This window comes from Pedosphaera parvula Ellin514 (assembly GCF_000172555.1).
In the GTDB taxonomy this organism is placed as follows: Bacteria; Verrucomicrobiota; Verrucomicrobiia; order Limisphaerales; family Pedosphaeraceae; genus Pedosphaera.
On the sequence record NZ_ABOX02000001.1, the window covers coordinates 115,344 to 173,014 of the forward strand.

Sequence of the window (57,671 nt, forward strand, 5' to 3'; positions counted from 1 at the left end):
CGGCGGCAGCCTCACACTCCTGGCTGATACGATTCCGAATTTGCAACTGCTGGGCGGCACTCTCTCCTTGAGCCCCGCCTTCCAAGGCGGTTCGATCAGCAACTTCTCCTTGAATGGGCCGAGTCTTGCCGGCTCCAATTATGTTTCAGGTGTATTTAATCTGAATGGTAATAGTGCCGTGAATGGTTTCCTGACGCTGGCACCCAACTCAACATTGAACTGGACCAACGGTGGCTTTGCCGGGGGATTATTCATCGGGACGAATGCCAACGTGAACATGGGTGGCAGTGCAACCAAATACATATCATCCACCGCCACCAATGCTGGAACAGTCATTTGGGCCGGGACGGGTGGCTTCCAGTTTTATAATAATGCCGGTTTCGTGAATCTTCCGGGAGCCATTTTTGATATTCAGAGCGATCAGAACATGGCTAACTATTATGGCGGCGAATATTTCAACAATGCCGGCCTCCTGCGCAAACGGATAACCACAGGCACCACCACCATCAACCCAATCCTGAACAATACTGGTACTGTTGATATCCAGACTGGCACTCTCACCTATAATAACTCGGGCAGTGTGAGTGGAACATTCCTGGTCGCCAGCGGAGCAATCCTTAATCTCAATGGAGGCGGCAACCTGACGGGAACCTTTACTGCAGCCGCCGGTGCCATGCTCAATCTGACATCCGGCACTTTCACCTATGGTCCCACATTGAATTTCAATGGCGCTGGCGCTTATCGCTTTACCGGCGGCACCATCACCTTCAACAATGATATCATCTCGAACCTGCAACTTCAGGGCGGCACGATCGCACTCAGCCCCACTTTCCAAGGTGGCGTGATCACCAATCTTACGCTCAACGGTCTGACCTTGAACGGGTCAAATTATGTTACCGGCATTTTGAATGTGAATGGCAGCGTGACCGGGCCGATGACCATCGCGCCCAACGCAACAGTAAACTGGAGCGGTGGCGGGTTTGGAGCCGGATTCACAGCGCTTTCCAACTCAACGATTAATATTACGGGAAGTGCGGGTAAATCCATTTCGGCCAACTCTACCAACGCGGGCACCATTGTCTGGGGCGGAACCGGTGGCATTCAGTTCTACAACAATGTTGGCTTGAACAATCTTCCCAGTGGCATATTGGACATCCAAAGTGACCAATCTTTTGGCAGTTATTATGGCGGCGAATTTTTTATCAACTCCGGATTGGTTCGCAAATCAGTCGCGACTGGCACCACCACCATTGGCATTTTATTTTCTAATTCCAATACTATGGATGTTCAGAGCGGTTTGATCAGCTTCAACAACACTTTCACCCAGAGTAATGGCACGTGGAATTTTGGGGTCAACGGCCCTGGAAATTATGGGCATCTCGGGTTCACCGGCACTGCTCCGCTGGCGAAAACTCTCAATGTTAATTTGAACAATGGTTACATTCCTCCGACCGGAACTTCACTGGCCATTGCAACTTATGCCTCCCGCAATGGGACCTTCACGAATGTGAGTCTTCCAACCAATGGTTTGTTCTGGCAACTCGCCTATGGCGCGAGTGCGACCACTCTCAGCGTGACCAATTCTGCCGGTCCGGTCATCGCCATCACCAGTCCCACAAATAATGCCGCATTCACCGGTCCGCTAAGCATCAATATTAATACTTCGGTGACGGACACGAATGCAGCGATTGCGAAGGTGGAATATTTCCAGGGCACGAACAAGCTGGGGGAAACCTTGTCGAATCCATATAATTTTACCTGGAATAGTGTTCAGCCTGGCCTCTATACAATCACTGCCCGGGCCACGGACGCACTTGGAGCCCTCGGTACGTCAACGCCGGTTAACCTCACGGTTTATTCCTCGAACCCGCTTCAGACCACCAACTTTGTCTGGAAGGGAACCATCTCCAGCGACTGGTTTACCGCAGGTAACTGGAGCCCGACCGGTGTGCCCGGCGTATTGGATAACGTGATTATCACGAATAACAGCACGGTGAACGTGGGAGCAAATGTCAGTGTGAATAATCTCACGCTCACCACTGGAACCCTGCAGGGTAACGGGGTGTTGACGGTCACGAACAGTTTCAACTGGAGCGGCGGGGTGTTCACCGGTTCGCTGGCGATTGGCAGCAACGCGATCTGGAACATAACCGGAAATGTTAATCACGATTTCCCCGGGGCGAAGATTGTCAATTATGGCTCGGTTGCGTTCGCTGATGGAAGTTTGCGTGGCAGCAGCACGACCTTGACCAACTTCGGGCTCTGGACTTACCAGGGAGACCTTGATTTCAATAGTGCTTATGGTGGCTCCTACACTTTCTACAATATTGGAACACTGCGGAAGGCTGGCACCACCGGAAACGCTTACTTCAGCAGCGTTGTCCTCAATAACATCGGCACAGTGGATATCCAGGCAGGCACGTTCAATTTCAATGGGGGCGGCACGATCGGCGGAGCTTTGAACACGGCAGCAGGCGCCGTAATCAATTTTGGGAGCGGTAGTTTCGTAGTGGGAGCCACTCCGGTCATTACGGGCTCTGGTATTTCCCAGTTCAATAACAATTCCAGTTTGACGTTGCTTTATGATCGAGTGCCCAATCTGCTGTTGAAGGCCGGCACCATCATTCTCGGACCTTCCTTCCAGAACAACGGCGCCATCACGAACCTCACTCTTTCCGGCGCGTCGCTGTCGGGCAGCAATCTTGTCACTGGAACATTCAATTGGTTCAGCGGGAGCATCAATGGTTCTCTGAATATCGCGAATGGGGGCACCTTGAACGTGCTGCCTGGCAATGTTCATGATCTTCCCAACTCCAGCCTGGTTAATTCGGGAACTGTCATTTGGACCGGCGATCAATTCCGTGGCAATTCAAGCACCTTCATCACCAACAATAGTTTGTGGCTGGCTCAATCGGATGACCAAATCAACGCGGCCTACGGCGGCACCGTTACTTTTGTTAACAATGGAACTTTCCGTAAATTGGCCAGTGGCGGTACCAGTTATTTTTACGGTACTGCCTTCGTAAACAACGGCACAGTGGATGCCCAAAGTGGCACCATCAGTTTCCAGAGCGGTGGCACCATCGGTGGTACATACAATTCAGTCGCCGGTGCCGCAATCTTGTTCGAAACGGGCGGCTTCACACTAAATTCCCAGCCAAACTTCACCGGGTCGGGTGCCTTTCAACTCACCGGCGGCACTTTGACCATGACTCGGGATATCGCTCCCGCCCTGCAACTGACGGGTGGCAATATCGTGGTGAGTCCCTCATTCCAAAATGGCGGCAGCATCACCAATCTCATCCTTTCCGGATCGACCCTGACCGGGACCAATGTCGTGACGGGCTCCTTTACCTGGAATAAGGGAAATCTCGTTGGTGCCCTTACCGTGGCAACCAATGCCACACTGGTTTTGGGCGGCAATGGCTTGCATGACATGCCGGGCGCAACCCTGACCAATTTCGGCACGGTGCTCTGGAATGGCAACCAGGTCAGGGGAAATGGCACCACGCTGATCAATAACCAAAATCTTTGGCTCGCGCAGTGCGATAGCGATTTGAACAGTGCTTATGGCGGACAGGCGCAATTTGTTAATAATGGAACCTTTCGTAAGCTTGCCAGCGGAGGAACGACCACCTTCAACGGTATGGCGCTCAATAACAATGGATTGGTCGATGCACAGACGGGCACAATCAATTTCAGTGGCGGCGGTATCATCGGCGGCAACTACAATACGGTCAAGGGCTCATTGATCGACTTTGCCTCCGGAAATTTCTTTTCCACGGTCACACCAATCATTGCCACCAATGGCGTCACCCGCTTCAGTGGCGGGACTCTCAACCTGGCGTATGATTGCAGTCCCAACCTTCTGCTGGTCGGTGGAAATGTCAGCCCGGGCGCTGCCTTCCAAAACGGTGGTGCGATTACGAATTTGACGATTGTTGGATCCACACTGATCGGCTCCAACAGCGTGGCCGGCACCTTCAACTGGATCGACGGAAAGCTCAGCGGATCGTTGACGGTGATCTCCAATGGCTTAATCACGATCAGCGGAGGCAGTGACAAGGACATGCCTGGCGCCTGGCTGGCTAATAACGGCACCGTGCTGTGGCAGAGCGGTCGTATTCGCGGCAACGCCAGCAGCAGCATCACCAACAATGGTTTGTGGCTCGTCCAAAATGATTATGAGATGAACAACGATTACGGTGGCAGCGGCAATCTCAGCTTTGTGAACACCGGCACCTTCCGTAAGCAGACCACCTTTGGGGGAACCGCCTTCAAGAATGTTCCTTTCAGCAACTCCGGAATTCTTGATGTTCAGAGTGGCACGATTAATTTCAACGCCGGTTACACGCAAACCGGTGCCTCCATGTATTTCGGCATGAGCAGCCCGAACGTTGCCGGTCACGTGAATATTTCCGGAAATGTAAATCTCGATGGCACTCTGCGCCTGAAATTTGCGAATGGTTACACACCGGTTACTGGTGACACGGTTGCCTTGGTGAATTACGCATCGCATAACGGGACCTTTGCCAACCTTGACCTCCCAGCCCTCGCTAATGGGCAGGGATGGAAGGCAGAATACGGTGCGGGCGGAGTTGTCCTCACCATTATTCCTCCGCCAGCAAATTATAATCTCCAGATCAGTGGATCAGTAACTGATAACCTTGGTCATCCGATCGCCGGGGCCAATGTTTATGCGGTAATTGACCCGCTCACGACCACGAACCTCATTCAAAACGGAAGCTTCGAACTGCCATCGAATAACGGCAACGGTTATGTGCTGTATAATTCCGGCGCCACCAACATTCCCGGTTGGCGAGTGATGGGGCCGGTGAATGCAAACATTGCTCTGGTTAATGGTTATCTGGGAGCTCCAGCCGACGGCGCACAATATTTGGATCCATCCGGCAACACGGGCAATGGCGGAATCGCCCAGACCTTTTCCACCGTTCCCGGCAAGACTTATCTCCTCATCTTTTATCATGGCACCTATAGCACTCACGGGTTGAATGCGCTCGGAGTGAGCGTGGGCACCAATGCCTATACCTTCGGAGAAACCAGCACGAGTAACCTGGGCTGGACGCGCGAGGAAGTCAGTTTCGTGGCCAGTTCGAATCTCACCACCCTGACGTTCATGGATTTGTCCGGTTACGATGCCAACGATGCCTTTGTGGACAACGTCCAGGTAGTTCCGCCCGGCTTTGGCAATGTGTTGTCAGCCGTGACGGATACGAACGGTCATTATGTTGTGGCGGTGCCGAACGGCACCTGGCAGGTGGGCGTGAATGGACTGCAGGCGCTGGGATACAACGATGTGTTGAATCAAACCATTGGTCTGAACAATTCGAATGCAGTCGTGAATTTCGTCACGACCCCGCTTGTAGGGCAGGGGACGACTTATTCGATCACCACTTCCGTAAATCCTCCGGGCGCAGGCAGCGCTATTGGCGGTGGCACCTTTGTTTCCGGGGCGAATGTAAGCTTAACAGCAACTCCCATCACCAATACGTTGCCTTACCTGTTTGCAAACTGGACGGAGAACGGTGTGTTCCAGAGCGCCAATTCAACTTACACTTTCCCGGCGATTCGGAATCGTCAATTGGTGGCCAACTTCACTCTTCCGCAGTATGCAATAGCAGCCACGAACTCGCCGTCGAACGCAGGTTCAATTACTGGCGCGGGCTCGTATTTCTATGGCACAACCAATGTGCTGACCGCTTACCCGAACTTCGGTTACTACTTCGCCAATTGGACGGAGGGAACCAATGTGGTGGGAACAAATCTCAGCCTGTCCACGGTGGTTTACAGCAATCACACTTTTGTCGCGCATTACAACGAAGCCAATGTCTCCCACGTGGTAACCACCGTTACCTCACCCGCCGGTTTGGCTGCGGTGGCGGGTGCGGGTGTTTATACCAACGGGCAGGCGGCAAACTTTAGTGCGCCGATTTCCATCACCAATTCGCCATTCGTTTATACGTTCCACCAATATACCTTGAGCAACACGGTGGCGAACACCAATGCCAGCTTCAGCAAGCTCTTTTCAACGCTCGACCCGACGAACCTGCAATACATCGCGGTCTATGATGCCAAGAATATTCTTCCGCTCGTCACGAACGTGAATTTCAATTTTGGCAATGTCGTGCCGGCTACCACCAACTTCCAGCTCAGCTTGCAGTTTGACCGGACGATGAATACGAACTTCGCCCCGTCTCTGGTCGTCACGAATACTGCTGCGGCGGTTCAAGCCAGTGTCCCGGTTGGTGGATATTGGGCGACCACCACGGTTTCGAACGATACCTTCTTCGCCCCGCCGATCACGTTTTCGACCGGCATGGATGGCACCAATCGCTTCTTTGCCTCCGGTGCGACGGATTTATTCGGTAATGCTCTCGCCCTGACCAACGTTGCAAATGTTCTGGTGGATGTAACTGCGCCAGCGAATCCTTTGCTGGCCATCGCCTCCTCCAACAGCACTTCGATCATGGTGAGCTGGTCCAATTACGTAGCCCCGGCTGATCTCAGTGGCTTCCGCATTTATATCCAGACGACGAACTTTTCCTCCGTTGCCGGATTGCCGATTCTGACAGGTGTTGGCTCAGCCGGCCGCAGCTTCCAATTTGGAAACCTGGCACTGGATACGCCGTATTATGTCGCGGTGCAGGCGCTCGACGTGGCCGGAAATAGCAGTGCTTCCGTGACACCGTTGCCAATGACGCTGGCCAGCACCATTCCGCCAGCCGTGGCCGTGCAGTCTTCAGCGGTTGGGGCATCCTCCGCGCAACTGAACTGGAATGCATACAATGCTTCGGGTCTCCTCGGCTTTGCCGGCTTCCGCGTTTATTACGAACAAACCAACTTCACCTCGGTGGTTGGACTGGCCTCGCGAGCCACGCTGGGCACTGGCGTCCGTTCCTTCCAGGTGGACGGTTTGGATCGCACCAAAACCTATTATCTGGCCGTTGTTGGTTATAACCAAGCCAATGGCTTCAATCCAAATGTCACCACCGCCAAATGGTCTGATCCTTATGGCGGCACCATCGGCATCAATACCACGATTGGCGGGGCAGGGCAGGCAGTGGTGGCGATTAATCAAAGCATCCTGGTGGCAAGCAATGCCACACTCACCATCCAGCCTGGCACCACGTTGCTCTTTGCACCTGGCAGCAGCTTGACGGTGCAACAAGGCGCCCTGGTTGCGAATGGCACCGCTCTCGACCCGATTACTTTCACGTCCGCCAACGATACGCAGGGCAATACTCCGGCTCCTGCGGATTGGAACGGGGTGACGCTGGGCAATGGCGCGGGTGCGTCGAGCCTGAGGAATGTGTTCGTGAAATATGCGAAGGGTGTCACGGTCAGCAGTTGTGCCCCGACCATTGATGCGGTTACGGCTACTTACAATTCTCCATACGGACTGGGCTTGCAGAATGGCGCGACGTTGACCACCAGCAATGCACTGCTTGTCGCCAATGACCTCGGCATCAAGCTTAACGATACCTCCTTCCTGAACCTCCAGAATTCTGTCATCAAGAATAATGGAACCAACATCTTCAACGCTGGCAGCACGGTTCTTGCCGCAGCGCAAAACTGGTGGGGTTCGGCAGCGGAACTGGATGTAACCAATTCCCTGGTTGGAAATGTCACTTATAATCCGTTTCTCACCTTTGAGCCGCTATTGACACCGGCACTTGGAACCTCCAATGGATTAAGCCAGGTTGGCGGTCAGGCCGTGAATTTGAAACTCGCCTGCCGGACCGCGGATGCGATGCGCCTCAGTGAGGATTCCACCTTTGCCGGTGTGTTCTTCACACCTTTCACGAATTACACCGCCTTGCCGCTCTCCGGTGGCGGAGGAGTGAAGCATATCTACGCGCAATTCCGCAGTATCACCGGCCAGACCAATACACCTGTTTCCCTGACGGTGAATTACATTACCGGCGGACCGGTGATTCAGTCGTTCAGCTTGAATGAAGGGCAGATTTTGAGCCGGCCAGTTACGGTGACGGGATCAGCCACGGCAGTTTTGGGCATGGCGAACATGGAGTTTTATGTGGATGGTGTGCTGCAGGGCACTAATGTCGGCGGCACGTTCTCGCAATATTTTGATATCAGCCAGTTCAGCAACGCCGTTCACCGCGTGAAATTGCTGGCGCGCGACACCAGCGCAAACATTGCCACGTTGGAAAATAATGTACTGATTGCAGTGACGTCGCCCAATACGCCGATCATCACTGTTCCGAGCAGCGATATTCTGATCGCCACCAATGTTTATACTGTGAGTGGCACAGCCGAACCGGGCATCAACATTCAATTGACGCGCAACGGTCAAATCGTCGGCACCACCATAGCGAATTCAAGTGGCGGCTTTACCATTACGAATGCTTTGCTGGTCGAAGGTGCAAACACTTTGGTGGCGGTGGCCTCCGATAACACGGGCGTCACACCCTCAGCTGTGCGTCATATTACGGTGGACAGCGGACCGCCCGTGGCGGTGACCCTGGACGCGCCGGTTTACAATCCTGCCTCAGGCCTGGCTCTGACCTGGCATTTCCCGACCACCGGTGAACATGCCACCAAGTTCAAGGTGTTTTGGCGCAGCAGTTCCTTCACCTCCACCAATCAGGCGACTGGTCAATCGGTGTTGCTAAACTCCTTGAATTACACGGTGCAAGGAATCGCCAATGGAACCTACTATTTCGGTGTGGTTGGGTATGATGATGCCGGAAATTCCAGCCCGCTCTCGCCGCTCGTTTCTACGACTTACGATGCCATCCCGCCGACCATTGGCATTGCCTACGACAGGCCTTCACCCGTTGGCCTTGGCCCGGTTCACGTCGTCATTACTTCAAGTGAAGCTCTGTCGGTGGCACCAGCGGTCACCATCAAGCCGAACGGTGCTCCGTCACCCATCCTGCTGAATTTGACCAATACGGCTCTGAATACTTATGAGAGCTCGTTCAATGTCACCGCTGCATCTCCGTCAGGATTAGCGGCAGTGCAGGTCACGGCTCAGGACCTGGCCGGCAATGTTTTCAGTGGCAGCCCGAATGGCGCGCAATTAGTCATCGATACCACGGCACCGGTGGCAATCATTGCCACCTTGCCCGTAGCCCCGGTTCAGGTAACCAACGGCACCAGCCTGGGAGTTATTTTGCAACTTACCGAGTTGGTCAAGGCAGGAACGACACCGACCTTGAACTTCACACCGCCGGTTGGCAGTGGCGTATCCATTCCGCTGTCGGGATCGGGCAGCAATTGGAGCGGCAATCTCTCGTTGACCACTTCCATGGGAGCCGGATTCGCTCAATTTTCCTTTTCTGCCCAGGATGCGGTCAGCAATGTGGGAACTAATATTTTGAGCGGTGGCAAACTGGAACTTTATACGAATGCCCTGCCAACGCCACCGGCAGCGCCTATTAACCTTGCTGCCACCAGTTTGCAGGGAGGCTACGTGCGTTTGACCTGGAATGCCGTTTCCAATGCGGAGATTTATCGTCTTTATCGCGATGCTGACACCAATCTGGTGGCTCCCACCAATTTGGTAACGGACGCCATCACCAGCAATAACATTGTTGATCTGCCGGGTGTCGACGGTTTCTATCATTACGGTGTGACTGCGAGCCGTCGCGGGTCTGAGAGCGGTATCTCGAATGTGGTCGTGGCCATTGCCGACAGCATTGCGCCGGCAGCCCCAACCAATGTCGCCGTGGCTTTGGCGGTAAGCGGCGTCCAGGTTTCCTGGCAGGAACCTGCCGGTGGCGAAACTCCGGATCATTACAGTATCTATCGCAACGGCACATTCCTGAGGACCGCACCCGATACCACACCGATAGTTGATTATCCTCCGCGCGGAACGAACTCCTACGTCATTGCCGCCGCTGACAAAGTCGGAAATGAGAACGCTAGTGCTCCGGCTTTGATCCAACTACTCGTTAGCCCGGTAGTGAACCTCTCCGTGTTGGTGACTGCTGGTCAGGCCACAGTCCTTAACTGGGTCGGCAACGATGGCACTGCGGTTGGTTACAATGTTTATCGTAATGGCATCAAGCAGAATGCCTCGCCAATCCCGGGAAGCACCTTCACCGATAATCTGCCTCCATCCGGAGTCATTCAGTATGCGGTCACGGCAGTTAACAACGCCGCTCAAGAGAGTCCTCAGCGACTGGTAAATGTTTATCAGGTGGGATTGGGGTTGCTGGTTAATTCAGGAGGCACCGGCACCAACAATTCATTGCTCACCGGCTATTTTGACCAGTTCCAGGTGGGAGTTACGAACCAGACCAGCACGAACAATCTGCAACTGACGCAACTGGAATTGTATCGCACCATCACGGGGCTTGATCCGGCGACACTCACGCGTGCCGTCACTACCAATCTTGATGCCGGAGCCAGTGTGGAGCAATCCGTCATCTTTGTGGAATCGCCGGTGGCAGCAGCTCAAACCTTGCGTGTGCGGGCCTTCCAACACACAGACAGCGGTGGCAGCAGCGTCATTTACCAGCAAATATTTGCGCTCAACGATATTCATCAGCCAGATAAGGCAGTCAGCGTCTCCATCAACCAGTTGCCTTTGGCCGGCGGTTTATCTTCGTTCCAGATTCAACTGGCCAACCGTGGCTATGTCGATATGGATGTGATTGTCTCCCGCGGCAACGGCGGTCAGCCCGGAGATATTTATATGTCAGTGCAGAACGGTTTGGGCCAGGAAGTCAGCCGCACTCCGTTCAGCGGCACTCCGGCCGGAACCACCTTCCTGAACGACGGGCGTGCCTACGTTCATATCAAAGCCGGTGCGACATTGAATTTTACCCTGCCCAACGTGCTGGTTCCTGATGCCCTGGCCGGAACGACCAACACAACCTTCGTTTGTGTGGTGAGCAACATTTACAGCCAGATCAACACTCCGTTCGAACTCACCTCCGGACCGTTGAGCGGCAGCATGGTTTCCAGCCTGGCGCAAACGGCTTATTATGGAACCTCCCACACTGACAAGACCAACTATTCCAACGATGATCTGATCTTTATCAGCGGTCAGTCTTTGGATCGTCAGACTGGTTTGCCGGTGCCGAACGCCGCGCTGCAGTTGGGCTTTGGCTCGCGCGGGTTCAAGTGGTACCGGCAGATCACCACGGACGCCAACGGGAATTATCAATATACTTATACCAACACACCTGGCTTTGGCGGTAGCCTGACCATTTGGGCGGCGCATCCGCAGGTGGTGGATCAGTTGAACCAGGTGCAGGTAAATGTTTACCGGCTCTATCTCACTCCGGCCCTGGGCGATATCCGCATGTCGAAAAACGATGTGTTGAACTTCTCCATCCAGATGGTCAATCCGGGGAACATTCCTCTGACTGGATTTAACTACAGCGTGACTGCTTACCAGATGTCCGGCACCAACCAGATACCAGTGACAAAAGTTACAGGGACCAACTTCATCGCTTCAGATTTCGTATTGGGACCGAATCAAAAGCAAAGCATCAATTTGCAACTGAAGGCGGCCATCGATGCGCCGGATAACGTGCAGGTGGTGTTCAACTTCACTTCGGCTGAGGGCGCTTTCGCGAACTTTGTGGGCAATGTCACCTTGTTGCCGGCGATTCCCGTGCTCTCCGTTGTTTCTCCAGCGTTGGGTTATGTTGATGTCAGTTTGAATCGCGGCGACCAGATCAGTCGCCAGGTCACGATTGCCAACAAGGGATTGCGAGACCTGCAGGGCATCACCGTCGTCCCGCCCACCAACGTGAACTGGATGTATGTAAACCTGCCGATTTCCGCCGACGGCCTGATCCATCTGCCCGACCTCGGCGTGGGTCAATCGAACAGTTTCCTCGTGGTCTTCGCACCGCCCACGAACACGGTGCAGGATTACTATTCCGACACCATCCGCATTCATGGCACCAACTCACAGACAGACTTCCTGATCAATACCTATGCGCTGGTTACGACCGGCCAAAAAGGCGGTGTTCAATTCGAAGTCGATGACATTTTGGGTGAGCAGGTGCCGAATGCAGCGATTCGTTTGCGGAATACTCTGCTGCAAATTGATCTGCCCCCGGTTTATTCTGACACCAATGGTTTCTTCACCATTACCAACCTGCAGGAAGGCAGTTGGAGTTGGCAGGTGAGCGCGCCGGGCTATTCACCCGCAGTCGGCACGGTAGACGTGGTTCCGGGTCAAACGGTTTATCAGCATGCGCGATTGAATAAGAGTCTCGTCACGGTGAACTTCACTGTCGTGCCGGTGCCTTATACCGACCGGTATCAAATACAGATTGAGCAGACGTTCGAAACGCACGTGCCATTGCCGGTTCTGGTGCTGACGCCAAACTACAGGCATTTCGATAATGTCACACCGGGATTCGAAGCCAGCTTCACCGTCACGGCGCAAAATCAGGGTCTCATCCAAATGGAGAACGTGACCATCAAAGGCTCGCAGGACAACCAGGCGACCTTTACGCCGCTCATCACTTACATGCCGTATTTATTGCCGCAGCAAAGTGTGGATATCCCGTTTGTGGTTACCTTTGCCGGCACCAACGCACCAACGCAGCAAGGGGCGGGAGATGTGCTGGCAGGGTGTCTGCCTGATTTTGGCGGGTTTATTGGAGATCTCGGAGCTTTCATCGACGGCTTGAATGCCATTGCCAATGCAGAAGGTCGTTGCCAGAAGGACAACACTTTGGTGGCGCTTGCCGGGTCAGTTGCGATAACAATGTCAGTTGTTAACTTCGCGGAAGGCATCGCTGACATCGTGACGGGGGCTCCTGCGGCGCTGGCATCTTATGTGGGTTGTGTGATTGGATCGCTCCTNTGCAATTCAACTGGTATATCGTCCGGTGGCAGCGGTGGTGCTAGCCCACAGCAATCCGTGCAGAACTTCCAGCCCACCGGCAATGGTTGCTTCTCTCCGGACACGCTGGTGTTAATGTCCGATGGCACCCAAAAACCGATCGCGGAGGTGAAGACCAACGACATCGTGCGGACTGGTGTTCGCACAGAGAACACAGCCATGGTGAGCGGAGTCTTTACACTGGACTCTGACAGGCTGCATCGAATCAAATTTGAATCGAACAATGGTCATGCCAGAGCCGATTTGCTTGCGACAGAAGAGCACTTGTTGTGGGTGGACGGCAAGGGTTGGACCGCGGCACAGAGCGTGCGTGCGGGCGATTACCTTTTCAACTCGCAAGGTGTGCGGGCCCAGATTGTGAGCAATGAACGACTCAATCAGAAAATGAAGGTCTATACGCTTAGTCTTATGGGAGACACTGCATTCTATGCCAATGACCTTCTAGTCCACGAGTTGTGCGGTGTCCCACCGCAGTTAAGCCAGGTGAATGCAACGGAGGTGGTGAAATGAATGTTCCAACCTCATTAAAACGATTTACTGCAATTAAGATGATGTCTAAACAATCACAAACCAGAACGATGCCGGCAAAGGCCTGGAGGTTCCTTTTGAGCCTGGGTTTGCTTTGCCTGCCTCTTAACGGTTTCAGCCAGCAACAACAACAAGGACTTTGCGCCCTGATCAAGATCGTGATCAACCAGGAGTTAACGCTGGAACGAGTGGGATTCCAGGCGACGCTGGAGATTACTGATAATGACGGCAATGATCCCATCACGGATTTTTCTGCAAATCTGACTTTCGAGAATCCGCAATTTTCCACTAATGGTGTGGTCAACGATGCCTCGAGTCTGTTTTTCGTTCAGCCTCCAACAGTGGAAAACATTCAGAGTGTGAATGGCACCGGGGTAATCGGGCCGACGCAGAAAGCGCGCATCACCTGGTTTATCATTCCGAAGATCAGTGCCGGTGGAACCGACCCGAACGGCATCCGTTATAATGTAGGAGCGACCTTGAGCGGCAAATTGCGCGGGCTGGAGATTCCGCCCGAAGTGTTGAAAGCCTATCCCGCTCCCATCTACGTGAAACCGGAACCGCAGTTGGAGATTACCTACTTCCAGCCCCGTGACGTGGTGGGCGATGATCCGTTCACACCGCAGGTCGAGAGCCCGATTCCTTTCACACTGGGTGTGTTGGTGAAGAACTCAGGCTATGGCGTGGCGCACAGCCTGGTCATTAATTCGCAACAACCCAAGATTGTTGAGAACAAACAGAATTTGTTGATCATTGCGCAATTGCTGGGATCACGCATCAATGACTCAGCGCTCGCCAATGCAAATCTCGTGGTGAATCTGGGTGACCTTTTGCCCGGTCAGACCAAAAAGGGAGCCTGGGACATGATCACGTCGCTTTCTGGTGAATTTATTGAATTCAAGGCTTCCTATACACATTCCACGGAACTGGGTGGCTTGGATACCTCGATCATCAAATCATTGAATGCCTATTTGATCCTGCACGAAGTATTGAACGATCAACCGGGACGAGATTCGGTCAAGGACTTCCTGGCGGACAGCAGTGGAACTTTGGACCCTTTGGGCAACATGATTCCGGATGCCATTTACGAAAGTGAGGGAAATATTCTGCCGGTAAATACCCTCACCAATGTGGCGATTACCACTGCAGGCAATCCTTTTCAAATTACGCTGACGGCCGATAAGCAAGGGTGGGGATTCATTCGGCTGGCCGATCCCGGCCAGGCGAAGCTGCCGATTGGCAGCGTGGTTCGTTCCGACGGGAAGATACTCAATCCCAATAACGTCTGGACAAACATTCGTTACGACCAGAGCAATAACAAGCTTACGTATCTGAATATTTTGGATTTGGTGGACTTGAACACCTATACTTATACCGTCACCTATGCGAACATCGCAACCGATACGACTCCTCCGGTGACCACGCTTGGTTTCGCAGGTTCATCCACGTTCAGCGGTGGCAAATATTATATCACGCCAGACACACAGATGTATTTCATTTCGGATGACCAAAGTCCGGTCAGCATTTACTACAGCATTACCAACGGTCCCTTCCTGCCAGCCCTGCCTTTCAGCCTGAGCAACCCGGGGGAATACCCGATCGTTTATTATGCCAAGGATACCAGCAACAATCAGGAGACCAATCATACCGCGACGTTGGTGGTTTCCGGAGCTCAATCATTGGACTTTGCCAATGTGAATCTCCCATCGCAGCCGCTATTCGCAGCCGGGGATGCCTCCTCGATCCGGCCTGGGACGGTGCCGATTTCATTCCAAGCCTTGCCTAATCCGACGGCAGTGAATGCTCAATTGGATATTTTCCAGGGCGTCGCAGCGTGGGCGACGGTTGGCGGAGTTCCGTCCTCGCCCACGGCGAATACCACGGCTTCGCTGCTCATTGGTGGGGACAACGTTGACTACTATATTTACAGCCTCAATGGTGGCGCCTGGAGCAGTGAACAAGCAGTCGGGGCACCGCTGAATCTTTCCAGCCTGCCGGCGGGAACGAATACGGTTGCGGTCTTGGGCCGCTCCCAATACGGAAGTTACCTGAACGCCAGCAATGCCGCGAGTGTGAGCTGGGTCATTAGTGCAACTGCTCCCGCAACCTTCATCGCTGGTGCACCGGCTACTCCGACGCGCAACACGTCGGCGGAGTTGTCCGTGGGCGGAGCAGGCGTTACCGCGTATCGTTGGACGATTAACAATGGATATTATCGGGCCGAGACCAACGTTGCGAGTGCCCTTACGTTCACGAATATCAGCGGCACACAACAAGTCGTTTCCGTGATTGGCAAGATTGCAGGCAATTATCAACTGACCAATAATGCGACCACTGTTTCCTGGTTTATCAACCCGCTTTATGGCTATGACCTGTCCACGCTGCCCCTGGTGAAAAGCGTCACGCTGGCGAATATTGGCGGGGGATTAAATACTTATAGCTGGGATGGACGGAATACGAACGGCACGATCATGCCTCCTGGTTGGTACAGCGTTCGCATCGCCCTGGTTGATTTACTCGGGCGGACCAATTTTACAACCCGTCTGGCACAAATCGGCGAACTCTCCGGCAATCGCACCGTGCTGGCGGATGTGGTGCGTGGGCCGAAGAATCCCCATGCACGAGGACGCTGGGCGGTGTGGGAGGATCAAAGCGATGGTTACTGGCAAATCTACGCTCAAGACTTGGGCAGCAGCAACAGCAGCATTTTGAAACTTACCACTGGTTTGCTCAGCCAGGAAAATCCGAAGACTGATGGGCGTTATGTGGTGTGGCAGGCGCGTCAGCCGAATGGCAATTGGGATATTTACGTCAAGGATCTAAACAGTGGCACGCCGGCGCAGGCGGTCACCGCGACCTCGACGCAAGATGAAATCAATCCGAGCATCGATTGGCCATGGGTCGTTTACCAGAGCCGACCCACGAGCAGTTCGACCGCACCCTGGCAGCTCTCCGCGTATAACTTGCTGGCGGCTCAAAAATTTGCCGTCGCTCCTTCGACGCAGGATGAACTTGACCCTGAGATTCAGGCGGGCAGGGTGGTGTGGCAGGATTTCCGTGATGTAGGCCCCGGTGAAATCTATTTCCGCAACCTCGAAGGAAATCAGTTGCGACGGATGACCACCAACTCGTTCGGCCAATATCATCCGGCAATATTCGACAACTGGATTGTCTGGCAGGACAACCGGAACGGTGAAGTTGATATTTATGGCTTTGATTTATTGCGGAATCGAGAAATCCAAATCACCAGCACGGCTGAAAATGAAACACGGCCTTACCTTGATGGTCCATGGCTGGTGTGTGAAGAGGATTCATTGGGAGCGCAGACGGGCAACGCCCGCCTGATTCATCTGCCCAGTTTGCGAGCTGTGCCAGTGACCAGGACGGCTTCGTTAAAGGATCGTCCGGCGCTGGCGGGTGGTCGGGCCATCTGGCAGGAGACCGTGACCAATCAGTCGCGGATCGTGGCCGCCGATTTGCCGACGTTGCAACCGGTGTTCCAAAATCAAAATGCCATTGCCGTGACGGATGCGATGGTGGCCTACGCCCAGAACGCCTACGGGTTGTTGAATGCCTGGAAAGCACAGGGAGTTTTGCAAATTACGCATTACACAGCCCTGGTCCCACAAGTCACGAGTGAGACAGTCGTCCTGACAAATGGGATTGCAACCGGACCTAACTTTTCTCTGGTGCCCGGAACTTTCCTCTGGGTGAAATTTGACAGTCAACGCGTGCTGGATCTCGGCGTGAACAGCAGTCCGACTCTGAACCTGGCAACGGGTATCAATGTCTTCAGTTATACGCGATTCCCGAGCTCTTACAGTGCCTACCAACTGCTGCGCCAACTAGGATTGAACAACGCGCGGTCGGTCCGCATGTTGGATTCGCAATCCGGACGATGGATGGTGGCGGAAGCTAAAAATGGTGGGCTGATCGGCAATGATTTCAGCATTCCAGGAGTGGCTGTCCTTATGGTGGACGTGGTAAATCCGGTGAATCAATTTCAACCGCAGTAAAAGTATGAAGTTTAATAAAATGAATATGCAACCACTGGCCTGGCTGGGCCTGTTTACGATGGTTGCCTGCAATGTCAGTGGCATCACGGTGGCGGAGTTGCAAGCCCGGCTCGCCAAAAGTGACAAGCTGACCATCATCGATGTGCGGTCACCGATCGCATTCACGCAAGGTCATATTCCCAATGCCATCAATGTTCCAGCTTCGCTGTGTGCGGATAAGAAATTGCCGCCATTGGGGCAGGTGATTGTCTGTGGAGAGGGCCTGGGTCACGATTCGGCGGAGAGCGCCACTGTGACTTTGAATACTAAGCCAGGTATCACCGCTGAGAAGCTGGATGGCGGCTATATCGCGTGGGAAGCCACGCAATCAGCGACGACAAGGGACAAAGGTTTGCAGCCGGAAGCGTTGAATTATATCACCTATGCGCAGTTGAAGAACGTGACGAATGAGGACGTCGTGCTAGTGGATTTGCGCAAACAGCCGACGGCAGCGCGAACGGCTTTAGGTGGAACCAACGCCGCTTCAGCAACAGCACTCAGTGACCTGGGCAAGGAATTTCCCGGTCTCCCGGTGACGCAAACACCCTTCAAAGCGACGCAACCGCAGAAATCAGCAAAAGCCCCGGCAACACCGTCGTTGATGGTGCTGATTGATAATGGCGATGGCAGTGCACAAAGCATGGCCCGAACCTTGAAGGCAAATGGCATTCAGCGCTATGTGATTCTCGCGGGTGGTGAGGAAATCATTACCCGTAAAGGTCAATCCGGACTTCAGCGCAGCAGTTCCGGGTTCCTTTTTAAGAAGCCCAACGCCAATCCCGCGACAACCAAATAATTTCATGTTCCCGGAAAAACCAAAATCATCTCAAACGAAGAGTCGGATGTTCAAAGCGCGACTGTTTGCTTTCGCGCTGTTATTCGCCTTTTCGAGTTCCATCCAGGCGGTAAGCATCACGAACGTGACGGCAGTAAATATTACGCCCAGCAGCTTCTCGTTGGTCTGGCTAAGTTCCTCCGCATCCATAATTCCCACCGTTTCCGTTTTTGCCGATAGTGGAGGAGCAACGAACTTAAGCGGGCAGGTGGGAATTGAACTTTTTCCTTTGCACACGGGCGACCCTTCATACACCAATACCTACCAGCGGCGATTGAATCAATCAATGTTGAGGCAGAAAAGTCTAAGCATGGGTGTATTGCACGTGCGGGTTTCAGGCTGTCTGCCCAATACCACTTATTACTACCGGATCCAGGTTACAGACACCAACAGCCAGCAGACGGTGGTTTATCCGAATTCAGGCGCCCTGCCTGCGGTAACCACGGCGCTGGAAAATGGGTTTGTCACGCAATCAAAACAGTTGGTGATTAATCTGCCGGGCTTTGATCCGTCAGGGCTCATCGTAACACTTTCAAATTCAAATTCTCCCAGCATCCTGGCGGCGGTGGCGGGAGATGGGGTGGCGAACAATCAAGTTTACTTCAATGTCAGCGATTTGCTTGCAAGCATTGGTGGCACCAACTTTTCTCCGATGGGAAACCAGGAGTTTGCAGTTAAGTTTCTAAATTCCTCCCAAGGTTCTGCAGCGCAGACTTACAGCCTGTATTTCACCCCGGAATTTGGCGTCGGTCAGGACAATCTGTTTAATTACAATCAATTTTTATCGTTGAAAATTGGGAGCGCTCTTTTGCGGGCTGGAGACACTGTCAGCATTCCCATTGAGCTCAATGCCAGTAGTGTGACCAACTTCAGCTTTACCATGGACCTGGCCACGAATCGTTTTAGCAACATGACCTTGCAACCCCTTTCGCCCTCCCTGGGTTCAGCAACCTTGCAGGTGACCGCCTCAAATCGGATTCAAGTCAATATGTCCGCTGTTTCCGGACAGACCTTTCAAGGCGATCAACAGATTGCTCAATTCAATTTTGTAACTGCCTCAAATCAGCCTTCGGCCTTCATCCAGCTTTCACCACGATCCGTTCAAGCACGCAACGTCGATTCCTCGGTAACCAGCAATATCCTTTTGCAAGATGGTAGAATGGTTGTCATTGGCAATGAGCCATTACTCGAGACTTCATTGGGAGCAAATCGCTCACGCAATCTGACACTTTATGGAAAACCTGGAGCGAGTTACCAAATCCAATATTGCACGAACATTGTGAACCCCCCGGCCTGGACATATTTGATGCGCGTGCCCATGACAAATCTTTCAGAGGTCTTTACAGGCCTGGATGGCAGCAAAACTTCCATGTTCCTGCGCGCTTACGAATTTACTGCTTCCGACCCGATTCTTGATGTAGGACCGACGATTGGTGGCCTGCCATCCATGATTTTGTATGGGACGCCATGGACAGCCTACGAGGTGGATTATGCGGCCAACCTTAATTTTCCCATCAACTGGAATTTGCTTGCGCGAGTCCCACTTACAAATTCGTTTCAGTTCATTACCGGCATAAACTCGACCACTCCCAACTTATTTTATTGGACCCATCCACTGATTGCTGACCCGCCCATCATCGAGGCAAAGCGAGTCAACAACGTCAGATCATTAATGGTCTATGGCCAGGCCGGGACGAATTACGTCCTGCAATACTCGACCAATCTCTCAGGCACAGTGATTTGGAATCCATTGCTTAGCTACACGATGACGAACGGTTTCCAGTCCATCACGAACATAGCCAATACCAATCCGGCGATCTTTTATCGAATCAAGAAGTAGGAGATCTGACGGCGCCTGGCGGAGGTCAAATGACATTTGCCTGGCAGGAAATCTCTGCAACTCCAATGGACAGCGTTGCTTTTGTTCGACTTCGGTGGGTCCTGTGCCTTGCTGAATTACTCGAATCTTTTCCTCCCAATTAGCTAAAAAGCGTTAAGATAGTTCTCGAATTCTTTGGTTGGATTTGGATTGCCATTTTCGAAGGCTGTCCACCCTCTGTCATTTAGATTAGGCAGCGATAAGCTCCATTCCCCCCTTTGGTGACTACACTGTTGTTCACCACACGTGGCGTTTTGATCTTGACGATTCATTGGATGGTGTTTAGAAGAAGCTATTCCACGCTTCACCAAGGAATTCTGTTGGCTGTTCAGCCGTTGAAACGTTCCATCACGCCTTATCCATGCTCCTTGATGGCAGCCCATTTTGAACTATGGAAGATAACAAAGGATTCAATGCAGGAGTCTGGACGTTGCTCTTCACTTTCGTGGCGGCCATATTTACTTACATAGAGTTTGAGCCAAGGTTATCCAGTTCACGGCCTGCAGGAGGAGGGGACGCGGTTTCTTCTCTGATCGGCGATCAGAAATTTTCTTCCAGGTTATGGCAGGATCCACTTGGTGAGTCTCTGAAGGCTTCACCGCAGGATCTCACCGAGTGGAGCATCATGGGAAGCCAAATCCAAAATTTTATCGATCAAAAGTATAACTGCTCGGTGATGGCTGTGATGGTCGAAGGTTTTTCGTATCCCGAGGACGTGGAAGTCCGATTGCGCCTGCGATATGCAGTGCAAACTGCTCTCGCCAGCGAAAATTATAAGCCCAACGATCGAAGCCATCTAGGCCTTGCCTCCGTCGGTTGGCCGGTTGGAGCCAGGCTGTTTGCAACCAATAATTCCACTGCAGATCCGCAGAAGGACACCTCAAAATCAGATGAGGGCGGGAAGCTTCTCATCCCTTTCGAATGGTTCCTTGCTGATGATCTGAATACAAACAAGAGCGCAATTTTGGTACTCTGGTTGAAAGAAGAAGAATTTGCTGATTACCCGCTAACCCGTTTCGCCAGGCTTTTTGAAAAATTGAACCTTCCTGCCACGAACTCCACCCAGATAAAGCTCATCGGCCCCAGATCATCAGATACCCTTGCGAGAATGGTGCTGGATACGAATGTTCAGCCGTTCCGGGTATTATTGACGAATTTTGTAATTTACTCCTCCGAAGCCACCGCCCCGGATGCCTTGATAATGCCTCGCGGCACCATAAATTACTGCACCAATTCAAGCCGTGCCAAAATCGAACAAGCGATTTGCGCAAACCTCGGCAGGAATGGTGCCTTTACCAATCTGATTGTCACTGATGAGGAACTTTCCCGTCAGCTCGTTCAGGAGTTGGTATTCAGGGGCGTTGATACCACTCCCGACTCGGGTGACCACATAGTGCTGATTTCCGAAACAGATACTTCATACGGACGCTCGCTCCCAATTTGCTTTGCTGGAATGGCATCAGATACCAACAGCCCTCCGGTTTGCGCGCTCTCTAAATTTCTTCTGAAAGTCGATAAATGGCCCACAAATTTTCTTCGTTTCGCTTACTTGCGCGGCCTGGATGGCACTCTTGCAAAAACGGAATCCAAACCAGCGGAATCCAAAAATGCCGGATCGGCGCCCGCGAATCCCAGGGCCATCCGAAGTCTGGATGAATACGCCAAATCTGAAGGAGAATCCCAGTTCGACTACGCACGCCGCTTAACCAAGGAGTTGGAACTCAAAAACGAGTTGCTCAAAAAGGGCGGAAAAAAGATCAGAGCCATAGGAGTTCTGGGGAGCGACATATATGATAAATTGATTCTTCTGCAGGCTCTTCGGGCATCTTTTGGAGATGCGGTATTCTTTACCACCGATCTGGATGCTCGTTATCTCGATCCGGAGCAGAATCCGATCACTCGTAATTTGATTGTGGCATCCTCCTATGGTTTGCAGCCGGATTGTAGCCTGAAACCTGCGATACCCCGAGTCACACCCTTTCGAGATTGCTACCAAACCGCCGTATTTACCGCCTGCTTGAACGCACTGGGAGAACCTTCTGCTCGCAAAGGGCCAATCAGAATGTTTGAAGTGGGAAGAACCCGTGCGGTGGAACTGGGCTGTGCGGGCCGGGCGGTACATGACGACCTGTTCCAGAATCTGGATATCAGTCCTCGTAAAATTTGGGGTTTCGCCATGATACTGATCGGTGCGATTGGGACTTTGGCTTTGCTCAGATCAGTATCGAGATTTCTTGCTGACCACTATCACCTTGTTTTCCAGCGACTCCATCTTTTCGTGCGATCTCTTTTGCCCATGAGAGTGGCATCGGCTGTCGCAACCGCACAGATGAACACCACCATCGCCTCGCAAACCCCGAACACCCCGACCACCAACACAACCTCTCTGGAGTTTCGACTGGTAGCAATCGAAAGGAGGATGTCATTCTGGACGTCAGTAATTCTGCTGATGGGCATGGTTTTCATCATGGGGATTATGTGGGTGGCATGGGTTCAACGCGGCCAACCCGATGCCGAACCCATCAAATTCAATGAGGGAGTCAGCATCTGGCCGACCGAAATCCTGCGGTTGGTGGCTGGCGTGCTATCATTTCTCTTCGTAGTTCGGTCGTGGTTCCTTTACAAGCGCCACCGGCTGAAACTTCGGGACAAGTACTTTGCTCATTCTGAGTCACCCGCATCTGTCTCAACAAAGCGCAATTTGGCTGAAAGCTGCAAGTGTCTGTTTGATGCACTGCGTTCCTGGTGCAAAAGTGCATCATTTACGAGTCTAAAAAAGTGGCGCACTGACTGTAGTATTAACTTCTGGCCAAAACCCGATGGAAACGTCGATGCGCAAAAGTTGTATGAAGCATTTTTAATACGCGGAAAACTATCCAACCGACTCTGCCGGATTATTCCTACCTGCATTAGCTACCTGCTCCTGGGCTTCGGCGTTTTTCTCATATTTGGATTTCCGAATGTGCCCTCCCGCGGTCACGTCAGTGCGTTGGTTGACCGGCTTATGCTCGTCTCGTCGATCTTAGGCTATTCCTTTTTGGCATTCTACGTTGTCGACGCAACCCGGCTGACGGAGCGATTCATTACTTGTCTCAGCGAACAAAAAACCACATGGCCGGACAAAATCCTGAAAAGCTATGCTGAGGACCGTCACATGGATCCAGACCATCTTCCGGGTTACCTGGATGTTGAATTTGTTGGTCTCCACACCAAGGCGATTGGAAAGCTGTTTAAATTTCCCTTCATTGTCCTCTCCATAATGTGGATCGCCCGCAACAAGTTTTTCGATAACTGGACCTGGCCTCTTCCCATGTCGATCATTTTTGGGCTGAATGCGATCATCGTTTTTCTTTGCGCATTTCTGATCCGCCGCGCAGCGGCTCAAGTGCGGAAAGCGGCCGTTGCAGATCTTCAGAAGATTGAACTCAAATCCATGGAAGCTTCACACAAACCCCATACGTGGACGGTGGTGGATGAAACGGGGCACAGGCAGACGCTGCAGGCCACCAATTATGCTGAAAAGGTTCGACATTTGATTGAAGAGATTAGCAGCGTCAGCATGGGCTCCTACACCTCCTGGATAAAGGATTCTGCAGTTCAAGCTTTGCTTATCCCCGGCGTCGGGTACGGGTTGATTACTCTTTTTGAAAAGCTGGTTTTTTAACCCTTAACACTTTTCCCCGGCTTTGATCGCACAGATGCCGAGTATGGCTGCACCCGCCAATCGGCTTTTCCAGCCTTGGCACGACTCATCATTTACCCCACCCCCTGCAATGCCGGCTCTTTCAAAAACTCCGCCAATACCGGCGACGTGTTTGACCCGTTCCAAATGATCGAATGTTCATACGGCGCCAATTTGTCCTTCAATGGTCGAAACACCAGTCCGGCCGAAGGCAGGGCACTGACCGCTCCCGGAAAGATGGAAATCCCGACACCCGCCGCGATCAAACTCAGCAGGCTCTGCGCGCGCGATGCTGTCTGCGCCACTCTCGGCGTATAATTCACCTGGCGGAACATCTCCAACAAGGCATCGTCCAGCGCCGGTGAGACTGCCCGTTGAATGAACACAAAACTTTCCCTCCGCACTTCCTCCAACCACACCTTTTCCTGTTGGGCGAGGGGATGCTCGGAATGAAAACAGGCATACCATTTGTCTTTCCGCAGAATTCTCGAACTGATTTCCAGGCCCGGTTTGTCCGGAGGCAGCCCGGGAAAGGCCACGTCCACCTTGCCATCGCTGACCGCTTCAAACTGCTTCGCTGCCACCATCTCCAAAAGCGTTACCTGTACATCGGGAAATCTCCGCCGGAATCGCATCAATAGAGGAGGGATAAAATCGTAAAACAATGCGCTTAGGAACCCAATCTTTAACTCACCGGTCTGACCAGCTTGCGCCCGTTGAGCCGCTAGTTTGGCCTCCTCCAACTGGTATAGCACGTTCCGCACCTTCTCCTGATAAATTCTTCCCGCCTCGGTTTGCACCACGGAACGCCGGTTTCGAATGAATAACTGCACCCCCAGCTCTTGCTCTAACTGGCGGATATGCTTACTTAAAGGAGGTTGGGATAGATGCAGGCGCTTGGCCGCCCGGGAAAAATGTAATTCTTCCGCCACTGCCAGAAAACATTCTATCTGCCGAAATTGCATGTCTTATTCTTAAAGAGAATCACAGACTATTAAAAGATGTATTTCAGTTATAAATCATTTTACTACACACTATGTCATCGGGTGGGCAGGTGGCTGGGGTCATCCAGAACGGGAGCAGGGTAAAATTTGGCCTGAAAATTAGGCCACGTTTTGCTTTGATTTCTTTTTTTGGTAAGGTCAAATAGATGTCTTTAAGGCGTAACTAATTAGTTCAATGGAAACTCTTGCTGAAAAACGAACCTTTGCTGATGCCGAAGTCAACCGCAAGTTGAAACCGGCTCAGAAAATTGATTTGCTGCGGGAAATGCTGCGCATCCGCCGCTTCGAGCAGACTGCTCTCAAGTACTACCAAACCGGCGGCGACATGGGCGGTTTCCTTCACCTATACATCGGCCAGGAATCCGTCGCCGTGGGGACTATTTCTCTCTGTGGTGACAACGACCACGTTATCACTGCGTACCGCAATCACGGCCACGCCCTCGCAGTTGGCATGTCCATGAACGAGTGTATGGCTGAACTTTTCGGCAAGGCCACCGGTTGTTCCAAAGGCAAGGGTGGTTCCATGCATTTCTTCGCTCCAGATAAGAATTACTGGGGCGGTCACGGCATTGTTGGCGGTCAAACCCCGCTCGGCCTGGGCCTGGCTTACGCCGTCAAGTTCAAAGGTCTCAAAGGCTCCTGCCTCTGCTATCTCGGTGATGGTGCCGTGAACCAGGGAGCGTATCATGAATCTTTGAATCTCGCGGCGCTCTGGAGCCTTCCGGTGATCTACATCATCGAAAACAACCAATATTCCATGGGCACCAGCCTGGGACGTTCTTCTTCCTTCAAGGATTGTCTCGCTGCTCGTGCCGAAGGCTACGATATGGAATGGGACCGCATCAACGGCGAGGACATTTACGAAATTCGCGCGAAAACCTGGAAAGCCATCGAACGCGCCCATAACGAATCTCGTCCCACCGTTCTCGAAATCGACACCTACCGTTACTACGGTCATTCCGTTGCCGATGCGAATGCGAAGAAATATCGCGATCCAGCCGAAATCGAGAGATACCAGAAAATGCACGATCCAGTTCGGCTTTTCCAAAAGCGGTTGATTGAAGATGGCATCCTGACCATTGAGGACGCCGAGAAAATTGATGCCGAGGCGAAAGCCGAAGCTTCTGCTGCCGCGCAATTCGCCCAGGAAAGCCCGCTGCCAAACGTGCAGGACATTTTCTCGGATGTTTATTACGAGGTCGATAATCAAACTCTGGCTGGCAAAACCGGCAAGCACTTTTTCAACGATTAATTCAGTTTGCTCCCTCCTGTATGCCGAAGATCACTTATCGCAAGGCTTTGAACGATGCGCTCGCCGAAGAAATCATGCGCGATGAAAACGTGGTGATCATCGGTGAAGAAGTCGCGCAGTATAATGGCGCCTATAAAGTCACTGAAGGTCTCTGGGAACGCTTTGGCGACAAGCGCGTGGTTGATACCCCGATCAGTGAAGCTGGCTTCATCGGCATGGGTGTGGGGGCTTCGATGCTCGGCATTCGTCCCGTCATGGAATTAATGTTCTGGAGTTTTGCCTTCGTGGCTTACGACCAAATCATCAATAACGCCGGTTGCGTTCGTTACATGTCCGGTGGTTTGATTAACTGCCCCATCGTCATTCGTGGCCCGGCCAACGGCGGCACCAACGTCGGTGCGACGCACTCCCACACACCGGAAAATATTCTCGCGAACAATCCTGGCGTGAAAGTGGTTTGCCCGGCGACCGCTTACGATGCCAAGGGCCTGATGAAGGCTGCCATTCGTGACAACGACCCGGTTTTCGTAATGGAGAATACTCTCCTTTACGGTGAAACCTGGGAAGTGCCGGAAGAGGAATACGTGATTCCGCTCGGCGTGGCGGATGTAAAGCGTGAAGGCACGGATATTTCCTTAATCGCTCACGGTCGCGCCGTTCTCACCTGCCTGAAGGCAGCCGAAGTTCTCGAAGCCGAACACGGTATCAAAGCCGAAGTGGTGGATCTTCGCTCGATCCGTCCGTTGGACGAGGAAGCCATCTTGAAATCAGTGCGCAAAACTCATCGCGCCGTGCTGGTCGACGAAAACCGTCCCTTCTGCGCTGTCAGTTCCCAGATTGCGACCTTGATTCAGGAGAAGGCCTTCGATGATCTGGATGCTCCGGTGCTGCGTGTTTGCACGCTCGATGCCCCGGCGATTTACAGTCCGCCGCTCGAGAAGCAACAATTGCCCACGGTTGAACGTGTGGTCGAAAAGGTCCTGAGCCTTTCCTGATTCCCAATCCATTTAGAAAGCGAATTCTTTTATGTCGGCGTACGTTGAAATGCCTAAATTGAGCGACACCATGACCGAGGGTACCGTGGTCAAGTGGCGCAAAGCCGTTGGTGATACCGTGGAAGTTGGCGATATCCTCGCCGAAATCGAAACCGACAAGGCCGTGATGGAAATGGAATCATTCGAGGAAGGCGTCCTCAATGAAATTTATGTGCAGCCCGGTGAAAAAGCGGCCATTGGTCAAAAGCTCGCCATGATTGGCACAGCCGGTGAAAAAGCTCCTGCCAAGGCAAATGGTGCGCCGGTAGCCGAGAAGGCCAAGGTCGAAGCGACCAAAGCCGCTGTTATCGCACCTCAACCTGCTGCCAAACCACAAGCAGTGAGTGGTAGCCGCGTAAAAGCCTCTCCACTGGCCAAGAAAATTGCCACTTCCAAAGGTGTCGATATTTCAAGTCTCCAAGGCTCCGGCCCTGGCGGAAGGGTCGTTGCAAAAGACGTGGAAGGTGCATCTGCCTCCGCCCCTGCGCCCAAATCTGCTGCGCCGGCTCCGATTGCAGTTCCGGCACCAACCTTGGCCGATAAACGCATCCCACTCACCGGCATGCGCAAAGTCATCGCCGAACGCCTGCTGCAAAGCAAAACGCAGATTCCTCATTTCTATCTCCACATCGAGGTAAATGCCGAGGAACTCATGCGCACGCGCGGCCAGATCAACACGCTTGCTGAGAAATCCGGCCAGGCAAAACTGACGGTCAATGATTTCGTTCTCAAGGCCGCCATCATGGCCGCTGTCCGCGTGCCTGCAGTGAATGCTTCATTCGCCGGCGATGCCGTTGTGCAATATGCCAACATCAATATGGCTGTTGCCGTGGCCATTGATGATGGCCTGGTGACTCCTGTAATTCGCGAAGCACAGAAAAAATCACTCCGCGAGATCAACGAAATAGTAAAAGATTTGGCCACCCGCGCCCGCACCAAAAAACTCAAGCCGGATGAATATCAAGGCGGCACGATCACTGTGTCGAACCTCGGCAGCTATGGCATCGAAAACTTTTCTGCGATCATCAATCCTCCGCAGGCCATGATTCTTTCCGTCGGCGCCATCGTTAAAAAGCCAGTGGTGAATGACAAGGACCAGATTGTGGTTGGCCAACGGATGTCGGTTGGTCTCAGTGCGGATCATCGGGTGGTAGATGGCGCCATTGGTGCTCAATACCTCGCCGAGTTGCGCCAGATTCTTGAAAACCCGGTGACCATGCTGCTCTGATTTTTATGGCTTCTTACGATCTTATTGTAGTGGGCGGTGGCCCTGCGGGTTATGTCGGTGCGATTCGGGCCGGGCAACTCGGAAAGAAAGTCGCCTGTGTTGAAAAAGAACGTGCTGGTGGCACTTGCTTGAACTGGGGTTGCATTCCGACCAAATCACTCCTGCGCAACGCTGAGTTGTTTCACCTGATGAAACATCGTGCCGCTGAGTTTGGATTTAGCTTCGACAACCTGAGTTACGACTGGACTAAAATCATCAAGCGCTCGCGCGACGTTGCGGACAAAAACGCTGCCGGTATCGAGTATCTTTTTAAGAAGAACAAAATCGATTATATCAAGGGCGAAGCTTCCCTCGACAAGGCTGGCGTTGTGACGGTCAAAGGGGCGGACGGCAAGACGCAGAAGCTCGAAGCACCCAAGATTCTTCTCTCCACTGGTGTGGTGGCACGGCCCATGCCCGGACTGCCCTTCAACGGCAAGACCGTGATCAGCAGCCGCGAAGCGATGGTGATCGAGAAGCAGCCAAAAAGCATCATCATTATTGGAGCAGGGGCCATTGGTGTTGAGTTCGCCTATTTCTTTAATGCTTTCGGCACCAAGGTTACGATCGTAGAAATGTTGCCGAACATTTTGCCAGTTGAAGACACGGAAGTGTCACAGACTTTGGAAAAAGCTTTCGCGAAACAAGGCATTGAAGTGCTGACTGGCACCAAAGTTGTAAAAACCGAAGCGAGCGATAAAGGTGTCAAGATCACGGTCGAAGGCAAAAAGAACGAAACCTTGGAAGCTGAGGTCTGCCTCGTCGCCATCGGCGTGCAGCCATTGCTCCCTGGTGGTGCGCAGGTCAAGTTAACCGACCGCGGTTACATTCAAATCGACGAGCGTTATCAGACCAGCATTTCCGGTGTATACGGGGCAGGGGACATCATTGGACCTCCCTGGCTCGCACATGTCGCCAGCTACGAAGCCATCCAGGCTGTCGAAGGCATGTTCATGGATCATAAGCCAAAGAAAGTGATCAACTTCCCAGGCTGCACCTATTGCAATCCCCAGGTGGCCAGCGTCGGGCTCACCGAGCGTGCCGCGAAGGAAAAGGGACTCAAGTTCAAGGTTGGGAAATTCCCCTTCATGGCCAGCGGTAAAGCCCGCGCCATCGGTGAGGTGGAAGGTTTTGTGAAGCTGATCATTGGCGAACCGCATGGTGAGATTCTGGGTGCACACATCATTGGCCCTGAAGCCACTGAAATGATCGCTGAACTTGGCCTGGCTATTACTCTTGAGGCCACTCATGAAGAAATTGAAGCCACCATTCACGCTCATCCGACACTGAGTGAGGCGATCCACGAAGCCACCGGCCAGGCTTTCGGCACGGCCATCCACATCTAAGCGGCGTCAACCCGCAGCCAAATCAATCTCCACAGGGCAGGGCGCAAGTCCTGCCCTGAGTGTTTATCAAGGTCTATTTTGCTTCGCAATATTCTTTAAGAGAGTCTTCGCACAAGCCTCGGCAAATTCCGGATCGTTAATCGCGCAATCCAATTCCGTGACCTCGATATCTTTGCGCAGATTCGCTCTCACGGCATCAAGCAACGCCTTGTCTGCAGTCGGGTCATGGAACCGCTGTCCTGGTGCACTGATGACACTGACCGCCTTCGCTGGAAAAAGAAACGTCACCGGCCCTTTTGACATGTTCAGTTTCTCCGCAATGATTTTGCCGAGTTGCATACACTCCTCGGGTGTTGTCCGCATCAACGTTACCTGTGGATTGTGCTGATAGAAATTTCGTCCGTTAAACTTCGCTGGCACCGTCTCTGGCCCGTGAAAATTCACCATGTCCAGACATCCGGGTGTTACGATTGCTGGCACACCATGCCTCGCCGCTGCTTCCAGTCGGGTTGGGCCGGCTGTTAGAAATCCGCCCACCAATTCATCCGCCCATTCCGTTGTCGTAATATCCAATACACCGGCAACGAGGCCGGTTTCGATCAAGGACTCCATCGTCCTGCCGCCCACACCTGTCGCATGAAACACGAGCACTTCATAACCAGCTGCTTCCAAAATCTTCTTCGCTGCCTGCACACAATCCGTCGTGTTGCCAAACATGCTGGCTGCGATGATCGGCTTATCTTCTGACGCCCCTGACGCCTCGGGCACCGACTCCACCATCCCGCAAATCGCACCTGCTGCCCGGGTCAAGATCTGCCGTGAAATCCGGTTTAAGCCCGCCACGTCCACGATGCTCGGTATCATCACAATGTCCTTCACGCCCAAGTATTGGGCCGTGTTCCCGCTGGCCAGGGTCGAAACCATCAACTTCGGAAAACCAATCGGCAAAGCCCGCATCGCTGCTGTTCCGATCGCCGTTCCTCCTCCACCTCCCAAAGAAATCACGCCATCCACCTTCCGCTCTGCCACCAATCGCTCCATGATTGCTGCCGCTCCTTTCGACATGGCGGCAACAGCTTCCCCTCGATCCTTCTTTGCAACCAAAGCTGGCAAATCTATCCCCGCTGCCTGAGCAACTTCAAACCGTGTTACATCAGGCTTAACGAAAGGATCCCCCAGCGTTCCCACATCAACGATGAGCGTCTTATGGCCGCGTTGACGAATCAACTCCGCCACAAAGGCATGCTCCTCGCCTTTGGTGTCCATCGTCCCTAGAATTGCAATCGTCGCCATAAATTTAAGGTGTGCTGAAACATTAATACGCGAGGGAGCAGGGGAAGCAATGCCTGATTAAAAGAAAAGGAGCCGCATAAAACGGCTCCATGACTTCACGAGAGCTAAACTGCCACGGACTGATTACTGCACCAGAACTGCTTTGTAAAATTTCCTGACCTGGCTGGTACTGTTTGTATCCGCAAAATCAAATTGACCGGAAACATTTGTAACTGAGCTCAGACTATCCCAATGGCTCAGATCGGTGCTCTCAAAAATTTGAAAGACAGACTGCGGGTTGCCAACGATCCTAAAATGAAATCCTGAAGAATTGGGGTTTCTGGTTGCTACCAACTGAGGTCTGGTTCCACTCGTGCCAAAGCGGGAAAATGAGCCGTTGGCGAACGAAAGGATGCCACTGCCCAAATTATCCAGCAGCATTGACGTGACTACAGCTCCATAATTGGTCGACCACATAAAGTTCCCATTGGCATCATATTTTGAAAATAATCCATTTGTGGCTGAGAGGTATAGATTGGCAGCAGCGTCCGCTCCGACAATGAATTGCTCCATTCCTCCTATCGGCTGCATCCAAATTATGACTCCGTTGGTGGAAAGTTTTTGAAGTTGTGGTTGTGCCGTTTCCAAAGCCAGGCTCGCCAGGAAGGCTGTGTTCGTGGGGCCGGAAACGGCTACTGCATTGGTGCACGCAGAGCTGCCCCACAGCAAAGGCGGCCCCAGAGTGTAAAAAGGAGTGTTGCCTGCTGCATCATAGAAACCTCCAATCATGCTTCCAGAGTAGCGAATTTCAAGAAAGCTTCCATAATGGCCGTCGAAAGTTGAGACTTTCATCGCCATGCTATCGCCAAAGCTGCTGCTCATAAGTCCCTTGCTCCAGATATTCGAACCACTTGCTGAAAACATTGCAAGCGATGCAAGACCGGAAGTATCATAACCAACAGTAATCGTACCATCCGGATTCAACGCCAGATCTGTCACTCGATTAAAGCTGCTGTTTACCGAAAAAGCAGTCGCCCATTGGAGAGTGCCGTTGCTGGAATACTTCGCGAGGTAACACGAGGGCCATCCTGGTGCATAGTGTCCAAGCGAGCAATTCTGGCAACCTCCAACCAGTGTAATACCTCCAAAATTCTGCGTGCCATCAAAACTGCCACCATAATAAAAATTGCCACCTGAATCCCGCTGCACAACTCCCGGTAAAGGACAATAACTGTTGGTCTGTTGCGGTATGCCAGCAGCATTCAAGACGATGATCTTATTACTTATGGAAGCATAAACGTTGTTCTGATCATCCAATGCAAATGGTTTCGCTCCCAAAGCCGTTGTCCACACCAGCGCAGGAGCTTGATAGGCAGATGATACAGGCGGGGCACCAAAACGTGCCACTGCTCCATTAGAGAATGAGACAATGCCGTTGCCAGCCCCATCCGTCTGCAAGGCCTCGATCGCCGTCCCATAATTGGTGGACCAGAGCAGGCTCCCACTTGCGTCGTATTTGGAAAACAACCCGTTGGTGCCTGCGAGATATAGATTGCCACCGGAGTCTCCACCAAGAATGTATTGTTCAATACTTCCCAGCGATTGCGTCCAGACAAGACTTCCGCCAGTAGACCACTTTTGCAGTTGCGGCAGCAAGGTGTCAGAGGATAATCCGGCAATGTAGGTTGTATTCGTGGGACCAGTTGATGGTTCCGCATTACCGGTCAGAGGACTGCCCCAGACAGGAGGTGGAAATGCAATGGAGGTTGTGAGATTGCCTGCACTGTCGTAAAATCCTCCCCTTATAAATCCGCTGAACCGATATTGTAAAAAAGAGCCACTGGTCCCATCAAAACTGCCCACTTTCATGGACATGTTGTCTCCGAGATTGCTTCCTGGCAATACCTTCGTCCAAAGGTTGGATCCAGTTGGAGAAAACATGCCCAGCGTCCCAACTCCAGAGGCATCATATCCCACAGTGATCGAGCCATCGGTGTTCAGTGCGAGGTCCGTCACCCTGTTGCTATAAGAATTGATGCCAAGGGAGGTGACCCACTGGAGCGTTCCACCACTTGAATACTTTGCGAGATAACAGGAGGGCCAACCCGGTCCATAGTGGCCAAAGGCACAATTCGTGCAACCCCCAGTCAAAGTGATGCCGCCAAAATTTTGTGTCCCGTCGAAGTTCCCACCGAAATACAGATTCCCGGCAGCATCCCGTTTGACAATGCCGGGCAAGGGACAAATGACGTTTGTCGACTGTGCCACACCTGCGGAATTCAATACAATGATTTGATTGCCCGCTGAAGCATACACGTTGTTCAGTCCATCCAACGCAAAAGCCCGTGCTCCTATATTATTTGACCATGACAGCGAAGGTGCTTGAGCCCTGGCGGGAAACGCTGTCGCTAAAAGAAGCCAGACCAATAGGAATGTCTGTGCGACAAAGTGATTGAGTTTACTTGATGGTTTAAGTGAGCAAAAGAACCCCAGACATGTCTTTTTCATAATGATTTCTTCAATCTCCCGTGGAAAAATGTAGTTAATCGAGGGTGCGTCCCACTGTCAAGAGATAAAAAGTGAGTAACCAGCTAAAGCAGGTTGCCAGGTTCTAAAGGAGAGCCAGAGACCGGTGCCACCCCCAATCTGCCACCGGCCCCAGCTGCTTACATTCGTAGATTATTCTAGAGAATGGTTGCCGGTTGGCAATAAAAAAAGTTTACGAGCGTAAACCGCTTCCGAAAACCTGTTTCCTTCGGATCAAATTAGGCTGCTTTGTTATTATCGACAAAATTCATCGACGATTTTAACTTACTAGCGAACAGGGTTGCCGTGATGCTGTGCGCCAAAACTTTTTCAGCTAGCATCGGCTCCTTCCAAATTTATGGACATTACTGACTTTACAGCGGGGCAGCGCCAGGCGCTTCTGGATTTGGTTGTGCTTACGATGTATATGGATGGCAATCTGGCCTCCATTGAGGCCGCACGCATCCAGCAGATACTGACTGCCATGGGGTTGGATTCGCCCTACGACCGTGACAAGGAATTTGATGCCTCAGTGACACGTGTCAGCCGCATTCTGAGAATCTGGAAGCCGCCCGTTCCTGTGCCTCCAAGCTGGCACGGAATTTTACCACGCCAGAGCAGCAGAGGAGAGTTTACGATTTGCTAAATGAGATTACCGAAAGCGATGGCCAGATATCTCCTTCCGAGAGCAAATTTCTTTCCACCATTAAAAATGGTTTTCGACTCTGATGGAAACCATCCTTGCTGGTGGCTCCAATTGGCGGGTTGATGTGGTTAAAAGTGTGTTCTTTTTTTACCATTAATGATCGTGGTCCCGCTTTTCCTTATCCTGGTTTTAGTTGCAGTAATTCTTTCCTCCCTGGCGACCGCGATCCTGCTTGGTTTCGGCATCGTTTCGTGCTCGATTTTAATTGGATGGTTGAGGCGAAATCCGGCGACCGCGTTTCGCGCACTCTTTGTGCAACTTGGAGCATTTTTTGGTATTGCTGGTGGTATGGTCATAGCTTTCCTCCTTCGATCCCTGACGGCGATGGATGGCGGGCTTGGCCTTCAATTATTTGTTGGCGCAGCCGTGGGGTTGCTCTGCGGATTGGCCCTGGCTTTTGCATTCAACCTGATGTGGACCTCCGCCCTTAACTGGGCATTTAAGCGTATAAACCGCATTGGCTGATCAGAATTCCGTCCGAACGCGGGAGGTCAGTTCGGATCCTGCTGACGCTTTGTGAGCAAGGGAGAAACTGGCGGATTTTATTGGAATTTAAGCCAAAACAGCGAGCTTTCATTGACCATTAGCCAAAAGGGCAAAAAATAATTATATTTTTGCGTGACAATGGCTTTGGGCCGATTATATTTCTGCGCCCGTTGACGACCCTATCGTCTAGCGGTTAGGACACTGCCCTTTCACGGCAGCGGCACGGGTTCGATTCCCGTTAGGGTCGCCATTCTTTTATGGCAGTTCTTCGTCTTCTCGGTTTTTCCGAACAAATTCCGAACAAACCACTCAAATAACAGATGAAGAATCCAGATTTCCCAGTCGTAATTAAAAAGGGAAACTCAGTCGTGAAAATTTACCGCCACCGCAACGGCGAGTATGACGAGTTCAAGGTAGGCTATTATAGCCAAGGCAGGCGCAAGCTTGAAACCTTCGGGAGCTACGACAAAGCGACGAAACGGGCGCACCAGATCAATGATAGTGTCAACAATGGAAATTTAGAGTCCTTGACCCTCACTGGGCCGGAGCGGTTGGCTTTTACCAGGGCAGTCAATGCGCTGGAGCCATTCGGGCTGTCCTTGGATAGCGCGGTAATGGAATTTGTCGAGGCATTAAGGGCGCGAGACGGTGTCCCTGTATCGATGCCAGAAGCCGTGAGGTATTATGTCAAGCGCCACCCAAGTAAGCTTCAAGTGAAGACCGTTGCTGAGGCGGTGGATGATTTTATCAAAGCAAAGACCGATGCACGGAGGTCTGAACGGCATGTCCAAGACCTAAGCCACAGGCTCGGCAAATTCAAAGACGCTTTCCATTGCAACCTGACCATGGTTACCGAACCGGAGATTCAGTTGTTCCTGGGTAAAATGGACTTGGCACCTCGATCACGAAACAACTTTCGTGCAACTATCGTTTCGTTCTTCAAGTGGGCAAAGCGGAAGAAGTATTTGCCACTCGACTGGGATGAGGTATCAGGCATCGAAGTCATCGAGGATGGAGAGGGGGAGATCAAGATCTTTACTCCTGAAGAGCTGGTGGCAATCCTGACCCACGCCGATGAAAAGCTCATTCCGTTCCTTGTGATTGGCGCATTTGCTGGCCTGAGAAGCTCTGAGATCTGCCGTCTTGATTGGCAACAAATTGGAGTTGGTGACGGGAAGTATATCGAGGTGAAGGCAAAGGATGCTCGTAAAACCAAGCAGCGCAGACTGGTGCCCATCCCCGAGAATCTCAGGTTGTGGCTCAAACCCTACTCAAAATCCACTGGCAAAATTTGGCCTTACCTACATACCTATCTTTACGAGTTGTTGGAGGTCGCCCTGGTTGATGCAAAGGTGAAGTGGAAGAAAAATGGTTTGCGACATTCGTTCATCAGCTACCGGGTTGCCGAGGCGCAGGACGTGGCAAAGGTGGCACTGGAGGCTGGAAATTCTCCGCAGATGATATTCAGCAATTACCGAGAGTTGGTAACACCAGAGAAGGCCGGTAAATGGTTTGCTATAACGTCTGACTCAGTAAAGGAAGCGGGATCTATGACATTGGCCGAGTAAGAGAGCGACCCAATGCTCAACGGGAAACCATCAAAATTCCCATATCTCATGGCGCACTGGCAGGCGATTCAGCACCACACGGTAGAACTGCCACTTGAGAATGAATCGGTCCATAAGGGCGAGGAACCGGGCGTTGTGTGTTGGTTCCAGCAGGTGAGCCAGTTTGTGGACCACTAGGTATTCCACACATTCTCGTGGTTTCTTGGCAAGATCCGTGTTGAAGCGGATACCGCGTGTTGCATCCCGAGGTGTGGAGAAGATGGCCGAAAAGGTAAAACTCGCTGCCTGGAAAATCACCGCCTGTGTTGAAGTCTATGCCAGCCCAATCGGCCAGGTGAAATGAAAACCTGTCAAACAGGAAATCAAAAATTTTTTGTTTGGCATCGTTTGGGGTTTGTTTTTCTTTCGTCCTCTCAATCACCTGCCATGTCCGCCTTCAAAAAAAGGTGCGCTATGTTGTCGCGGCAACAATAAAATTCAGCCCGGTCTTGAAGATACTAAAAATTCAATGTTCCAAGAATTAGAACCATATGAATCGAAAACAAAGAACGAAAGGCCAGAACTTAGCAGGTGGGAAATCACCTCTTAACTCCTTACACACTCTGAGATGAATATCCAAAGCAAACATTCATTGACTACAGAAGAAACAACCACGCTATCAGAATGCGAAGCTGTGATCGAGGAGGGGATGAAAACCTTCGTCGAAGTTGGTTCGGCAGTTTTGACCATTAGCGACAGAAGGCTATATCGGGCTACGCATTCCACCTTCGAGGATTATATACAAGATAAATGGGACATGACTGCTCGGAGAGCGTATCAGCTTTGCGAAGCGGCTGAAGTGGTCATGAAACTTGAAAATGTGAAACATGCTTCACAAATTGAGAATGCCCGGCAAGCCGAGGCTCTCGCGAAGGCTCCTGAAGAAAAGCGAGATGAGGTGTTGGAAAAAGCTATTCAAACTGCTCCTGAGGGTAAACTCACCTCCAAGCATATTTCGGAAACGATTATTGCGGTCACCTCAAGGACTGAATCCATCAGTGAGCAAACTGAGCATGGCGAGGCACAGGCCGCACTCGGGAGCAAAGAAATTCCACCTTCGTCAACACTCCAAAGCACAATCCGAAAGTTGAATAAAATAATTGACCAAGCCCTTATCACCTTTAACACACCACAAGACCTGAAAAAATTATGGGAGGAAATGGATGCTTTGTCCCGCAAACTCCAGCATCCAGTCGTTGACGTATAAGGTTGAGGATCGCCAGTGAGAGGCAAAGGCAGTATTTGTTCACGGCAAATAGTAACGATTAACTCTGGTAAGGCACCGAGTAATTCATGCCATCGAGGCGATCAGTCGGGTGCGGGTTCCATTGGAAATCGCTAGCGGCGTTTGGTTGCTGGACACTATGCCGAAAGTGCAATGGATGAGCGCATCGGTCAGAAAAGGTGACTGTGGAGTGCGAGGCATTCAGTCTGACAGACGTGGAAAACTTTCGCCCGGAGTCGATACATGGTATTCCAGAGGTGAAGGTCATCCTCGAAGAAATCTGTTGCTGATGTATGAACCAAGCGGAAAGACTTGAGCAGGATCGTGACTTGACGAACTGGAGGATTTCTTCAAGTTTCTCCTGTAGGTAAGATTTGGGACTGCCAGCTCTCAGTTCACTGGACACATCAGAATTGGCACGGCATGATGAGAACTATGCGAAATGGTCGCCGCCAACACTCTTCTCAAAAGGTTCAAGGTAAGTTCATTACCCAAAACCAGATCACTGGCCAGAAGGGAATCAATCTCATTGAACGCTTTGTCCTTGAAATGGGCTTCACTTGGACATCGACCAGCGGAGCGAATGATGCCGGAATTGATGGCATTATTGAAATCCGCGATCCGGCAACTGGTGAAGCGACCAACCTGATCGTCCAGGTTCAAAGTAAAGCAACTGAAACAGAGTTTGAGTCTGAAACCGCTACGTCTTTCGTGTACCGGGTGAAGGAACGAGACTTGAACTATTGGCTTCAGGGCAATGCACCCGTGCTATTGGTTGTCTCCCGTCCTTCAAAAGGGGAGGCTTATTGGATACCTGTCAAAGAATACTTCAAGGCCCCCGAACGTCGGACCTCCTGTAAAGTCCAGTTCGATAAAATCAGGAACCTGTTCGACAAAAATGCCACCAGTGCAATCGCCAGCCAGGCGCTTCCGACGGACAAGGGGATATATCTGCGCCCCCCTCCAAAGGAGGAGATACTCACCACCAATCTGCTGGAGGTTAAACATTTCGCTTCGAAACTTTTTGTTGGTGTAACCCATTACAACACAATTAAAGAGGTTGAAAACATCTTCAAGGAGTTGGACGAGAGGCCAGGACGCCTGTGGTTTGTGAAGGAAAAGAAAATATTTTCTTTTCATAACCTCACCGAATATCCTTGGACGAAGGTCACCGACCTTGGTGCCGTTGAAGAATTCAATACTAAGGAATGGGCAGTTGCCAAGGATACGGAGCGACAAAACGACTTCGTTCGACTGCTTAATCAGGCACTCCGGACATTTGCCAGTCGAAAGGATTTTGCAGCGTACACTGCTCAAAAAGGACGCAACCCCATTTTCTTTTTCAGGCCCCGAGTTCGTCGAAACCGCGAAACGGATGTCGATGAACTAGTAAGGCGAGAGGAGTCTTGGAAGCTGGAGAAGGCCAGCATTCGCACCCTAGTGGAGGTTTATCGAAGCAGCAAAGATCAAAACAGGATTCTCTATTATCGTCACCATGCCTTCGAGGGCAGGTTTCGGCGATTTGAAAACCGTTGGTTCCTGGAGATCAGCCCCACTTACCATTACACCAGTGACGGGATCAACGAATCAAAGTACAGGGCGGAAAACTTGGCCGGAATGAAACGCCAGGAGGGCCATCAATCTGTAGCCAACAACGTGCAATTCCTGGCATACTATCTTGCCCAACATGACTTGATTAACAAGGAGTACCCATTCCTCGGCTTCGGAAAACTTCTCAATTTCCAAACTGATTTCGGCATTCCCGATCTCGATTGGAAAAACCGTGCTGATCCGGACGAGATAATGCCGGAAGAGGTATTGCCTGATCCACAGATCGAACTGCTTACTGAATGAACGTTCAACTACTCGACGAACCGGAACTGGAATTTGGACACAAGGGCCGACACGTTGACATCCGCTTCGGCATCAAAGCCCATGGTCCTGTCAGCATCGATGACCCGCAAGCTCCAAAAGAGATCAAGTTGGGCTTTGTTGGCACTGCCACCAGTATCGAAAAGCTTACCGCTTGGTTGGAGGAATGCCGCAACCCCATCGAAGCCAAGCAGAGTAAGAAACCGAACCTTTTTCCTTCCTTCCCTGGCTTCGGGCAGGATCGTTGCTTTTACTGCGACTGGATCTCGTCAGAGAAGTTGAAGAGGAAAATTGCTCCTAGAGAACTCAAAGAAATCCTGGAGGGGATGGAGCGCAACGCGGCGGTTAAAAAAGTGGCTGACCGCTTCATTGATGAATGCCGCTACCTTACTGAATACACTAACGCAGACGTTCTGGTATGTGCGCCACCCCTGGACATGTTCGAGAAATTTGACCTCCCAGTCGGGATTAGCGATGACGACGAGACTCGTGAAACAGACACGCCCGAGTACAAGATCGATTTTCACGACTATCTGAAGGCCAGAAGTCTCAACTTGGCAAAACCCATTCAGTTCGTCAGACCGCCCACGTACGATCCTGATGCCAAACATATCCGGAGCACTGGCAACCCTCGCAGTCTCCAAGATCCAGCTACCCGCGCATGGAATTTCCATACTGCTCTTTACTACAAAGCCAGGGGAGTTCCGTGGCGGTTGTTGCGGCGAACATCCGACTTGGATTCCGCATATATTGGGATCAGCTTTTATCTTAGCCCCGATAAGGAACACATTCACACCAGTGTCGCCCAAGTCTTTAACGAGCGCGGTGAAGGCATGGTTGTTCGGGGCGGCGAAGCCGAGCGGTCAGAGGAAGACCGCCAAGTCCATCTCAGTCGAACAGCGACATATGACCTGGTAATTAGCGTACTTGCTGAATACAAAAGCCACCATCACAACCTGCCGGCCCGCATCGTAATTCATAAAACTTCGAGTTTTAACCAAGATGAAAAGGATGGCTGCAACGAGGCTCTCAAAACATTAGGTGTGGATAGCCACGATTTCCTCGTTATCAGGGACTCAATGGTAAGACTTTACCGCAACGGGGAATACCCTCCGCTCCGAGGCACATTTATGGAACTTGATAGCGACCATTGGTTTCTCTATACCCGAGGAAGCGTGGACTTCTACATGGCTTACCCAGGCATGTACGTGCCAAAGTCGCTCGAAATTACCCCTGTTGAAACAGACGAATCGCCACGCAAAATAGCTGAAGAAATCCTTGGCTTGACCAAAATGAATTGGAATAACACTCAGTTCGATAATATGCAGCCCATCACCATCAAAGCAGCACGCCAGGTTGGGGGTATTCTCAAATACGCAACCGACCTGCCAAAAATTGAGGCTTCCTACGCCTACTACATGTGACCTCATCCACTTTCAATGATGGGGAAGAGATATTTATGACGGACATTGAACGCGCTCGTTAGTCAGCAGTCTTCTGGTCCATTACCTTCAAAATGAACTCTGAGGTGTCAGCAGCCGCTGTCTTAATTTCTTCATTGCTGGCGCGGGAGTGAATGTAATCAGTGATTGTCAAAAAAGTATTGCCGAGCTTTACGTGTGCAGCGGCACTGGGCATCAATCCTTCTTCAGGAGGCAGCTCCGGCAAGCCGGCTTTGGCGCGAACGAGAACATAATTATCCACCAGCCACATGATGAAACTCGGGTAATCGATCATGCCGTCCTTGGCTGGACAACCGCAATCAACCACCAAACGAATGAGAGAGGTGGGATAACCGTAAGTTCGTGCGAAATCTTCAATTGGTAGTGGCGGATACTCAGATTCCATATCTTGTAGATTGCGCAGGATGATAATCTTGCGATCAAAATAAGCAACCAGTGTGATTTTCAACCGAATGGCAAATGATTTTATATGCGCCGGGTAGTGAGCCTTTGGAAGCGTCAGCGGCTCAAAGTTACTGCCATGTGCGATTGTGCACATCGCGGTGTGATTTGAAATCGGCTTTTTTTCCCGCCCCGCTGCTAAGAGGCAACAAGCGGACGACGCTAGGCGCAGAGGAATTACATGTCGTTGCAACGTTACTCGGTGGTTATGCTCGAAATTTCTGTATCGCCCAGTTTCCTCAAAACGTTTTGGCTATGATCGACATAAGCAATTTTCAACCTGTTTGGCTGCTCTTTCTCGATCAGATCCAACACGGCTTCAATCACACCCTTCTGGCTGCGGCAACGCGGGGTTGCGAAGTGGATAAGGTAACGGTTAGGCACACCACTTTCCTGGAGTTTCCGTAGATCCCCTTGGAGATGTCGAAGACTGTAGTTCAACCCAATCTCGATGGCAGCGACGAGCGGTGCACGTCCGTAGCGAAAATCATCCAATCCCCAATTTTGTGCCGTCGGCTTCAAAACAGCCAAATCGAAGTTCCCGCGCCGGGGGCGGGTCCCTGACTTCTGTGGCTCCGGCCATTCTTTGTGAACTAGCTGCGTGGTAAATCCTTTTCCTTCCATCACGCCACTTAGAGCGTGGGATTCTTTGAGGAGCATAAATAACTCGCAATGGAGTGAATGCTCTACTCGATGCAGCCATGGGTTGGCGATGAATCCATCCACTAAACGGTTAATTGCGATGTCCATTGCATCGATAATTGCTTGGCTCATAACTCTCCTTTAAGTGCGCAGTGCAATAGGGGACTGCAACAGGTCGTCCAAGCGACGGCGGTTGGTGGCTTGCACGGCGCGAATTTCGGCCATGCGTGGCACGAATGCCGTTGAACCGCAGATAAGGCGGTTGAACACAGATTGCCAGCCAACCGAGTGCATGGCGCTCATTTCTTGGGAGACCGCCAGGCCAATATATTAGTCGCCAGCTGGGAATCATTGTTTTGGAAGAAGACAAATCGGGTGGCCGCCCTAGCCAGAATGCAGTTAAAAATGTCTAAATTCGCCAATTTGTAATGTGCGAAAGCATGCGGCCAATCATCGCAGATGGCCAAAAGTCGAGTAGGGCTGATCGGGAACAGAATCTGAGTGCCAGCCGTGCCATATCCTATACTTTGTTTGGTTGCTGTGCCACGATGGAGAACCATAGGGGAATCGGATGTAACGAATGCCGGACGCTCGGAGAACACAATGCCCCATTTTCTTTGAACCAACACCTCTGCCAAGTCCTGAATTAGGTCGGGAAGGTGACGCAAGAACGTGCTCTTGATCATTTCCTTGCCGTCCTTGGTTCCATCCCGTAATTCTGCGACGGTGCAGGAGGCTGACTCACCATGGCTCCGAACTTCAACGACTTCATCCGGAGACATGCCGCTCACCGCAGACCGGAAGGAGCTGTTAAGGCGACGGATTTGGTTTTCTCGCTCTGGGTGGCGCAAGGCCATAAGTGCGACGAACCGTGCCAAGTTCTTTCGTGTGTCTGCCGCAGAGGCGCGGTCCCAGATGTTTGGCCAAACCAAAGAGTAATGGCCTTCTATTTTTGCCATTATCTGCTCCGTTCTGAGTGGGTAGATGTTGTCGGTGGAAGGATGCGAGTAAAGACCCTTCTCGCAGGCAACATTCGCGACCGAAGTAGCAAACGGCGCAACTCCCTCAATGGGGTAGGCCCAAATGGAATCTCTATCCTCACTCCAACCTCGGAGGTAAAACTGCGGGACATAGTGTTGTCTGCTATTGACCTTCATGCGAACGTTGGCAATAGCGATAGTAACACCCTCTCCAAACGACAAACAATAACAGCTTCTCTGGGATCTGACATTCGTTCATTGATAAGCATTTCAGGTCCGATCCGCAATGCCGTATTGAGGGAGTGGCGGCTTGGGCGACCGGACCGAGCGTATCACACGCCATCAGCCCGAGGTGCTGCCTTTGCATGGCTGTGGTAAATTTAAGCTTAATGAGTGATTGCTAGTTCGCCAGGGCGACGGATTTCAATTTCAAAGGAGAATCCTGGGAGTGCAAAAGTCCAAGTATCAGGGGCATCCCATTTACCCCGATTTCGCGCACTGCCTCCCTTGCTTGATTCTTGGTTTCAGGCGCTTCTGCCTGCAAGTCCTTAATCCAAGCACTCAAACATTTACCTTGGTAAGAAGGTTCACGTGAGAATAGCGCAGTAAATGTGAGTCCGCAAAGGGCAACGGTAATGGCAAGAGTGATCAGGATGCGATTGCGCTTCTTCATTTCAAGCTTTCTTTGGTGGATTCGGGTGCATTCGTAACAAAGGGACGAAGTTGCAAAGGATCGTGGACGTGCGCCTTTTCCGCCTCTTCGGGATAAAGCGCTTGCAGGTTCGCCGTGGCGACGTGCCGCATTTTTGAATCGGACTCACGGCAGGCCCGGAGAAGAACCGGCAACAACTGATCGCGGCTGGGATTTATAATGATTAGACACCGTAAGGCGTGGAGTCGGATTTCCTGACCCTTGCTTTTTGTGAGTTCAACCAAAGCAGGCACGGCTGGTAGCGCGTCTTCTTTCAGCATCCCAAAGCCATTGGCGGCCAAGTCCCGGCGCTCCTCAGCATAAAGATAATTATATCGAATCACAGATTGCCGCCTCAGATACGCCAGTAGTTTAAGTTTAGCCGGAGAATCCTCCGCTTGGGATAATTTTAAGAGAGTGGGAATGGCGTTCGTGCCCATCCCTTTGACCACCCGTTCGGCTGTCTGGAAACTCATGTCAGGTTTGCCAAGCTCCGGCGGAATCCATTGCGTGGGGAATGTCTTGCAATAAACTTGCAGCCATTGCGTGAGGCTACGGCCTTGACTACGTGGTTCCTTGGTCTTGCCGAAATAACAAGCAAGTCCGCCAAGAGTAGCGACAACGGCGATGACGATCAGGATGCGATTGCGTCGATTCATTTTACCCCCACTTTCGCCGCAGCCTCGGGGTCGATTTCTCGGAGGGCAGAGAGCACCTCGCTGCGCACAATAGTGTTCGTTGTGTTCGTGGAATTAGGTGTTTTGTTCAGAATATCCAGCAGAACAGGCACTGCGGGTTTTGCATTATTCTTGTAGCGCACCAAAACCTCCAAGGCATAATTCAGATAGTCCCATTCCACCTCCGGCAGCGTTCCGATGAGTGTGGGAACAAACTCATCGGGGTTGCCACCCAGTTTGCCGATAATATCGGCTGCACCCACCCTAACATAGGGATCTTTATCCTTAAGCTTTTCTTTTACGAACGGAATGGCAGCTTTTGCATCGGAGCCGATGTGACCCAGCGCACCAGCGGCCAGGCACCAAACCTGGGTGTCTTGATTGGTCAGAGCGCAAATCAAGGGAGGGATGGATTCCGGGGCCATTCTTGGCAGAATCAACCAGGCTACGCCCGCTACCTGACTTACTTCGTCTGGCTTGTGATTCTTGTCGCCGAGCATTTGAATGAGGGTTGGGATGGCTGCTTTTCCTTCAGGCCCAAGCTCAGATAAGACCGCATTGCCGAGCGATCGGTAACTGGATTTCCAATCCATCTCAAGGCTTCTGGGGCGAGGTTCAATAAACCTGTGAGACTCCAAGAAAGAAATCATGCCTTGTTTTGACTGAGCAACTCTGCCCTGAAATGTTGGTTTGTCATCCTTACGAAGCCAATCCAGGAGCAATGGAATGGAATTGCTGCCTAATTGGCGGATGACTTTGTGTGCCTTTTCGTCCTGTGGTCTTTCCCTCATGACCACGACCCAGTCGCTCAAAGTCTTTCCTTCGAGAGAAGGTTCCTTGGGGCAGGCGAGATAAAACGTGAAGCAGCCCACTACGATCAGGGCCAGCGCAGGTATAATGATGTTGAGTTTCTTCCGGATGCAAAATCTATAGCTCCGCTCTCCTATGGAGACGAGTTAAAAAGGGTAGGGTTTATCTGAGGAAATGATGTGGCTCCGAATGAACCGGAATAGATGAGGCAGCACAACCTCTGTCAAGACTGCAAGCACGACAAGCAGCGAATTTTGAGGCAATTATCTGCCCGTATTGCCGGAAAGAATCGGCTGAAAAATAAATCAAAATTTTTGAAAGATTCGTCCGTTTCGGAACGTAGTAGTAGTAACGCAGTGCTGTAGAAACAAACATTGACTTCGACAGGAGGATGACCAGAGTCTCCGCTGCAAAGTCGCAAACAGAAGAAACCTAACTGAACATGAAGAGTATCAAGCTAGCAGCGATTGGGGGACTCATATTCCTGTGCGCCATCCTATTTTACATTCCTCACCGGGCGTTGGGGCAATTGACCATTAGCACACCCACATTCCCGACGAGCAACACCATTCAGCTTACTCTGAGCGGTACGCAAACAAACCTGCTCTACAACATCCAATACACCCCCGCACTCGTTAGTGTTCCGTTCTCAACGATTGCGACCGGGGCGCAGGGACAGACGGTCTTCAATTTCACGATGGGCAGCAGCAATGCGAACTTTTTTCGGGCTTTTGGGATGACGAATGCCTCCGGCCCGCTGATCGTCAGCACCCCAGCTTTCAGTCCGGGTGGGGGTGCATACTCGATGCCGCAAAATGTGATTATTTCCTGCTCAACGCCTCTCGTTTCGATTTATTATACAACAAACGGCGCAACGCCGACGACCAGCGACATTTACATTCCCTCCGGCGGTACGGTGTTTCTCAGTTCCATAGTCACCCTGAAGGCCAAGGCTTTTCGTTCCGGCTACGTGGACAGCGGCGTTGCCAGCGCGACTTACCAGATCAACTCTCCCCCGCTTGTCAGCGCGGGGCCGCAGCAGATCATCACCAGCGCAAGCACCACCCTTCAAGGATACGTCACTGACGACGGCCTGCCGACCGGCCACACTCTAACCAAGACTTGGAGCAAGGTGAGCGGACCAGGCACCGTGACGTTTGGAAACGCCAGCCAGACAAACACGACGGCGACTTTCGGGGCCGATGGCGTTTATGTGCTCCAACTGGTTGGCGGCGACAGCCAGTACAACGTGACCAATAATGTCACGATTGCCGTCAACCCCACAGTATCCGTTTCTCTTAACACCCCGGCGGACGGTTCCATTTACACCGTCCCGACCAACTTCACCCTGTCCGCCACCGCCGCTTGCGGCAGCGGCTCTGTGACCCAGGTGGCGTTTTATGCGAATAGCACTTTGATTGGAACGAGCACGACCCCGCCGTACCTTTTCGACTGGAAAAGCGTTTCGGCTGGAACACTGGCTTTGACGGCGGTGGCCTACACGACCGACCCGGCCAATACCGGGTTGGCCTCATCGCCGGTGACAGTGACGGTGAACTGGCCGACCAATGTGGGGCAGGTTACGTTTGCCTCGACTGAATTGCAGGTTCCAGCGGCAGGGCTGCCCATCACGATCAACCGTCTTTACGACACGCGCTTTGCCACCAACGGCTCCTTCGGTTACAATGGGAAATTGGATTACGAGCAGGTCAACATCCAAACATCAGGCCCGTTGTCCACCGGCTGGCTGGGGAAGCGCAGCGGGTTGACGTATTACGTCGCAGACACCGCGCAGCATGTTGTCACGGTAAGTCTTAGCCCCAGCGAACAATATTCATTTATTCCGCAAATTATTTTCGTCCTGAGCGGAACCAGCACCATAAACGCCTCCCAGGTGCCGACCTGCTACAATGCCTACAAGGTCAAGCTGGCTTTCATCCCCGTTGGGCAGGGGCAGTTGACGGTGTCCGGGCCTTCGCCCAGCAGGGTTGGCATGGATGACGGCTTGTCCGGCTGGACGGTGCCTCTCACCGTGACCCGATATGATAGTTTCGGTTTTCCCACCAGCAACTACGAACCCGCCTTCTCGGATTTCACGTTCACCGCACCCGATGGCACGAAATACAATTTTGATGGCAACGGCAATCTCAGCCAGCACACCGACCGCAATGGTAATTACCTGCAATACGGGTATGGCGGAATCGTTCATTCCAGCGGGAAGCAGGTTTTGTTTGATCGCGACCCGACCAGCGGCAATGTCACGGCGATTTACGACCCCAACTCGCAGGATGGTTTCGGGGGCATCACCGGCCCCGCTGCGGTGACGTATGGGTATGACGCGCTCGGCAACCTAACCAACGTAAGCCGGTTGGTGGATCGCGTGGCGACCAATTACAATACCACCGCGTATGCCTACACGAACGCAAGTTTTTCAAACAATGTTACGGCCATCACCGACCCGCGCGGCATTGTCGCTTCCCGCTATGAATATGACGCGAGCGGACGGTTGACCAAGCAGTATGACGCATTCGGGCACTTTACCATTTTCAGCTACGATACGGTCACTCATCGTCAGGTTGTGGTTGACCGGCTGGGCAACACGACGGTGCAAAATTTTACTGCTTCCGGCCTGCTCGCCAGCTTGCAGGACGCGGCAGGTGGAGTGACTGCTTACGCTTACGACCAACAGGGGCGCAAAATCGCGCAAACCAATGCCCTTGGACAGGTCACCACCTACAGCTACGACAGCAACGATAACGTGACGGGCGTCACCACCCCCATCGGTAGTTCTTCCAGCGCTACATATAATAGCTTTGGTGAGCCGCTGGTGGCCATTGACGATCTTGGCAACGGCACCACCAATGTGTATGACGTCAATGGCAATTTGTTGCTGGTGACGAATGCGCTGAATATCGTGACGGCTTACGGCTATGACAGCCAGGGCAATACGATCACCGAGACCAACGCGCTCGGTTTGCCCGAACAAGTACTCGTTACCAACGCGTATGACCAATTTGGCAACCTCACCAACACCACAACGCTCAACGTGCAGCTTTCCGTTCTTAACTCGGTCGGCTACACGTATGATGCCAATGGCAACAAGCTGACGCAAACCACGACCCGAACGGCTTCCGGGAGCACGCAAACTATATTGATGCAGTGGAATTACGACGCCGCCAATCGCATAACGGCTACGGTGGATACGCTGAACAACACCAACTTCACCGTTTATAATGGCATCGGAAAGCAAGCGCAAACCGTGGACGCCCTTAATCACACCAATCTGCTTTATTACGATGCCAACGGCTTATTGACAAACGCCACCTATGCGGATGGCCTGTCTGAAACCATCGCCTACGATGCCGAGCAACGCATAGTAGCCAGCACGGATCTCTGTGGGCGAGCGACTACCTACACTTATGACGCGGTTGGTCACCTCATACAGACCACTTATCCCGACGGCAGCTATGTTGCCAGTAGCTATGACTTGGCAGGTCAATTCAAATATTCCACGATGACCACACCATCAGCAGGAATGTTACCGTCAACGACGATCACCACCGCCAAATATGGTTACGATTCGGCAGGGCGGCGGATTGCAATGACTAATGCCCTCTATCAAGTGACGCGCTTTGCGTATGATGCGAATGGGAACCAGACCAATATCGTTGACGCTCTGAACCACACCAATTCGCTGGTGTATGACGCGCTCAACCGTCAAAGCGCGATGATCTATTCCGATGGCACGAGGGAAAGCTATGGCTTTGACGGCCTTGCTCGAAAGACAGCCGTCACCAATCAGGCGGGCATCGTCACGCTGTTTGGCTTTGATGCTCTTGGACACCTGACAGCGGTAACCAACAATTTTGGCGGTGCGGCTCAGGCCGTCACCAAATATGTGTATGATGAAGTCGGCAATCTGGTCCAACAGATCGACGCGCTCAATCACACGAATTTGTTCGATTACGACAACCTGGGCAGGCGCACGAAACAAACTTTGCCTGGAAATCAGATTTCTTTATTCAGCTACGATGCCGTGGGTAATCTGATTCGGGAGACCAATTTCAACGGTGTGGTCATTACCAACCAATACGACGCTCTCAATCGCCTCACCAACAAATCATCTGCGGGCGGCTATAAAATAACCTTTGCCTATTCACCAACCGGGCAGCGCACGAACATGGTGGATGCCAGTGGCACGAACAGTTATACGTATGACAGCCGTGGACGCTTGCTGACCAAGATCACGCCGCAAGGAACGCTGACCTACACTTACGACGGCTACGGCAACTTGGCGACGATTCAATCCTCAACTGCTGGCGGCACGTTACTGTCGTATGGGTATGATATTTTGAACCGATTAACGAACGTCGTGGATCGCTTCACCAACTCGACGGTTTACAATTTCGACGTTGTTGGAAATTTGCAGACGGTTCAGTTGCCCAACAAAGTTACGAACAGCTACACGTACGACACGCTCAACCGGCTCACCAATCTTACTGCCAAATCAAGCGGCGGCACCGTGGCGAGTTTCGCTTACAAACTCGCCTTGGCTGGCAACCGCACGAATTTGACCGAGGCATTGAATGGCGTGAATCGCACCAATTCGTGGAGTTATGACGCGCGGTTTCGTTTGACCAACGAGACCATCACCGCGTCCGCCGCGCCCACCGGCACGATCAGCAGCAAGTATGACAGTGCTGGAAACCGGACGAACCGCACGAGCAGTGTTGCAGGAGTTGGAAGCCAAACTTTCAATTTCAACGCCAATGACCAAATCAGCACAGATGTCTATGACAGCAACGGAAACACACGAACCAACGGCGCAAATGTGTTCTTTTACGACGCCGAGAACCGGTTGACCAACGCCACGGTCGGGGGAACGAACATCACTGTCATTTATGATGGTGATGGCAACCGTGTCCGCAAAATCATCGGCACGACCACCAATTTTTATCTCGTGGACGACTTCAATCCGACCGGCTACGCCCAAGTGTTGGAGGAAAAGACGGGCACGAATCTGACTCGCATCTACACCTACGGCCTCACCCTTATCAGCCAGCGCGACACCGTGACCCGCTTCTTTGGTTACGACGGAAATGGCAACACCCGCTATCTCACCGACACAAGTGCCGCCATTTCCGATACGTATGTGTACGACGCCTATGGCGTCCTGGTTGCCAATTCAGGAACCAGCACAAACTTTTATCGTTATTCAGGTGAACAGTTTGACCCAAATCTGGGACTGTATTATTTGCGCGCCCGTTACATGAATCCTGATACAGGAAGATTCTGGACGCGGGATTCATTCGAGGGCAACCCGGAAGACCCGAAGTCGCTGCACCGCTACACCTACGGTGAAGGCGACCCTATCGATAACCGTGATCCAAGTGGGCACGATATTGGCGGTGTCCTGACTGCCATCAATATAAGCGGGATGTTGGCTGCAATGAGCTCTCCCGTAACGACGCGAGCAAGCGCAATCGTAGGTGGATCGGGTAGCGTGGGAACGTCACGGCCTCTTACTCAGGGAGAAATCACCCTTGCTCAATCGATGTTTGGCGGGAAAATTGATTACACGAAGGTGAATATCTATCACAAAAAGCAAAACCCACTCCATCCAAAGGAAACCTTGATAACGCCTGATGGAAATATCTACTCCAACCCGAAGGGAAACACCTACAGCACTGACTATTCTGCGGCGGCTCTTCCCAACCTCTCGCTTATAGTAACGAGCGAGTTGTTTATTCATGAAATGACACATGTCTGGCAATTTCAAACGGGTGTCCATGTGATGGCATCAGCGCTATACAGAAAATACGAGTACGATTACTCAAAATTAGGCACGATAAAGTTCACAGAATATGGGGTCGAGCAACAAGCAACCATTGTTGAAGATTATTTTCTTCTTAAAAATGGCTACACGAAAAACGACAAGAATGGCAAACCTGTGCAGATGCCTTCCCTTCAAACCTACCAGACAGTCACGTCGCCGTATTTCCCTTAACCATTATGAACAAGATATTCGCTATTTGCTGCGCGTTTCTATTATTTCAAGCAGGTTGCTATTTGGGAGACCGAGCCGCAACAACCCAAATGGTTTCGCTGAACTTTCCTGTGCCAGAGGGACAGACCAAGGCGAGCTTTTCTGTTAATGATTCCGAGGTTCAAGAGGCACTAAAGCTCATTGACAGTGTGTTGGTTTCCGCCGGATTTGTTCGCGAATCAATCCCTCCTGTCGCGAACCAGCAAGACCCTGTTGCCACCTACTCCAAATACAAAGGTACAGGTCCACGGCCAGTCGGCGGGCCGCGCGTATATTTTAGAGACGACCGATTGGATGTCGTTCTTGTGGAGGGGGGCAATCGGAATGCGCCTGTCAGTACAGCCACAAAAGAAATATGCAATTCGTTACAGAGAGAATTGAGCAGTCGCTATGGTGCAAAGAGAGTCCGGGTCGAACGCTAGGAAAGCAGGCCCAGTGAGTCTATCCAGTGGAAATGCGATTCATTCGGCTAACACAAGCTCTCCCGGCTTTTTACGTTGGGAGCTACGCCTATGGAAACTAGGCGTCCCATGAAAAACAAAATCATCTCCGTAGTCTCACTTGTCAGCCTCACGATTGGTATGGTAGTAGCCAGTGCTGGCTGTCATTCCACAGCAACTACCGCTGACCAAAAATATAGTGCTTGGGAAGTCGAGACCTTCAAGAAAGAGGCACAATCACATCAGGACGTTGTGTTGGTTTGCATTTACGAAAACCAACTTCAAAGGATGCCTCTGCCCCACAAACACCGTGTTAACAGCAAGGCAACTGTCGTTCGCAGCTATAAGGGAGCTTGGCAGGTCGGAGAGCCAATCGCCTTTTACCGAGTATTGGAATCCGTTCCGCAGGACTGGAAGCCAAATGTTGGCCATCTCGTTTATCTGCTTTTCGATAAACATACGCCGGAGCCAGTCGGTATTGATACGGGAGAAGATTGGGCATACAAGCCGGAGTTTGAGCGTGCTTTACGGTCCGTTCCGAGTTCTAGCGCGAAAGAAAGGCGATCCCGTTCCGGTGAGTGATAAGGTGTACATATTTTTTTACAGCAATGTGCCCGGACGTTAGGTTTGAGCGATGCGGTTCATTTGGTTAACACAAACTCTCCCGGCTTTCGGGCTGCAACCCGCCATACTCACACGATGAGAAAACGGTTACGCATCGGGCTTGCCATCTTGGTGGCAGCCCTTGCTGCTGGATTTGGTTGGCAATTGCTGCATCAGAAAGAGCCAAGCTATCAAGGACGGTATTTGAGTGATTGGTTGGAAGGAGTTTGGTATCTCGATGGGGGAGTTGATCCAGAGGCCGAGAAAGCCGTCCGGCAAATCGGAACGAATGCGATCCCGTACTTGTTGAAGTTGGCGACAACCAAAGACTCTGCGTTGAAAACAAAAGTCACGGCGATCTTGCCTGAGAAGTGGTTTGTCAGTTACGCAACGCGGTCCACTCACAACCACTTCTCCGCTGCTTTCGGATTTGACGCGCTCGGCTCTGCGGCGAAATCAGCGGTGCCAACGTTGATTGGTTTGTTGGATGACAAAGACGACGATATTCGCCAAACGGCTGCGCGTTCGCTTGGTTCAATCGGCCCGGAAGCACAGAATGCTATACCCGGTTTGATAAGGCACCTGAGCGACCCAAATCAGGACGTGTGTGTCTGTTCAGTCGAAGCTTTGAATAATATTCCACCAAAATCAGTTGAGGAGGTACCGGCTTTGCTACAGGTCTTGAACAGCCCGCCAAAGGAGTTGTTCATAGCGATCCGGGTGATTGATCGGCTCGGTGAATTTCAAAGCCAGGCCAAAGCAGCCGTTCCGGCCATTCTGCCATATTTGCACAACCAAGACATCTCCACCCGTGATTGTGCTGCTAAAGCTCTAAAACAAATTGACCCGGATGCCGCCGCGAAGGCTGGAATCCAATAGCTCTCTAATGAAATTCATTGCCATCGCATGGGTATGTTTCGCCGGATTGACCATGACCGGCTGCTACCGTGGAGATTCCAGCGCAGTCAGAACTGTTTCGCTGAATCTACCGATTCGGGAAGGACAGACCAAGGCAACTCCTTCTGTTGGGAACGCTGAGGTTCAGGAAGCACTCAAACTCATTGATAATGTGCTGGTTTCTAATGGACTAACTCCAGTTCCAAATCTCCAGACTCCGAGCCCGGACGGCACCATTCTTCACTATCTGGGTCCTCCGACAAAAGGGTGCAGCGTGTCTCTTAAAGATGACAAATTAATCGTTGTTTTCTTGGAGTTCAAGCAACGTCATTCCTCCGAATCCGTAAAAAAAATATGCAATTTGTTGGAGGAAAAGCTAAAGGATCACTATGGTAATGAGAGAGTCACTGTTGGTCGTTGAATGAGCACGGGAAGCACAAAATGCCAGAGGACACGGGCGAAAATTATAAAAATGAAATTTAACACATTCGCGTGCGTGACCTTGTTCGCTTTTGGTTGCTCCTCACCAACCAGAGTTGGGTCGCGCCCTGATCCCCGTGGGGACGCGTCCCAACTCAATCGCAAAGAGACGCCATCTCGTCTTGAAACGGTGAATTATGATTGGGAGAAATACGGCATACGAGTCGCGTTTTACAGGCTGGATCGTGACTCGCTTTGGCGGATGGATGTCAAAGATTCGTGGAGCATTTACGACCAGTTCACCAAAGCAGAGAGGACATGGATGGTTTCCGAAAGCAAATGTTCGACCGAGGAATGTCTTCAAATAATCGACCGAAGCCTTTCGCTCTTTCATGCCGAGAAACCAGCCGCGAAGCTGGGGGAATTGCATTTGGAAATGCAGGTCGTCAGGGATTTATGGGCTGATATTTTGGCTGGTTTGAATGGAACGCTCTCCACGATAGATATGCAAAAAGCGGCCTCAGGCGCTGACATGCCGGACGAGGTTGATGAAGAACTTCAGAGGGTAGCGAGCACATCTGCGACTATTGGAAAAATAAAGGCGCTTCTTGGCCGACATGGAATGTCCGCGCGGGGTGTTTATCCATCTATGCTCACGTTCAAGGACTCACTCACCGGTCGGAAATGGTCTGACATAGGCAAGTTGCCAGACGCCGGAGTTTTGGTGCCAGGCATCTTCGCGTTTGACCTTGGTGAATCCAGAATACGGTCGGCATCGGACACCGGGGCGAAAGGGCTTACTGTTTCGCAATCAGCGACACGGTAAGGATGAAAATGTGAACGAAAGTTTCTTTTCTGTTGGCAACTCCCCATCCCATGAGGAGCAACAAATATGAAATTCAAGCCTATGAAAATTACTGTCCGTGCTATCGTTGCCGTCTTTGCTCTCTTTGCGCTATCAGCATTTGCTGACGAGGCATTGTGGACGGCAGCGTTGGTGCATTATGATGTTGGTCAAGATGAGTGGGCTATTTATCCAGCAGTTGAGCCAACGCCGCCGCAACGGTTCGTGGATGTGCTACAGGTTATCCACTCCAAGGACAAGAAGGGTCATATACACAGCATTGCACTTGGCAAATTCTTCACCAGAGCCGATCTCCAGTCAGATGTCGTTGCTTATTTGCAGAAGCAAAAGTTATTTCAGACGTCACCACCTCCTTTTGGGCATAATCGGTGGAATTTCAAGAACAGCGGCGAGATGCAGAGGCTAGTTTCAGACGCGCTGCTACAATCAAGATTTGTGGACTCGCTTAACAGGGACCTTGCCGCGTATAAATGGAAAATAACTTCCGCAGGTATGGAGAAACTATTTTTCACAAAGGAAGACGAGAAGATTGTTTGGCATGCGATTGTGAGCTTTAGCGTTACTAAACAGTAATCTGATTTTCGGGCAGCAGACGTTTCTTCAGCGGGATTCCCCATCCCCACCTCCTTGGCGTCTGCTGCTCGAATTGTTAAACACCCTTGACCACAAACCGCGAAATGAACCTCCACTAATGGCCCTTATAAACTGCCCAGAGTGTGACAAAGAAATCAGCAACAAGGCGAAGACTTGCCCTCCTTGTGGCGTGCCAGTAAAGAAGGATGCGCCGGGCTGCGCTCCTATCGGCTGCATTTTAATTGCTCTGTTACCTGTGGGCATTTTCGTCTCTATCTGCCTCAACCAAGCCATGGTTGGCACATCAACGAGCCCCAACGAAGCCAGAGGTGACACATCAACAAGCAGGAATTCCGAGCCTTATCCAACCGATTCGGTCACACAACAAAAGCTAGCCGATGAAATTGAGAGGTTTGAGACAGTGGGGGTGCTGATAAAGATTCGCGTTGTGTCTGGCGATCAAGTCGGGTGGATGTGGGCGACAAGTTCTACAAGTTGACCTTGGATGACAAAACTTACCTCAGCGCAGCCATCTACAGTGTTTACCATCGAAAGCAATCCTCTGTGAACTTCGTTGTTTTACACGACGCCTACACGGGAAAGAATCTGGGAATGTATGCACCGGGCTATGGGTTAAAACTGGACTAGGGCATCCATAATCCCGGCAAGGAGGTGACTCACGGTCGCAGGCACTCTAATACCAATCTTCGGCAATAGACAGAATAGGATTCCCCATCCCCGCCTCCTTGGCGTCTGCTGCTCGACCTTTCAAATGCATTGTCTTGACGCAGTTTGCTGGAAGGATTCATCTATGGGCTGATGCCTGCTGACTGGGACAATGTGCAGATTACGCTTGAAATGCGCCGCATTTGGAGTGTGAAGTCGGACACGCAGCGGATCAACCAGGACGAATTGCTTTTCGCGGATTATGCTGAGGCTCATGGGATGGTGTTGGAAGCATTGAAGAGGGTTCATGAGGATCTGCATCAGAAGCTCAGGGAAGAGAATAAACAAATTAATCCCATTGGCTTGTCTATGATCGTCGTGAATTGGCCGCATCACGACAGGCATCACATGGAGCAACCATTCGACTTCGAGCGGGCTGTTAACAGGGTGCTGGTCCTCACGCATTGGGCACATCTGGATGGGCTAGCCACCGTTTACCTGGAAAGAATCAAGGGCAGGACTTCTGAATATGCTGAGCGGGTTCTGGCTGAAACCTTGGGGGATGCTGAGCATGTCAGGATCAATCCCAGCTATGTAGAGAAGTTGATAAGAAAGCGGTCTAACCTTGTAATTCAGAGCTTGTGACCAGGCGCGAGTTGGCTACGATCGTAACGACTAGATCATAGTCAGCCCTGAGTGGGGTTGTTTCCTTCCAAAGACCAGTTCCAGAAATGGGCTGGTCTTTTGGTTGAGAGCGAAGGTCATGCGGCTGACCCACAAAAGTCTATCTATGGCGGTTCTTTTGCATCAAAAGCTTGGGGCCGCCAAAGTCTTCGAGGTCAAAGTCTGGATGGTGCAGAAGCTTATCGGCTACAATTCTGGCAAGTTTTGGCGTTGGACTGCTGCTTTTTTTTAAGACGTCAACAGCGAAATTGACTCTTCGTGCTTCTGCCAGCTCCAGACAATTGACACAGATGAAGAGAGTGTCCACCGCCTCATGCCCTGCAATTTGCACTTGTGAAACAAGATTCGGGTTCTTGAAGTCTAGCGAAAAAGAGACGCTGATATCCTCCATATTGCTGTCTCCCCATGCGCGATACTCCGGGTCGCTCACGTCTCCAATTTGGATGCCAAGTATGTCCCTAAGCGCCTGTACAACTTCGGGCTTAGTTTTACCCGCAAGCGAGGCAGCAAACAGCATAATGAAGTGAATGCGCCTTACGTATGCATCTGCGGCTCCGTCTACTGCCCTATTACGCTGCCAAAACATAACGGTTATTCACTATAATGGTTTCCAAAGTTCCCATGACCTTTTGTGATACCTTAACAGTTGTAGTGATCTTCTATCGGGGATCATTTCAGCCAAGAAATTGTTTTTCACTCCCTGATGGTGTTCTTCCAGGATTTTTAACATGGCGTCAATCATATCGAAGTATTCCGCATCAGATGCCTTTCCTGGAAAAATGAACTTAATCTTTGTCCCAGATACTGTCTCTGAATAGATAGAAAAGACCCTAGAATAATCTGAAGTATCTGGAACTTTATACTCTCCTGCTTTAATGATTTTTACCGGCAGCAAAGATGAATTTTTAGCCAATCGAACTATTCCATTCTTTAATGCCACGTAGGCATCTTTGCCTGCCTCTTTAAAAATGCCGCCGAAGAAATTGCTGGCGATAAAAATACCGACCAAAGTAGGGATGTAGAATTCGGAAGCATTGTAAATACGCTGTTCCCGTTCCTCAGCCAAATAAGGTATGGACAGTTCATTCAGCACAGAAGAGAAATCGGAAATTATGTCTGAGGGAATACCCTTTTCCCATCCGAGTAAAATTGGTTTGTTTGTCGCCATATAAATCGATTCGTTGTGATTTTGTAAGCTGCCCATTCGCCACCTCTAATAATATCTTTCGACCAGTTCTCTTCCTCTCGGAGTGGCCACGCCTATCATTTTTCCGCCACAGTTTGGACATACTTTTTGGCGTGTGGTCATGCGCCAAGCGGTGTAGATGAATCCGGGGA

35 protein-coding genes, 1 tRNA gene and 1 pseudogene (1 of these 37 only partly in view) are annotated in these 57,671 nt (G+C 51.6%); 24 read left to right on the forward strand and 13 right to left on the reverse strand.

The window, feature by feature from the left end; translation table 11 throughout:
- From CFLAV_RS00450 to CFLAV_RS00470, 5 genes are all read left to right on the forward strand, one after another.
- Positions 1-13,369 carry the 3' portion of a choice-of-anchor C family protein gene (locus tag CFLAV_RS00450; protein ID WP_007412597.1) on the forward strand. 3,632 nt of this gene lie to the left of the window's left edge, so the window shows 13,369 of its 17,001 coding nt (coding positions 3,633-17,001); its start codon lies beyond the left edge, outside the window; it ends in the stop codon at positions 13,367-13,369.
- A gap of 38 nt (positions 13,370-13,407) precedes the next feature.
- Complete coding sequence (locus CFLAV_RS00455; RefSeq protein WP_237712342.1) at positions 13,408-17,403, forward strand: hypothetical protein; 3,996 nt, start codon at positions 13,408-13,410, stop codon at positions 17,401-17,403.
- A 19-nt stretch (positions 17,404-17,422) separates the two neighbouring features.
- A complete protein-coding gene (locus CFLAV_RS00460) occupies positions 17,423-18,238 on the forward strand; it encodes a rhodanese-like domain-containing protein (protein ID WP_160164434.1) in 816 nt (271 codons plus the stop codon).
- Between the two features lie 4 nt (positions 18,239-18,242).
- Positions 18,243-20,117 carry a hypothetical protein gene (locus CFLAV_RS00465; RefSeq protein WP_007412600.1) on the forward strand — a complete coding sequence of 625 codons (1,875 nt, stop codon included), beginning with the start codon at positions 18,243-18,245 and terminating at the stop codon, positions 20,115-20,117.
- A gap of 430 nt (positions 20,118-20,547) precedes the next feature.
- Positions 20,548-23,820: a hypothetical protein gene (locus CFLAV_RS00470; RefSeq protein ID WP_007412601.1), complete on the forward strand. Its 3,273-nt coding sequence runs from the start codon at positions 20,548-20,550 to the stop codon at positions 23,818-23,820.
- Positions 23,821-23,912: 92 nt separating this feature from the next.
- Here CFLAV_RS00470 and CFLAV_RS00475 read toward each other — a convergent pair whose 3' ends face one another.
- Positions 23,913-24,803 (reverse strand): LysR family transcriptional regulator, encoded by an 891-nt coding sequence (locus tag CFLAV_RS00475; RefSeq protein ID WP_007412602.1) that lies wholly within the window; start codon positions 24,801-24,803, stop codon positions 23,913-23,915.
- A gap of 214 nt (positions 24,804-25,017) precedes the next feature.
- On the opposite strand from CFLAV_RS00475, the gene pdhA reads away from it, so the two are divergent.
- From pdhA to lpdA, 4 genes are read left to right on the forward strand one after another with little or no spacing between them, the layout of a single operon-like run.
- The gene (gene pdhA, locus CFLAV_RS00480) at positions 25,018-26,094 is read left to right on the forward strand and encodes a pyruvate dehydrogenase (acetyl-transferring) E1 component subunit alpha (RefSeq protein ID WP_007412603.1); all 1,077 of its coding nucleotides are present in this window, start codon (positions 25,018-25,020) and stop codon (positions 26,092-26,094) included.
- Positions 26,095-26,114: 20 nt separating this feature from the next.
- Positions 26,115-27,089: an alpha-ketoacid dehydrogenase subunit beta gene (locus CFLAV_RS00485; RefSeq protein WP_007412604.1), complete on the forward strand. Its 975-nt coding sequence runs from the start codon at positions 26,115-26,117 to the stop codon at positions 27,087-27,089.
- 31 nt (positions 27,090-27,120) lie between these two features.
- Positions 27,121-28,356, forward strand: a complete 1,236-nt coding sequence (locus CFLAV_RS00490) for a dihydrolipoamide acetyltransferase family protein (protein ID WP_007412605.1) — start codon at positions 27,121-27,123, stop codon at positions 28,354-28,356.
- Positions 28,357-28,361: 5 nt separating this feature from the next.
- A complete protein-coding gene (gene lpdA, locus CFLAV_RS00495) occupies positions 28,362-29,741 on the forward strand; it encodes a dihydrolipoyl dehydrogenase (RefSeq protein ID WP_007412606.1) in 1,380 nt (459 codons plus the stop codon).
- A gap of 66 nt (positions 29,742-29,807) precedes the next feature.
- Here the strand turns inward: lpdA and CFLAV_RS00500 are convergent, their stop codons facing one another.
- A complete protein-coding gene (locus CFLAV_RS00500; protein ID WP_007412607.1) occupies positions 29,808-31,034 on the reverse strand; it encodes a Tm-1-like ATP-binding domain-containing protein in 1,227 nt (408 codons plus the stop codon).
- Between the two features lie 123 nt (positions 31,035-31,157).
- Positions 31,158-33,521 (reverse strand): hypothetical protein, encoded by a 2,364-nt coding sequence (locus CFLAV_RS00505; RefSeq protein ID WP_007412608.1) that lies wholly within the window; start codon positions 33,519-33,521, stop codon positions 31,158-31,160.
- A 376-nt stretch (positions 33,522-33,897) separates the two neighbouring features.
- Between CFLAV_RS00505 and CFLAV_RS36275 the strand changes: the two genes are divergently transcribed.
- From CFLAV_RS36275 to CFLAV_RS00525, 4 genes are all read left to right on the forward strand, one after another.
- Positions 33,898-34,185, forward strand: a complete 288-nt coding sequence (locus CFLAV_RS36275) for a hypothetical protein (RefSeq protein ID WP_007412609.1) — start codon at positions 33,898-33,900, stop codon at positions 34,183-34,185.
- A 162-nt stretch (positions 34,186-34,347) separates the two neighbouring features.
- Positions 34,348-34,710 carry a hypothetical protein gene (locus CFLAV_RS00515; protein ID WP_160164435.1) on the forward strand — a complete coding sequence of 121 codons (363 nt, stop codon included), beginning with the start codon at positions 34,348-34,350 and terminating at the stop codon, positions 34,708-34,710.
- Positions 34,711-34,906: 196 nt separating this feature from the next.
- Positions 34,907-34,981, forward strand: a tRNA-Glu gene (locus CFLAV_RS00520).
- A 70-nt stretch (positions 34,982-35,051) separates the two neighbouring features.
- A complete protein-coding gene (locus CFLAV_RS00525; RefSeq protein ID WP_007412611.1) occupies positions 35,052-36,299 on the forward strand; it encodes a tyrosine-type recombinase/integrase in 1,248 nt (415 codons plus the stop codon).
- A gap of 30 nt (positions 36,300-36,329) precedes the next feature.
- On the opposite strand, the pseudogene CFLAV_RS37505 reads toward CFLAV_RS00525, so the two are convergent.
- Positions 36,330-36,527: pseudogene (locus CFLAV_RS37505) on the reverse strand (M48 metallopeptidase family protein); the annotation flags it as partial.
- Between the two features lie 379 nt (positions 36,528-36,906).
- On the opposite strand from CFLAV_RS37505, the gene CFLAV_RS31510 reads away from it, so the two are divergent.
- The 3 genes from CFLAV_RS31510 (at position 36,907) to CFLAV_RS00545 (ending at position 40,859) form a co-directional block, all read left to right on the forward strand.
- Complete coding sequence (locus CFLAV_RS31510) at positions 36,907-37,545, forward strand: hypothetical protein (RefSeq protein ID WP_007412613.1); 639 nt, start codon at positions 36,907-36,909, stop codon at positions 37,543-37,545.
- Between the two features lie 441 nt (positions 37,546-37,986).
- A complete protein-coding gene (locus CFLAV_RS00540; RefSeq protein WP_083808707.1) occupies positions 37,987-39,417 on the forward strand; it encodes a DUF4365 domain-containing protein in 1,431 nt (476 codons plus the stop codon).
- A complete protein-coding gene (locus CFLAV_RS00545) occupies positions 39,414-40,859 on the forward strand; it encodes an argonaute/piwi family protein (RefSeq protein ID WP_007412615.1) in 1,446 nt (481 codons plus the stop codon). The genes CFLAV_RS00540 and CFLAV_RS00545 overlap by 4 nt, the downstream gene beginning before the upstream one ends.
- Positions 40,860-40,917: 58 nt before the next feature.
- Here CFLAV_RS00545 and CFLAV_RS00550 read toward each other — a convergent pair whose 3' ends face one another.
- The 7 genes from CFLAV_RS00550 to CFLAV_RS00575 form a co-directional block, all read right to left on the reverse strand.
- Positions 40,918-41,436, reverse strand: coding sequence for a hypothetical protein (locus tag CFLAV_RS00550; RefSeq protein WP_007412616.1), 519 nt, complete (start codon positions 41,434-41,436; stop codon positions 40,918-40,920).
- 98 nt (positions 41,437-41,534) lie between these two features.
- Positions 41,535-42,113: a hypothetical protein gene (locus CFLAV_RS00555; RefSeq protein WP_007412617.1), complete on the reverse strand. Its 579-nt coding sequence runs from the start codon at positions 42,111-42,113 to the stop codon at positions 41,535-41,537.
- A gap of 9 nt (positions 42,114-42,122) precedes the next feature.
- A complete protein-coding gene (locus CFLAV_RS36280; protein ID WP_007412618.1) occupies positions 42,123-42,284 on the reverse strand; it encodes a hypothetical protein in 162 nt (53 codons plus the stop codon).
- Positions 42,281-43,138, reverse strand: coding sequence for a DUF4238 domain-containing protein (locus CFLAV_RS00560; RefSeq protein WP_007412619.1), 858 nt, complete (start codon positions 43,136-43,138; stop codon positions 42,281-42,283). The genes CFLAV_RS36280 and CFLAV_RS00560 overlap by 4 nt, the downstream gene beginning before the upstream one ends.
- Before the next feature lie 223 nt (positions 43,139-43,361).
- Positions 43,362-43,634, reverse strand: coding sequence for a hypothetical protein (locus CFLAV_RS00565; RefSeq protein WP_007412620.1), 273 nt, complete (start codon positions 43,632-43,634; stop codon positions 43,362-43,364).
- Positions 43,631-44,311 (reverse strand): HEAT repeat domain-containing protein, encoded by a 681-nt coding sequence (locus CFLAV_RS00570; protein ID WP_007412621.1) that lies wholly within the window; start codon positions 44,309-44,311, stop codon positions 43,631-43,633. Before CFLAV_RS00570 ends, CFLAV_RS00565 begins: the two co-directional genes overlap by 4 nt.
- Entirely contained in the window at positions 44,308-44,922 is a 615-nt protein-coding gene (locus CFLAV_RS00575) for a HEAT repeat domain-containing protein (protein WP_160164436.1), read from the reverse strand. The genes CFLAV_RS00570 and CFLAV_RS00575 overlap by 4 nt, the downstream gene beginning before the upstream one ends.
- 659 nt (positions 44,923-45,581) lie before the next feature.
- Between CFLAV_RS00575 and CFLAV_RS00580 the strand changes: the two genes are divergently transcribed.
- The 8 genes from CFLAV_RS00580 (at position 45,582) to CFLAV_RS00620 (ending at position 56,294) form a co-directional block, all read left to right on the forward strand.
- Positions 45,582-51,146, forward strand: coding sequence for an RHS repeat-associated core domain-containing protein (locus tag CFLAV_RS00580; protein WP_007412623.1), 5,565 nt, complete (start codon positions 45,582-45,584; stop codon positions 51,144-51,146).
- Positions 51,147-51,715: 569 nt separating this feature from the next.
- Positions 51,716-52,207, forward strand: a complete 492-nt coding sequence (locus CFLAV_RS00590) for a hypothetical protein (RefSeq protein WP_007412625.1) — start codon at positions 51,716-51,718, stop codon at positions 52,205-52,207.
- A 117-nt stretch (positions 52,208-52,324) separates the two neighbouring features.
- Positions 52,325-53,107 carry a HEAT repeat domain-containing protein gene (locus CFLAV_RS00595; protein ID WP_007412626.1) on the forward strand — a complete coding sequence of 261 codons (783 nt, stop codon included), beginning with the start codon at positions 52,325-52,327 and terminating at the stop codon, positions 53,105-53,107.
- Positions 53,108-53,114: 7 nt separating this feature from the next.
- Positions 53,115-53,546 carry a hypothetical protein gene (locus CFLAV_RS00600; protein ID WP_007412627.1) on the forward strand — a complete coding sequence of 144 codons (432 nt, stop codon included), beginning with the start codon at positions 53,115-53,117 and terminating at the stop codon, positions 53,544-53,546.
- Between the two features lie 51 nt (positions 53,547-53,597).
- Entirely contained in the window at positions 53,598-54,371 is a 774-nt protein-coding gene (locus tag CFLAV_RS00605) for a hypothetical protein (RefSeq protein WP_150107193.1), read from the forward strand.
- Between the two features lie 81 nt (positions 54,372-54,452).
- Positions 54,453-54,983 carry a hypothetical protein gene (locus tag CFLAV_RS00610; protein ID WP_150107194.1) on the forward strand — a complete coding sequence of 177 codons (531 nt, stop codon included), beginning with the start codon at positions 54,453-54,455 and terminating at the stop codon, positions 54,981-54,983.
- A gap of 474 nt (positions 54,984-55,457) precedes the next feature.
- Positions 55,458-55,631 carry a hypothetical protein gene (locus CFLAV_RS35335; RefSeq protein WP_160164437.1) on the forward strand — a complete coding sequence of 58 codons (174 nt, stop codon included), beginning with the start codon at positions 55,458-55,460 and terminating at the stop codon, positions 55,629-55,631.
- Between the two features lie 171 nt (positions 55,632-55,802).
- A complete protein-coding gene (locus tag CFLAV_RS00620; RefSeq protein WP_007412632.1) occupies positions 55,803-56,294 on the forward strand; it encodes a hypothetical protein in 492 nt (163 codons plus the stop codon).
- Positions 56,295-56,433: 139 nt separating this feature from the next.
- On the opposite strand, the gene CFLAV_RS00625 is transcribed toward CFLAV_RS00620, so the two are convergent.
- Both CFLAV_RS00625 and CFLAV_RS00630 read right to left on the reverse strand, forming a co-directional pair.
- Positions 56,434-56,919 carry a hypothetical protein gene (locus CFLAV_RS00625; protein ID WP_007412633.1) on the reverse strand — a complete coding sequence of 162 codons (486 nt, stop codon included), beginning with the start codon at positions 56,917-56,919 and terminating at the stop codon, positions 56,434-56,436.
- Between the two features lie 12 nt (positions 56,920-56,931).
- On the reverse strand, positions 56,932-57,501 hold the full coding sequence (locus CFLAV_RS00630) for a hypothetical protein (RefSeq protein WP_150107195.1): 570 nt from the start codon (positions 57,499-57,501) through the stop codon (positions 56,932-56,934).
- Between the last annotated feature and the right edge of the window lie 170 nt (positions 57,502-57,671).

What these genes read in the sequence shown, in the direction of transcription:
- CFLAV_RS00455 (WP_237712342.1), top strand. Translation starts at nt 13,408, where the DNA reads ATGATGTCTAAACAATCACAAACCAGAACGATGCCGGCAAAGGCCTGG.
- CFLAV_RS00460 (WP_160164434.1), top strand. Translation starts at nt 17,423, where the DNA reads ATGAATATGCAACCACTGGCCTGGCTGGGCCTGTTTACGATGGTTGCC.
- CFLAV_RS00465 (WP_007412600.1), top strand. Translation starts at nt 18,243, where the DNA reads ATGTTCCCGGAAAAACCAAAATCATCTCAAACGAAGAGTCGGATGTTC.
- CFLAV_RS00470 (WP_007412601.1), top strand. Translation starts at nt 20,548, where the DNA reads ATGGAAGATAACAAAGGATTCAATGCAGGAGTCTGGACGTTGCTCTTC.
- CFLAV_RS00475 (WP_007412602.1), bottom strand. Translation starts at nt 24,803, where the DNA reads ATGCAATTTCGGCAGATAGAATGTTTTCTGGCAGTGGCGGAAGAATTA.
- pdhA (WP_007412603.1), top strand. Translation starts at nt 25,018, where the DNA reads ATGGAAACTCTTGCTGAAAAACGAACCTTTGCTGATGCCGAAGTCAAC.
- CFLAV_RS00485 (WP_007412604.1), top strand. Translation starts at nt 26,115, where the DNA reads ATGCCGAAGATCACTTATCGCAAGGCTTTGAACGATGCGCTCGCCGAA.
- CFLAV_RS00490 (WP_007412605.1), top strand. Translation starts at nt 27,121, where the DNA reads ATGTCGGCGTACGTTGAAATGCCTAAATTGAGCGACACCATGACCGAG.
- lpdA (WP_007412606.1), top strand. Translation starts at nt 28,362, where the DNA reads ATGGCTTCTTACGATCTTATTGTAGTGGGCGGTGGCCCTGCGGGTTAT.
- CFLAV_RS00500 (WP_007412607.1), bottom strand. Translation starts at nt 31,034, where the DNA reads ATGGCGACGATTGCAATTCTAGGGACGATGGACACCAAAGGCGAGGAG.
- CFLAV_RS00505 (WP_007412608.1), bottom strand. Translation starts at nt 33,521, where the DNA reads ATGAAAAAGACATGTCTGGGGTTCTTTTGCTCACTTAAACCATCAAGT.
- CFLAV_RS36275 (WP_007412609.1), top strand. Translation starts at nt 33,898, where the DNA reads ATGGACATTACTGACTTTACAGCGGGGCAGCGCCAGGCGCTTCTGGAT.
- CFLAV_RS00525 (WP_007412611.1), top strand. Translation starts at nt 35,052, where the DNA reads ATGAAGAATCCAGATTTCCCAGTCGTAATTAAAAAGGGAAACTCAGTC.
- CFLAV_RS31510 (WP_007412613.1), top strand. Translation starts at nt 36,907, where the DNA reads ATGAATATCCAAAGCAAACATTCATTGACTACAGAAGAAACAACCACG.
- CFLAV_RS00540 (WP_083808707.1), top strand. Translation starts at nt 37,987, where the DNA reads ATGATGAGAACTATGCGAAATGGTCGCCGCCAACACTCTTCTCAAAAG.
- CFLAV_RS00545 (WP_007412615.1), top strand. Translation starts at nt 39,414, where the DNA reads ATGAACGTTCAACTACTCGACGAACCGGAACTGGAATTTGGACACAAG.
- CFLAV_RS00550 (WP_007412616.1), bottom strand. Translation starts at nt 41,436, where the DNA reads ATGTGCACAATCGCACATGGCAGTAACTTTGAGCCGCTGACGCTTCCA.
- CFLAV_RS00555 (WP_007412617.1), bottom strand. Translation starts at nt 42,113, where the DNA reads ATGAGCCAAGCAATTATCGATGCAATGGACATCGCAATTAACCGTTTA.
- CFLAV_RS36280 (WP_007412618.1), bottom strand. Translation starts at nt 42,284, where the DNA reads ATGAGCGCCATGCACTCGGTTGGCTGGCAATCTGTGTTCAACCGCCTT.
- CFLAV_RS00560 (WP_007412619.1), bottom strand. Translation starts at nt 43,138, where the DNA reads ATGAAGGTCAATAGCAGACAACACTATGTCCCGCAGTTTTACCTCCGA.
- CFLAV_RS00565 (WP_007412620.1), bottom strand. Translation starts at nt 43,634, where the DNA reads ATGAAGAAGCGCAATCGCATCCTGATCACTCTTGCCATTACCGTTGCC.
- CFLAV_RS00570 (WP_007412621.1), bottom strand. Translation starts at nt 44,311, where the DNA reads ATGAATCGACGCAATCGCATCCTGATCGTCATCGCCGTTGTCGCTACT.
- CFLAV_RS00575 (WP_160164436.1), bottom strand. Translation starts at nt 44,922, where the DNA reads ATGGATTGGAAATCCAGTTACCGATCGCTCGGCAATGCGGTCTTATCT.
- CFLAV_RS00580 (WP_007412623.1), top strand. Translation starts at nt 45,582, where the DNA reads ATGAAGAGTATCAAGCTAGCAGCGATTGGGGGACTCATATTCCTGTGC.
- CFLAV_RS00590 (WP_007412625.1), top strand. Translation starts at nt 51,716, where the DNA reads ATGAAAAACAAAATCATCTCCGTAGTCTCACTTGTCAGCCTCACGATT.
- CFLAV_RS00595 (WP_007412626.1), top strand. Translation starts at nt 52,325, where the DNA reads ATGAGAAAACGGTTACGCATCGGGCTTGCCATCTTGGTGGCAGCCCTT.
- CFLAV_RS00600 (WP_007412627.1), top strand. Translation starts at nt 53,115, where the DNA reads ATGAAATTCATTGCCATCGCATGGGTATGTTTCGCCGGATTGACCATG.
- CFLAV_RS00605 (WP_150107193.1), top strand. Translation starts at nt 53,598, where the DNA reads ATGAAATTTAACACATTCGCGTGCGTGACCTTGTTCGCTTTTGGTTGC.
- CFLAV_RS00610 (WP_150107194.1), top strand. Translation starts at nt 54,453, where the DNA reads ATGAAAATTACTGTCCGTGCTATCGTTGCCGTCTTTGCTCTCTTTGCG.
- CFLAV_RS00620 (WP_007412632.1), top strand. Translation starts at nt 55,803, where the DNA reads ATGCCTGCTGACTGGGACAATGTGCAGATTACGCTTGAAATGCGCCGC.
- CFLAV_RS00625 (WP_007412633.1), bottom strand. Translation starts at nt 56,919, where the DNA reads ATGTTTTGGCAGCGTAATAGGGCAGTAGACGGAGCCGCAGATGCATAC.
- CFLAV_RS00630 (WP_150107195.1), bottom strand. Translation starts at nt 57,501, where the DNA reads ATGGCGACAAACAAACCAATTTTACTCGGATGGGAAAAGGGTATTCCC.